The organism is Rhizobium sophoriradicis (assembly GCF_003939025.1).
Lineage (GTDB): Bacteria > Pseudomonadota > Alphaproteobacteria > Rhizobiales > Rhizobiaceae > Rhizobium > Rhizobium sophoriradicis.
Genome location: NZ_RQIH01000009.1, coordinates 57672 through 113387 on the forward strand (window position 1 = coordinate 57672; position 55716 = coordinate 113387).

Below are 55716 nucleotides of genomic sequence, written 5' to 3' on the forward strand. Positions count from 1 at the left end.
GGCTTATCGCATCAGGCGACGAACAGGCACTGATCGCCCATCTCGAGCAGGAAATGCAGGCGACGGGCTATTCGACCAATGCCAGTCGCTCGCCGCTGGAGATCGCCCGGCGGCTCAAGGAAAAGCTCATCCTTTCCGAAACGCGTCTCGACGATGCGGCCTTCCATGTGCTGGAAGAGTTCCTGTCGCTGCACGTGCCGCTCGTCAATGCGTCGGCGGCGCTGGCCGGTTTTGCCGATGCCGCCGGCTTGAAGCTCGGCAATGCGCTCTCCCGTTTCAATGGTCGCGTCGGCGCCCTTGGCGATGCCGGCGTCGATCTGTCCTGCCTCGACTATCGCGCCGCCTTTGGGCGGCCGCTCGATTACTACACCGGTCTCGTCTTTGAGGTGACGGTAGAGGGATCGACGTCGGTTCTGGCAGGCGGCGGCCGCTTCGATAAACTCCTGACCTTCCTCGGCGCGACGGACCGCATTCCGGCCGTCGGCTTCTCCTTCTGGCTCGACCGCATCGAAACCGAAAGGGCAGCCGCATGACCATCACCATCGCGCTTCCCTCCAAGGGCCGGATGAAGGACGATGCCTCGGCGATCTTCGAGCGGGCCGGCATGACGATTACGGCTGTCGGCAACGACCGCTCCTATCGCGGCCGTGTCGAAGGCTGGGACGATGTCGAAGTGGCCTTCCTTTCGGCCTCCGAAATCTCCCGCGAACTCGGCAACGGCACCGTCGATTTCGGTGTCACCGGCGAGGATCTGATGCGGGAAGGTTTTGCCGAGATCGACAAGCGCGTCGAATTCTGCGCCCGCCTCGGCTTCGGTCACGCCGATGTCGTCGTTGCGGTGCCGGAGATCTGGCTGGATGTCGAGACCATGGCCGATCTCGGCGATGTCGCGGCCGATTTCCGCGCCCGCCATGGCCGGCGCCTGGCGATTGCCACTAAATACTGGCGGCTGACCCAGCAGTTCTTCTCGAGCCAGCACGGCATCCAGCTTTACCGCATCGTCGAAAGCCTCGGCGCCACCGAAGGGGCGCCTGCCTCCGGCTCGGCCGATATCATCGTCGATATCACCTCCACCGGCTCGACGCTGCGCGCCAACCACCTGAAGGTGCTCCAGGACGGCGTCATACTGCATTCGCAGGCCTGCCTAGTGCGCGCCCGCAAGGATAGCCATGCAGATGACCCGGTCGTGCAGGCGATCGTCGACGCGGTGCGCGCCGCGCTCTGATCTCCGCCGTCAATGCATAAGAGAACCCGCCGTCAATTCAATGACGGCGGGTTTTGCATGCTTGGGAGGATATTCGTTCTATCAGGCAGCCGCATAGGCGCCGCGGCGGGCGTCAATCGAATAGGCACCGGCACCGACGGTGGCGAGCAAGATGTACGCGCCGGCAAGCGTGATGTTCTTCATGACCATGATCTGGTTGAGAATATTCACGAGTTCCGCGCCACTTGCGTAGGGCAGGTGGAAGGCAACGGCCGTGAAGACGCAGAAGCCCGCGAGCAGCCAACCGGCAATCCGGACCTGGAAGCCTGTGAGAACCGCAAGGCCGGCGAGCAGTTCGAAAAGGCCTGCGGCATAAGCCAACAGGGATGCTGCCGGCAGGCCGGCACCGGCGATCATGCCAGCAGTACCGGCAGGATCGCTTAGCTTCATGAAGCCGGAAAGGACGAACATGAAAGACAGGAGAATGCGGGCAATCAGGATAAAGGCGTTCGACATGGATGTTGCTCCGTTGAATGGCTTCTCAAGATCTTAGTGCCACCGGGCACGCTGTGGATCTCTGATATCCCTATCTCGCCTATTTCCTTCGTTATGCAAAGATAGACGGAAGGGGACACTTCGTTCAATAATATGAAACGACGCCTCGCTTGCTTTTCCAGCGCCTCGTCTCCTATGGTCGGCGCCGAACCCTGGAGACTCCGATGGCAGATCTTTCCGCATTTCCGATCACGAGGCGATGGCCGGCGAAAAATCCCGACATCATCCAGCTCTATTCGCTGCAGACGCCGAACGGCGTGAAAGTGTCCGTCGCCCTCGAAGAGCTCGGTCTCGCCTATGAGCCGCATTATGTTTCCTTCGACGCCAACGAACAGAAGTCACCGGAATTCGAATCTCTCAATCCGAACGGCCGCATTCCGGCGATCATCGATCCGAAGGGGCCTGGGGGAAAGCCGATCGGCCTTTTCGAATCCGGCGCCATCCTGCTTTATCTCGCGGAAAAGACCGGCAAGCTCATCCCTGAGGATGGCGCCGGTCGCTACGAATGCATTCAGTGGGTGTTTTTCCAGATGGCCGGCATCGGCCCGATGTTCGGTCAGTTCGGCCATTTCTACAAATCCGCCGCCGATAAGGTCGCCAACAATTCCTATCCGGTGGAGCGCTATCGCGATGAATCCAAACGGCTGCTCGGCGTGCTCGAAGGCCGGTTGAAGGGCCGTCAGTGGATCATGGGCGATCAGTATACGATCGCCGATATCACCACCTTCACCTGGGTCCGCGGCGCCGACATCTTCTATGGCGGCCGCGAGGTCCTCGACTATGCGAGTTTCCCCGCCGTTTCGGATTGGCTGGAACGCTGCATCGCCCGTCCAGCAAGCGCCCGGGGCCTCAATATCCCGGTCAAGCCGGAGTAGTTGACGGCAAGAGATCGCCGCCTGCCCCTCATCCGCCTGCCGGCACCTTCTCCCCGCACGCGGGGCGAAGGGGATATGCCGCTACCTCTCCGTACCTACTTACCTCGCGCAGGGCGCGTCCCCTCTCCCCGTTTTTACGGGGAGAGGGTTAGGGTGAGGGGCAGCCATTCCCGCCCGCCTCTATTGCCGGTTAGTGATCTGCCTTGCGCCTTCGAGCTTGAAACGCGGAAAGACGAAGACGCCAGCAAGGCTGCCGCTGTATTTTTCCTCGAGCCCATTTGACTCGCCCATGGAGAATAGCGGCTGGCGCAAGCCGTTCGGCATGATGATCGTCGTCGAAAAGCAGAAGGAGGAGCAGTGTGTTGCCGCCTGTTCGAACAGTTCCAGCACGTGACTGCGATCTCCGGAATCGTAGCATCGTATCAGGTTCAGCAATCCGCATTCCTCTGCGGAGAGGCCGTGCAGCATGGCGCTCCACTTGCCGAGACGAAGCACGCCGCTCGACAGATCGCAGGTCCAGCTTTCGGATACGAAATACTGCGCCAGCATCTCGTGCTGTTGATTGTTGTCGTTCATCGAGCCGGGTAGCAACGGCACGGCTGCATTGGCTTTGGCAATCTTGAACACGGGCGTTCCCTCGTTCGCATGCGGCTTCTCCGCCGCACGCTCGGCAAACACAAGAAACAGGTTTATGCAGCAGCGGGCATAATGCCCGCGCCCATAGCGGCGATCATTGCCACGGCCATCCGGACCTCCGAACCGGAGCCCTTCGAAACCGACTATTCTGGCATCGCCTTCCGCCCTCGTCTGACAGCGAAAATGATCGCCGGGCGCACTTCAATTGCAGCGCGGATTTATAGGAGCTTTTGCACAAACGGCAACGGCTTTTTAAGGGGTGTTCGGATCGAGATCCTGTCGGCCTATAGGCACTTTTGGACAGAACAGAGCCCAATTTTCAGCGCTTTTCCCACGTTTCACCCCACTTGGCGGGAGATATATCGCCGTAAGGCGGCGACCGCGCGCATCTTGCGTGGAGAGAAAAACAAGCAGCGGCGCAAGCCTCGGGAAAGCTTGACCGTCCGGCAAATGCGCTGCACCACACAAAATCGTGCGCAACGGATCGAATCGTTTCGAGCAAAAATCTGGGGCAAAGAAAAAGGGCGACCCGAGGGCCGCCCTTCCTGTTCCGGATGCCGGAATGAGTGCAGGCTTTCGCCTATCACATCATGTCCATACCGCCAGTTCAGCGCGCTTGCCGCGCTGAACCATCTTAATTGATGGGCGGATTCATGGACGATGCTGTGAAAGGCCGTTGGCCTATCACATCATGTCCATACCGCCCATGCCGCCCATGCCGCCCGGCATAGCCGGAGCGTCCTTCTTCGGCAGCTCGGCGATCATGGCTTCGGTAGTGATCAGCAGCGATGCAACGGAAGCGGCATCCTGCAGGGCGGTGCGAACGACCTTGACCGGGTCGATGATGCCCATGCCGATCATGTCGCCATATTCGCCGGTCTGGGCGTTGTAACCCCAGTTGTCCTGATCCTTGTCGAGGATCTTGCCGACAACGATCGAGGCTTCGTCGCCTGCGTTCTCAGCGATCTGGCGGGCCGGAGCCTGCAGAGCGCGGCGAACGATGTTGACGCCGGCTTCCTGGTCGTCGTTGATGCCCTTGGAGGTGATCTTGACGGAGGAGCGCAGCAGGGCAACGCCGCCGCCCGGTACGATGCCTTCCTGAACGGCAGCGCGCGTCGCGTTGAGGGCGTCGTCGATGCGGTCCTTCTTTTCCTTGACTTCGACTTCGGTCGAACCGCCGACGCGGATGACGGCAACGCCGCCGGCGAGCTTGGCAAGGCGTTCCTGCAGCTTCTCGCGGTCGTAGTCGGAGGTGGTCTCTTCGATCTGCGCCTTGATCTGGGCAACACGGCCTTCGATGTCGGACTTGGCACCCGAACCATCGACGATCGTGGTGTTTTCCTTGGAGATCGAAACCTTCTTGGCGCGGCCGAGCATGTCGAGCGTGACGGATTCGAGCTTGATGCCGAGGTCTTCGGAGATGACAGTGCCGCCCGTCAGGATGGCGATGTCTTCGAGCATGGCCTTGCGGCGGTCGCCGAAGCCAGGGGCCTTGACGGCAGCGATCTTCAGGCCGCCGCGCAGCTTGTTGACGACGAGCGTTGCAAGGGCTTCGCCTTCGACGTCTTCAGCAATGATGAGGAGCGGCTTGCCGGTCTGGACGACGGCTTCGAGAACCGGGAGCATCGACTGCAGGTTCGAGAGCTTCTTCTCGTGGAGGAGAATGAAGACGTCTTCGAGGTCGGCAACCATCTTTTCCGGGTTGGTGACGAAGTAGGGGCTGAGGTAGCCGCGGTCGAACTGCATGCCTTCGACGACTTCGAGTTCGGTTTCGGCGGTCTTGGCTTCTTCAACCGTGATGACGCCTTCGTTGCCGACCTTCTGCATGGCTTCGGCAATGTCGAGGCCAACCTGGCGCTCGCCGTTTGCCGAGATCGTGCCGACCTGGGCGACTTCTTCCGACGTGTTGATCTTCTTGGCCTTGGCCTGGAGATCCTTGACGACTTCGGCGACGGCGAGATCGATGCCGCGCTTCAGGTCCATCGGGTTCATGCCGGCGGCAACGGCCTTGGCGCCTTCGCGAACGATCGCCTGGGCAAGAACGGTTGCAGTCGTGGTGCCGTCGCCGGCGATGTCGTTGGTCTTCGAAGCAACTTCGCGGACCATCTGGGCGCCCATGTTTTCGAACTTGTCTTCGAGTTCGATTTCCTTGGCGACGGAAACGCCGTCCTTGGTGATGCGCGGAGCGCCGAAGGACTTGTCGATGATGACGTTACGACCCTTCGGGCCGAGCGTGACCTTGACTGCATCGGCGAGAATGTCGACGCCGCGCAGCATCTTTTCGCGCGCGGTGCGGCCAAACTTGATTTCTTTAGCTGCCATGTTTGTGACTCCTGAATTCGATTTGTTCGGGCAAAAGCCCGTCAGTCATTTCGGGAAAGCGGATCGGCCAATCAGCCGATGATGCCCATGATGTCGGCTTCCTTCATGATCAGAAGGTCTTCGCCGTTGATCTTGACTTCGGTGCCGGACCACTTGCCGAACAGCACGCGGTCGCCAGCCTTGACGTCGAGTGCGACGACCTTGCCGGACTCGTCACGAGCGCCGGAACCGACGGCGACGATTTCGCCTTCCTGCGGCTTTTCCTTGGCGGTGTCGGGAATGATGATCCCGCCCTTGGTCTTCTCTTCGGACTCGACGCGACGAACGACGACGCGGTCGTGAAGCGGACGGAAATTGGTGCTTGCCATTGTCTAATCCCTCGATCGAATGACATTCGCAGGCCGGAGTGGCCCACATGGATAGGTGTTAGCACTCCCTTGCGGTGAGTGCTAGCGACGTGCATTTAGGGATGGCTCCGAAAGGAGTCAATGAGAGCAATCACGAATTTTTGTGCCGGAATTGTGAAGAGACCGGAGAAATGCCGGAGATTTCGGCCGAACTCTCTGTCGCGGCCGAGCCTTGCCGATCACGCGCCGGATTGTCGCGACTGAGCTTTGTGGTAGCTGATGGCGAAGAAAATGCCTTGCCATCGTCCTGCGCCTTTGCAATGTCACCGGTGACTGCAGCAACTCGGGATATTGGAATGGCCAAGCGGATAGAAACCTTCTCTGAGATCACGGATCGCTATGATGTGGTGCTCTGTGATGTCTGGGGCGTCGTTCACAACGGCGTCGATCCGTTCCCCAAGGCAGCTGCCGCCCTTCAGGCCGCCCGCGAGAGCGGCCTCGCCGTCGTCCTCATCACCAATTCGCCGCGCCTTTCCTGGCAGGTCGTCGAGCAGTTGCGTCATATCGGCGTCCCTGACAGCGCCTTCGACAGGATCGTCACCTCGGGCGACGTCACCCGCGGGCTGATTTCCGAGGGACCGAAGACGGTCTTTCTGCTCGGCCCCGAGCGTGACAAAGCGCTTCTCGAAGGCATCGGCGTCGAGCGGGTGCCGGCAGGCGAAGCGCGATCGCTCGTCTGCACCGGCTTTTTCGACGATGAGACCGAGAAGCCGGAAGATTACACCGACATGCTTCTGGATTTTCAGGCGCGCGAAGTGCCGATGATCTGCGCCAATCCCGACCTCGTCGTCGAGCGCGGCCACCGCATCATTCCCTGCGCCGGCGCCATGGCCGCCTATTACGAGCAGCTCGGCGGCAAAACCCGCATCGCCGGTAAGCCGCACCGGCCGATCTACGAGGCGACGCTGGCCGCTGCCCGCGAACTTCGCGGCGATGTCCCCACTGAGCGCGTGCTGGCGATCGGCGACGGCATGCCGACCGATGTCCGCGGCGCCTTGAATTTTGGCCTCGACCTTCTCTACATCAGCGGCGGGATCCACGCCAAGGAATACACCTTGAACGGCGAAACCGACGAGGCAATCCTCAACGCCTACCTCGAACGGGAAAACGCCGCGCCGAAGTGGTGGATGCCGCGCCTTGCATGAAGAGAAGCCAGCCGATGACCGTCTTCCACCGCAATGAAACCCGCGATCCCTTGCCCGCCCATCTCAAGGGCGGGGTGATCGCCATCGGCAATTTCGACGGTGTGCATCGCGGTCATCAGTCGGTGCTGAACCGCGCGCTTGAGATCGCCAGAGCGCGCGGCATCCCCGCTCTAGTGCTGACTTTCGAGCCGCATCCGCGCACCGTCTTCCGGCCGCAGACGCCGGTGTTCCGCCTCACACCCGCGCCGCTCAAGGCCCGTATCCTGGAAACGCTGGGGTTCAACGCCGTCATTGAATATCCCTTCGACTACGAATTCTCGCAGCGCTCGGCCGATGACTTCATCCATTCGATCCTGAAGGATTGGCTCGGCGCCTCCGAAGTCGTCACCGGCTTCGATTTCCACTTCGGCCGCGGCCGCGAAGGCGGTCCGGCCTTCCTGATGAATGCCGGCCAGACCTACGGCTTCGGCGTCACTCTGATCGATGCCTTCCGCGACGAAAACGCCGATGTCGTCTCGTCGAGCCATATCCGCGCGTTGCTGAAGGATGGCAATGTCAGCGAAGTCGCCGGCATGCTCGGTTACCGCTATACCGTCGAGGCGGAGGTGATCGACGGCGAAAAACTCGGCCGGCAGCTTGGCTTTCCCACCGCCAACATGCGCCTGCCGCCGGAGGCCGAGCTTGCCGCCGGCATCTACGCCGTCCGCTTTCGCCGCCAGGACGGAACGCTCCACGACGCGGTCGCAAGCTACGGCCGCCGCCCGACGGTGACGGAAAATGGCGCGCCGCTGCTCGAAACCTTTCTTTTCGATTTCAGCGGCGATCTCTACGGCCAGCTCTGCGCCGTCTCCTTCTTCGGCTATATTAGACCGGAGCTGAAATTCGACGGCCTCGATCCGCTCGTCGCTCAGATCAGGCGCGACGAAGAGGAGGCGAGGGCGCTGCTGGCGGGTGTCAAGCCGCTCGGAGACCTCGACCGGAAGCTTTGCTTTTCCTGAGCCACGGTAAAATGTGCTTGTCTTCGATTATTTCCGGCTCAATGGAAATTGATCCGGATCGTTTGTCCACGGATCGAAAACTGCCGCGCCGGAGAAGCGCGTATCCTTTACGTTCCGCGTCACCAGATAGAGATTGTGCTCAATGGCGGTGGCGGCCAGCATCGTGTCGATGACCGGTTGCGTATGTCCGGTTCGCAGTTTTGTGCGCCCTGAAATAGCACCCCAGTGCCTGACGCCCGCGTCGCTCAGCGAGAGAGTACGCTGTGAGAACCGCTCCTCCAGAGCGTCGCGCGCCGCTATATAACGATAGCGGTTCCGGTCGTCTTCAGGCAGGTTTTCGATGCCTTCGTCATATTCTGCGAGGGTGAGCACGCTGATGAACATCTGGTTCTCGTCCTGCGCGGCAGCCCAGGACTTCACGGAGGGCGCGCCGTTCGGATTGATCAGCGCCGCAATGACGTTGGTGTCGAGCAGCCATCCGATCACAGTTCGACGTCCCGCCCGTAATCGGGCTCCCGCTCCAGATCGAGCTCTTTCAGAGCGAGGCTCTCCATGAAGTCGACCAGGGGCTTTTTGGGCTCGGCCTTCGTCAACCGTTCGAGTTCTTCGACGCTGATGATGACGACGCTGTCTTTGCCGCGCACTGTGACGCGCTGTGGCCCTTCGCTGCGGGCACGGCGCACGACTTCGCTGAAGCGCGCTTTGGCGTCCTCGAGCTTCCAGCTTTGCTTAATGACTTTTCTCATGTCCCAACGCCCGCAATCGAATCTGGTCAGATAGTCAGATTATATCGCAGGCTGCCGGCGGTTTCCAGCCGGTCTGTTCTTCTGGAGACTAATAGGTTGGCAGTTGCAGCTAGTGATGCCGATTGCTTGCTGCGAATTCTTCTCTTCCTTTTCCCGGCAAAAACGCCTATGAACCGGCCCGATGAGAAAATTTCGGCTGGCGATCACGATACGAATTATCGGCCCGGCCTTCCGCGCGCGCTAAGCGGCCGGGAGGTCCGGGTTTTCGGCGCTTGGATACAAGCGCTTCCGTCACCAGCTTTTTCACGCCGTTGCGCCCCCTTCCTGGGCCGCCAGAAACGATTGTCCCGATATGACCGACACAGCCGAAAAAATCGATTACTCGAAGACCCTCTATTTGCCCGAAACCGATTTCCCGATGCGCGCCGGCCTGCCGCAGAAGGAGCCGGAGCTCGTCAAGCGCTGGCAGGAGATGGATCTCTACAAGAAACTGCGGGCGGCTACCGCCGGCCGCGAAAAATTCGTCCTGCATGACGGCCCGCCCTATGCCAACGGCAACATCCATATCGGCCACGCGCTGAACAAGATCCTCAAGGACGTCATCAACCGTTCGTTCCAGATGCGAGGCTATGACGCCAACTACGTGCCCGGCTGGGATTGCCACGGCCTGCCGATCGAATGGAAGATCGAGGAGGAGAACTATCGCGCCAAGGGCAAGGCCAAGCCGGATCTCAAGGAGCCGGCGGCGATGATCGAGTTCCGCCGCGAGTGCCGCGCCTATGCCGAAAAATGGATCAAGGTTCAGGGCGACGAGTTCCAGCGTCTCGGCATCGTCGGCGATTTCGACAACCCGTATCTGACGATGAATTTTCACGCGGAAAGCCGCATCGCCGGCGAGCTGTTGAAGATCGCCGCCAGCGGCCAGCTCTATCGCGGCTCCAAGCCGATCATGTGGTCGGTGGTCGAACGAACCGCGCTTGCCGAAGCCGAAGTCGAATACCACGACTACGAGAGCGACACGATCTGGGTGAAGTTCCCGGTCGGGAAAGGTTCCGATGGCGTGAAGGGTGCCTCCGTCGTCATCTGGACGACCACGCCCTGGACGATCCCCGGCAACCGGGCGATCGCCTATTCCTCGCGAGTTGCCTACGGCCTCTATGAAGTCACGGCTGCCGAGAATGATTTTGGCCCGCGCCCGGGCGAGAAGCTGATCTTCGCTGACAAGCTGGCTGAGGAATCCTTCGCCAAGGCGAAGCTTCAGTACAAGCGTCTTGGTGACGTTACGGCTGGCGATCTCGCCGGCCTCACCTGCGCCCATCCGCTCAATGGTCTCGGCGGCGGCTATGAATTTGCCGTGCCGCTGCTCGAGGGCGACCATGTAACCGACGATGCCGGTACGGGCTTCGTTCATACCGCACCCAGCCACGGCCGCGAAGACTTCGACGTCTGGATGGCGCATGCCCGCGAGATCGAGGCGCGCGGCATCGAGACCAAGATCCCGTTCCCGGTCGACGACGGCGGCTTCTACACATCGGATGCCCCCGGCCTGGAAGGCGGACGTGTCATCGACGACAACGGCAAGAAGGGCGATGCCAACGACCGCGTCATCAAGGCGCTGATCGAGCGTAGCGCGCTCTTTGCCCGTGGCCGCCTGAAGCACCAGTATCCGCATTCCTGGCGCTCCAAGAAGCCGGTCATCTTCCGCAACACGCCGCAGTGGTTCGTCTATATGGACAAGGCGCTGCCGGATGGAACGACGCTGCGCAGCCGTGCGCTCACCGCGATCGACGATACCCGTTTCGTGCCGGCTGCCGGCCAGAACCGCCTGCGCGCCATGATCGAGCAGCGGCCGGACTGGGTGCTTTCCCGTCAGCGCGCCTGGGGCGTGCCGATCTGCGTCTTCGTCGATGAGCATGGCGCCGTGCTGCAGGATGAGGCCGTCAACGCCCGCATCCTTGAGGCTTTCGACGCCGAGGGCGCCGACGCTTGGTTTGCCGAAGGCGCCAAGGAACGCTTCCTCGGCAACGAGCATGACCCGGCCAAGTGGTCGCAGGTCATGGATATCCTCGATGTCTGGTTCGATTCGGGATCGACGCACACCTTCACGCTGGAAGACCGCCCCGACCTGAAATGGCCGGCCGATCTCTATCTCGAGGGCTCCGACCAACATCGCGGCTGGTTCCATTCCTCGCTCCTGGAATCGGCTGCCACCCGCGGCCGCGCGCCTTACGACGCCGTCCTTACCCATGGTTTCACCATGGACGAGAAGGGCGAGAAGATGTCGAAGTCGAAGGGCAACGTCACCGCTCCGCAGGAGGTGATGAAGGACGCCGGCGCCGACATCCTGCGCCTCTGGGTGATGACCTCGGACTATGCCGACGACCTGCGCGTCGGCAAGACGATCATCCAGACCAATGTCGACGCCTATCGCAAGCTGCGCAACACCATCCGCTGGATGCTCGGCACGCTGGCGCACGACAAGGGCGAGGAGATCGCGCTTGCCGATCTGCCGGAGCTGGAGCAGCTGATGCTGCATCGGCTGGCCGAGCTCGATCAGCTGGTGCGCGAAAACTACGACGCGTTCGATTTCAAGAAGATCGCCCGCGCGTTGATCGATTTCGCCAATGTCGAGCTTTCGGCCTTCTATTTCGATGTCCGCAAGGATGCGCTTTATTGCGACGCGCCGTCGAGCCTGCGCCGGCGCGCCAGCCTGCACGTCATCCGCCAGATCTTCGATTGCATGGTGACCTGGCTTGCCCCGATGCTGCCCTTCACCACTGAGGAGGCCTGGCTGTCGCGCAATCCGTCCGCCGTTTCCGTGCATCTGGAGCAGTTCGCTCCTGTTGCAAAGGAATGGCGCAACGATGCCCTGGCCGAGAAGTGGAAGAAGATCCGCGCCGTGCGTTCGGTGGTGACCGGCGCGCTGGAAATCGAGCGCAAGGACAAGCGCATCGGCTCCTCGCTGGAAGCGGCTCCCGTCGTCCACATCGCCGATGCCGAGCTTCGCAAGGCGCTCGAGGGTCAGGACTTTAGTGAAGTCTGCATCACCTCGGGCATCACAATCAAGGCGGACGCCGGTCCGGCGGAAGCCTTCCGCCTTGCCGAAGTGCCTGATGTCGCGGTCGTGCCGAAGCTCGCCGAGGGTGTCAAATGCGCGCGTTCCTGGCGCATCACCACCGATGTCGGCTCCGATCCTGATTATCCCGACGTCTCGGCGCGTGACGCTGCGGCATTGCGCGAACTCGGCATCCGCGCCTGAAGATATTTGCCGGGTGAATTGCCTTTGTGGCGTTCATCCGGTAAAAGCTGCCTGAAAATGGCCGGATTTTTGCGTCAGGGGGACGGTTGTCCGGTTGGGCAACGATTGCACCGGTGGCTGGAAGGGTTTTCATGTTCGCAACGCATTGGTTCCGTATGGGCGCCTGCCTGTCTGTTGTGGTGGCGGGATGCTCCCTGGTTTCCAGCTGCGCCAGCAGCCCGACCTACGGCACCGACAAGACCGCCATGGAGCAGTTGACTGACGATCTCGGCCAGTCCGTGTCGTTGACCGGGCCGGATCCGAAGAACAAGGGCGTCAAGTACACGCCGCGCCCGACGCTGGTGCTGCCGGCTGAGGGGCAGAGGGAGACCCTCGTTCAACCGCAGCAGACGGTTGCCAACAAGGACAATCCGCAATGGCTTGAATCGCCGGAGGAAACCCGCGCCCGCCTCGTTTCCGAGGCCGACGCGAACTCCGACAATCCGAACTACCGCTCACCGCTCGCCAGCTCCGCCATCGAAGGCGGCCGGCGCACGACGGAAGCCCAGACGCAAGCCTATCGCGAAGCCCGCGCCCTGCAGAAGGGCTCCTACGTCGATCAGCGCCGCTATATTTCCGATCCGCCGCCCGGTTACCGCACCGTCGACGACCCGGCAAAGCTCGACGATGTCGGCGAGCCCGAGCTCAAGAAGCAGAAGAAGCGCAAGAAGGACGCGGCGATCGCCAACAGCGGCAAGCAGTGGTGGAACTTCCTGCAATAGCGGCCTGTCCCAGGGTTTAGCGCCGTCCCAGGTCTTCGGCGAGGGCAGCCCCTCATCCGGCTGCCGCCACCTTCTCCCCGCGCGCGGGGCGAAGGGACCATGCCGCAACCTCTCCGTTCCCCACCCCCTCGCCGGGCACGTCGTCTCGCCCCGCAAGCGGGGGTCCGCAGGACGGGTCGAGACCAGTGGCTCGACCCCGGTAAGGGTTAGGGTGAGGGGCAGCCATTCGCACCAACCGGAGGGTCGCGGCACGCGGCCGAAGATGACCGCGTCGCGCCCTGGAGAGCTACGGCGCCTCTCTCTTTTGCGAAAAGAACTTCCGCAATATCTCGGCCGACTGGACCTCGTTGAGGCCGGAATAGACCTCCGGGGCGTGGTGGCAGGTCGGCTGCGCATAGAATCGCACGCCATTGTCGACGGCGCCGCCCTTCGGGTCCTCGGCGCCGTAATAGAGCCTGCGGACACGCGCAAACGAGATGGCTGCCGCGCACATGGTGCAAGGCTCCAGCGTCACATAGAGATCGGCGCCGGCAAGCCGTTCCTGCCCGAGCGCTTCGCAAGCGAGCCGGATTGCGGCGATTTCGGCATGGGCGGTGACGTCATTGAGTTCGCGCGTTCGATTTCCCGAGCGTGAAACCGCAATATCGTCGATGACGACGACGGCGCCGATCGGTACCTCGCCGCGTTCGCCGGCGGCGCGCGCCTCTTCGAGCGCCATCTCCATGAAACGATTTGTCTTCACGATCGCAAGAATTTCCACTTAACCGCAGATGCGTGACCTGATAGACAGGCCCAAAAGGCAGGCAAACAACAAATGACATCCAAAGACAAGCCAAAACGCCCGGGCGCAAAGCCCTTTTCACGCGACGCCGGGACCAAGGCCGGTCCGAAAGCGGGTGGCGCGAAGCCGGCAAAGGCTGCAGCCGCGCGCCCGACTGCGCCCGAAACCGAGAGCGACGCCAAGGCCGAACGCATTTCCAAAGTGATGGCGCGCGCCGGCGTCGCCTCTCGCCGCGACATCGAACGCATGATCATGGAAGGCCGGGTGACGCTGAACGGCAGGGTTCTCGAAACTCCCGTCGTCAACGTCACGCTTGCCGACCGCATCGAGGTCGACGGTGTGCCGATCCGCGGCATCGAGCGCACCAGGCTGTGGCTCTATCATAAGCCGGCCGGGCTGGTGACCACCAATGCCGATCCGGAAGGCCGCGCGACCGTCTTCGACAACCTGCCGGAAGAACTGCCGCGCGTCATGTCGATCGGCCGTCTCGATATCAACACCGAAGGCCTGCTGCTGCTGACCAATGATGGTGGTCTTGCCCGCGCGCTCGAGCTGCCGGCGACCGGCTGGTTGCGCCGCTACCGCGTCCGCGCCCATGGCGAGATCGATCAGGAGGCGCTCGACAAGCTGAAGGACGGCATCGCCGTCGACGGCGTGCTCTATGGCTCGATCGAGGCGACGCTCGACCGCACGCAAGGCTCGAATGTCTGGATCACCATGGGCCTGCGCGAAGGCAAGAACCGCGAAATCAAGAACGTGATGGGCGCGCTCGGCCTCGACGTCAACCGTCTGATCCGCATTTCCTACGGCCCGTTCCAGCTCGGCGACTTGCCGGAAGGCCATGTCATCGAAGTACGTGGCCGCACGCTGCGCGATCAGCTCGGCCCGCGCCTGATCGAGGAAGCCAAGGCGAATTTCGATGCACCGATCTACAATGCGCCGGCCGTTGCCGCCGAGGAAGAGGCGCAAGCCCCAGTACCGGAAAAACGCGAGCGGCCGCGCCGCGATGAGGACAAGCGCGAACGCGCGCTGAGCCGCCTCGACACCAAGCGTGACGATCGCCGCGGCGGCGGACGCAGAGAAGACGACCGCCGCGATGGCGGCCGCTTCGACGACGACAAGCCGAAGCGTCCCCAGCCGCTCGGCCAGCGCCGCAGCGCCAATGTCTGGATGGCGCCGGGCGCCCGGCCGCTCGGCGAAAAGGCGGCCGCGAAAGCCGCCAAGAACGCGCAGACCGCGCGCCGGCGCGGCGAAGAGCGGCCGGCAAAGGGCACCGGTTCCCACCATATCGAGGATCGCCCGCGCACCCAGATTAATCGCGTGCGCGAGGAGGACGGCGAATGGATCCGCTCGAGCGAGCAGCCCAGTCGCAAGGATGAGGGCGAAGGCTCCGGCCGCAAGCGCTCTTTCGGGGATCGCCCGGCGCGCGAGGATCGCGGCTTTGGCGTCCGCCCGGCGCGCGGTGAACGCCGCCCGCGCGACGCGGGTGACGAACGTCCGCGTGCCAGAAGCTCTGCCGGCGAAGGCCGGCCGGAACGTCCACGCGGTGACCGGCCTTTCGGCGATCGTCCCTCGCGTGGTGACCGGCCCTTCGGCGACAAGCCGCGCGGTGACCGCAAGCCGCGTGCGGATGGCGACGAGCGTCCTCGTGCCGCCAGAGCCTCCACCGGCGAAGCCCGTTCGGAGCGTCCGCGCGGCGACCGGCCTTTCGGCGATCGTCCTTCGCGTGGCGACCGCCCATTCGGCGACAAGCCGCGTGGCGACCGCAGACCGCGCGAGGACGGTGATGAGCGCCCGCGGGCAGCCAGAAGTTTTGCCGGTGAGGGTCGCTCCGAGCGTCCGCGCGGCGAAAGATCGTTCGGCGACAAGCCTTCGGGGGACAAGCCGCGCGGCAAGGGCTTCGGCGCCAAGCCCGGTGGGGCGAAGAATTTCTCCGGCAAGCCGAAGGGCAAGCCAGGCAGTGACAGGCCGGGCGGCGACAGGCCTGCGGGCGGCCCGTCCAGAGGTGGTGCAAAAGGAAAGGGCATGACGCGCGGTGCGGATCGTCGGCGGTGAGTTTCGCGGACGGCCTCTCGCCGTGCCAAAGTCCAACGATATCCGGCCGACTGCCGACCGGACACGCGAGAGCCTGTTCAATATATTGAGCCATGCCTATCCGGAATGCGTCGACGGCACCCGGATCCTCGACCTTTTCGCCGGCACCGGCGCCGTCGGCCTCGAAGCCGTGTCGCGCGGCTGTCGCCATGCGCTCTTCGTCGAAAACAGCGTCGAGGGCAGGGCGCTGCTTTGGGAAAACATCGATGCGCTCGGCCTGCACGGCCGCACGCGCATCCTGCGCCGCGATGCCACCGATCTCGGCAGCGTCGGCAATCTCGAAGCCTTCGACGTGCTGTTTGCCGATCCGCCCTATGGCAAGGGTCTCGGGGAGAAGGCGATGGCGGCGGCGGCGCAAGGCGGCTGGCTCAGGCCAGGCGCGATCGCGGTGCTCGAAGAACGCGCCGATATTGTCGTTTCCGTGCATCCTTCCTATGTCTTCCTCGAAAACCGCATCTTTGGCGATACGAGGGTGCATTTCTTCCGGTATCAGCCGCAATAAGCGGGGGCGGGGCGTGCAGCAGGCAGAGATCATCAGCCCGAAACTGCCTGCGATCAGCGACCTTCCGACGGTCGCTGTCGCTTTCGGCGGCGGCGGCGCGCGCGGACTTGCCCATATCCATATCATCGAGACGCTCGACGAACTCGGCATCCGCCCGGTGGCGATATCAGGCTCGTCGATGGGCGCAATCATGGGGGCCGGCATGGCCGCCGGCATGTCCGGGGCTGAAATCCGCGAACATGCGCTGACGACCGTCGGCAACAAGACGGCCGTCGTCGCCCGCATCTGGGGGCTGAGGCCGGCGACGGTGCGTGATGCGGTGGCCAAGGGCATCCGCATCGGCCAGTTCAATCTGGAGCGGATCTTGAAAGCCTTTCTGCCGGCCGAGCTGCCGGCCCGCTTCGAGGATCTGCTGGTGCCGATGAAAGTCATCACCACGGATTATTACGGACAGAGCGAAGTCATCATCGAAGAGGGCGAGCTGTTTCCGGCACTCGCCGCCTCGTCCGCCATACCCGCCGTCTTCATGCCGGTGCGCCTGCGCGGCCGGGTGATGATCGACGGCGGCATCAGCAATCCGGTGCCCTATGAACCGCTGATGGATCTTGCCGACATCGTCGTCGGCATCGATGTCGTCGGCGCGCCGGAAGGCGACGGCACCCATATTCCGAACCGCATGGAAAGCATCTTCGGCTCGGGCCAGCTGATGATGCAGACGGCGATAACGCTGAAGCTGAAGCTCCGCGCGCCGCACATCTTCCTGCGCCCAGCCGTCGGCCGCACCGGCGTTATGGATTTCTTGAAGGCGCGCGACGTGCTCGCCATGTCCGTCGGCGTCAAGGACGACCTGAAATTCGCCCTCGACCGGGAAATCGAAGCGCGGCTGAAGCGCTAGAACACAGTATTATTGGGCATGGCCCTCATGGCCGCCGCCGGCGCCGTTCGATGCCTCGTTCATCATCATGACCGTGCCTTCGAAGGTTGAGAACAGCGCCAGCGCGGAGGGATCGAGGCCGGCTTCGGCATCTTTCAGTTTCGCAGCCAGCTCAGTGGCATCATTTGCCGAGAGCCCGATCTTCTCCAGGGTCCCCGCATCCTTCAGGCTGTCGCCGCTGCTGAGATAGATGCTCCAGCCATGATGCGTCTTTTTCAAGAGGGCGCGTCCACCGCGCCCGTCCTGTCGCCAGCCGGCGATCGCCCAATCGGCCTCGACGACGACCGGGGCGATGTCCAATGGCTTATCTGGCGTTTCGAACAGCAGCTTCAGCCTTGCCGGGATCGCCTGCAGTGGATCGTCATCCGCTGATGCCATGGATGCGAAGAGCATGCAGGCAAGAAGTGCAATGATCGTCTTCATCGAATGGTCTCCCTCAAGCGAGAACGCGTTTCAACACGGGTACGAAGCGCACGACGATCTGGTCGAAGGCGATCATGGCAACAATGGCGAGCCCGCTCATCGGGAAGGCGACTGCGAAGATGGTGGTAATCACCCACAGGCCGTAATAGACCGAGCGCTTCGGCGGCATGGGCGGCACGCCGAGTCGGCCGGCCGGGCGCCGTTTCCACCACATGATGACACCAGTCACGCAGCTGAGCACGATTGCCAGGCAGGTTGCGAGCATCAGCGACTGGTTGAAACGCCCCCATTCCTGTCCCTGGTGGACATTGATGCCCCATTCGATCATCTTTCCGAGGAACGGATATTGGTTGAAGCCGATATCGATCAGCGGTTTGCCGGAATACTGGTCGATATGGATGGTGCGTTCGTCGGCGAGATCGTCGGGAAAGAGCGAGGCGGTATAGACACCGGTCTCGTCGGAGGGGATCGCCATGTCGAAGCCCGGCGCCATGCCCAGGCGCCTGGCGATCTCCACGGCTTTGTCGAGACCGATTGGCTTGGCCGATTGCGCTCTGGCAATATCGGAAAGCGGAACCGGCGCCTTCTCGATGATCCAGCCGCTTTTCGGCAGGATGTCCTCGGTGACCTTCAGCGATTTCGGCACGTCATCCCAGAGCTGGACGGGATAGCCGAGGCCGTGTTCGGTCAGCCAGGCATTGGCGTTCGCGCCCCAGTAGCCCGACCACGGCATGCCTGTGATCGCCAGGAAGAAGATCAGCACACCGGCGAAGGCGCCCGTCACCGCATGCAGGTCGCGCCAGAAAACCCGGCGGCCCGGCGTTCCCCGCACACTGACGACACCACCCGTCTGGCGGCGCGGCCACCAGAGATAGATGCCGGTGACGACGAGCACCATGGCAAAGCCGCCGGTGATCTCAATCAGCCGGTTCGTTGTACCGCCGAAAAAGGCCAGGCTGTGGATGCGCTTGACGACATAATTGAACTCGTCGGTCGATCCGACCACATCGAGCACCTTGCCGTCATAGGGGTTGACGAAGACCAGCGTGGCGCCGGCATCGCTGGCGACGGTGACGATGGCCGATCGCTCGGGTCCGGCCGGGTCCTTGTAGGAGGTCGCCGTCGAGCCCAGCACGGCGGCGGCGGCGATCTCAGCAACTCGCTTCGCCGGCAGCGCCTGGCCGGCCGGCTGGACGATGTAGCGGTAGCCGAAGACGCTGTCGTTGATCTCGTCCTTAAAGAGATAGAGCGATCCGGTCACAGCCAGATTGAGCATGAAGGGGATGACGAGAAGCCCGGCAAAGAAATGCCAGCGCCAGATGGCGCGGTAGAGCGAAACGCCGCTGGCGGCGTCCTCCGCCGGTCCGGCGGCAGTAATGGTCGACATGAGGATGGATCCTATCCGCGGCTGACTGCGGGACGCAACTCGGCCGGCGTTGAAAGGCGTCACGGCGCCTGCCGCAACACGAGGTTCAGGCGAGGATAGGATCGGAAGGGGGAGCGCGGGGACCGGTATTGGGTGGGAAAAGCTGGCGATGGAAGGCTTCAGCCCGGATCGACAATTCGACCGCAACCGCAAAGCCGATCGGCGCGCCGGCCACATCCGTCGGCGCCGGCAGCAGCGTGGCGGCGCCGATCCGGCAGGCTTCGCAGCCATGCGAATGCGCCTTGTCGTGTTTGTCGGTGCCTGACTCATCCGTGACGGTCACACAAAGCGTCGGCAGGGTCCCGTCCGGAAGCACGTATTGAGCGAGCTCGGCCGGATCGAACGTGCCGGCAGCTGAGGCGGGGGTTTGATGGGCGAACCCGACGAACACCAGCGCGACGGCGCACAGGATGCGCAGTGCCCATTGTTCGATGTGTTTCGTCAGCCTAATCAAATTTTCCTCTCGGATCGCGCCGATTGCCCGCTTGATAAACGCCGGCCCGCTCACAATCAATGCGTCACTTTTGCGGGACCGCTCGTCGGTCGCCCCAGTAGGGCTTGACAAGACGGGGGTCAGGCCTCCGCCGTCGCATCCGCGGTGCCCGCCAGCGGATCGTCCTCGAAGGGATCGGCGGCGCGTTTCGGCTTGACCAGCGGTTCGGGGCGAACCGGGTGGGAAAACAGCATGTCGCGCCCGGCTTGCAGCCCCTCCGAAACCTGCAGGGCGAGCCGCGCCTCGTCGCGTTTGCGGATATCCTCGCCGATCTCATAGGCGTCGACCTCGGGAACGCCGAGCGCTTCCAGCGTCCGCCGTCCGAAGAGCAGGCCGGATTCCAGCGTTTCGCGCAGCTCGTAATCGACGCCCTTGTTGCGCAGTTCGATCGAATGGATGCGGTCGTAGGAACGCACATAGAGCCTGGTGTGCGGATAATCCGCCTGCACCAGCTCAACCACCTTGTCGGTGACCTCCTTCTTCTGCGTGCAGACGAGCACGATCTTTGCCCGGTCGATGCCGGCGGAGCGCAGCACGTCCTTGCGGGTGCCGTCGCCGAAATAGATGCGGAAGCCGAAGGAGGAGGCCTGGCGGATGCGGTCCGCCGAAAACTCGATGACGGTGACGCTGCGTCCGCCGGCAAGCAGGATCTGCGCGGCGATCTGGCCGAAACGCGAGAAGCCGACCATCAGCACGTCGGCGCCGGCGCCCTCGAAATCCTCGTCCAGCTCCTCATGTTCGTCGCCGTTGAGCAGCCGTTTCGAAAGTGCGGCCCCGATCGGCGTCAGCGCCATGGAGAGCGTGACGATCGCCACCAGCAGTGATGCCGTGCTCGTCGACATCAGCCCGGCCGCACCCGCCGTTGTGAACAGCACGAAGCCGAATTCGCCGCCCTGCGGCAGCAGGAAGGCAATGCGGATTGCGTCATCGTGCGGCGAGCCGGAGATACGGCAGAGCCCATAGATGGTGGTCGCCTTGACGGCCATGACGATCGGCACGGCGACGATGACGAAGAGCGCGTTGTCGAAGAGAACGTCGAGCTCCAGCGACAGGCCGACGGCGATGAAGAAGATGGCGAGCAGTACGCCGCGGAACGGCTCGATATCGGCCTCCAGCTCGTGCCGGTAGGAGGATTCGGCCAGCATCACCCCGGAGAGAAAGGCGCCCATCGCCATCGATAGTCCGGCAAGCTGCATCAGGCTCGCCGATCCCATGACGACGAAGAGGGCGGCGGCGATCATCGCCTCGCGGGCGCCGGTGCGGGCGATGACCTGGAAGAGCGGCGTCAGCAGGTAGCGTCCGGCAACCACCATTGCCGCCACGGCGCCGACGGCGACGGCAAAATCGGTGAGCGGCGCATTGCTGCCCTTGCCGCCGCCGTCGAGCACGGAGATCAGCGCCAAGAGCGGCACGATCGCCAGGTCCTGGAATAAGAGCATCGAGAAGGAGCGCTGCCCGTATCTCGTATTGACGTCGCCATCGCCCTCGAGGATCTGCATGGCGAAGGCGGTCGAAGACAGCGCCAGGCCGAAGCCCGCGACGATGCTGCCGCGCCAGTCGAGAACGCCGGAGGCCCAGGCGAGCACGGTCAGCGCCAGCCCCGTCACCACCACCTGGCCCGTGCCGAGGCCGAAAATGTCGCGCCGCATCTGCCAGAGGCGGCTGGGCTTCAACTCCAGCCCGATAATGAACAGCAGGAAGACGACACCGAGCTCGGCGACGCCGAGGATCTGTTCGCCGTCGGTAATGCCGTGGAAAACAGGACCGATGACGACACCGGCGGCGAGATAGCCGAGGACGGTGCCTAGCCCGAGCTTCTTGAAGATCGGCGCGGCGACCACCGCGCCGCCGAGCAGCAGGATCGTTTCGGAAAAGAGGGCGTTGGGCGCTGACATGCTGACAATTCTTTCGGGTGGCGGGGGCACGCAGGCAGTCCCGATAAAGAATCGGCGGCGGCGGCCTTGATGCTTGGGAGAGTGCACAATAAATGGAAGCCGAAGGAAAGGCCAAATCATGTCCTCTGAAATCGATTCCTCGACACTTCTTTCCCGCGCAAGTCAATTGATCGATCTGGCAAGGAAGGCAGGGGCCGACGCCGCCGACGCCGTCGTCGTTCGCTCGCGTTCGCAATCGGTCAGCGTCCGTCTTGGCAAGGTCGAGGGAACGGAATCCTCCGAAAGCGACGATTTTTCGCTGCGGGTCTTCATCGGCAAGCGTGTCGCCAGCGTTTCGGCCAATCCCGGCTTCGATCTGCAGGCGCTTGCCGAACGTGCCGTCGCCATGGCCAAAGTCTCGCCGGAAGACCCCTTCGCCTGCCTCGCCGATGAGGCGAGCCTTGCGAAATCCTATCCCGACCTGCAATTGTTCGACGCCACCGAGGTCTCCTCCGAGATGCTGCGCGAGGCCGCTCTTGCCGCCGAGACGGCGGCCCTTGCGGTCAAGGGTGTGACCAATTCCTCCGGCGCCGGCGCATCCGGCGGCATGGGCGGCCTTGTTCTGGCCACCTCGCACGGTTTTGCGGGCAGCTACATGGGCTCCCGTTTCGGCCATTCCGTCAGCGTCATCGCTGGCGAAGGCACCGGCATGGAACGCGACTATGATTTCGACAGCCGCCTCTATTACGCCGAGCTCGACGATCCCGCCGAAATCGGCCGTCGTGCCGGCGAACGGGTGGTGAAGCGTATCAATCCGCGCCAGGTTCCGACCGGCAAGAACGTCACCGTCATCTTCGACCCGCGTGTCGCCCGCGGTTTCGTCGGCCATATTGCCGGCGCGATCAATGGCGCCGCCGTCGCCCGCAAGACCAGCTTCCTGCGCGACAGGATGGGTCAGCAGGTGCTGAAGTCGGGCTTGTCGATCACCGACGATCCGCTGATCGTGCGCGGCCCCGCCTCGCGGCCTTTCGACGGCGAGGGCGTGTCCGGCGAGCGGCTGGTGATGATCGAGGACGGGGTTCTGAAGCACTGGTTTCTTTCGACCTCGACAGGCCGCGAGCTCGGACTTCAGACCAACGGCCGCGGCGTGCGCGGCGGCACCGCCGTTTCGCCGTCCTCCACCAACCTTGCGCTGGAACCCGGCGACATCTCGCCGGAGGAACTGATCCGCAGCGTCGGCAACGGCTTTTACGTCACCGAACTGATCGGCCACGGCGTCAACATGCTCACCGGCGAATATAGCCGCGGCGCCACCGGCTTCTGGATCGAAAACGGCGAGCTCGCCTTCCCGGTATCGGAGGTGACGATCGCCTCGAACCTCAAGGACATGTTCATGCGCTTGACGCCGGCCAACGACATCGACCGCAAGTTCGGCGTCGCCGCGCCCACCTTCGCCATCGAAGGCATGACGCTCGCAGGTCAGTGAGAAACGAGCAGAAGGAAGTGATTGACGCGATGAGCGATAGCGAAGAGCTCCGCTGGCAGGGCGATCTCGCCCTGATCGCCGATGCTGCCAAGGAGGCCGGTGCGGTCGCCTTCGGTTTCTTCAACCAGTCTCCCGAGGTCTGGTGGAAGAACGATGACCGCTCTCCCGTCAGCGCCGCCGATTTCGCCGCCAACAAGACGCTGGAATCGATCCTGCGCAAGGCCCGGCCGGATTATGGCTGGCTGTCTGAGGAAACCGAGGACGATGCCGACCGCCTCGCCCGCGAGACGGTGTTCATCATCGATCCGATCGACGGCACACGCGCCTTCCTCGGCGGCCAGAAGGTCTGGTGCGTCAGCGTCGCGGTCGTCCATCGCGGCCGGCCGGTCGCCGGCGTGCTCTACGCCCCGGCGCTCGAAGAGCTTTATGAAGCCGTCGAGGGCGGTGTGGCGCTGAAGAACGGCGTGCCCTTCACCGTTTCGGCCGCCGGGCCGGAGGAGATGAGCCGGCTGGCGATCGGCGAAGATCTGTTGAAGACCTTTCCGCCGGCCTTCCGCGAGCGGGTCAGGCGCGAGAAATACATTCCCTCGCTTGCCTATCGCATTGCCATGGTGGCGGACGGACGGCTCGACGGCACGTTCGTCAAGGGCAATTCACACGATTGGGACCTTGCCGCCGCCGATCTGATCCTGGCCTGCGCCGGCGGCCGCCTCGTCGACCTCGACGGCGAACCGATCGTCTACAATCGCGCTGAAGTCACCCACAAGGTGCTGTGTGCGGCACCGGCGCCTCGCATCGATGAGTTCCTCGCGGCCTTTGCCGGGCGACGAGACAGTTGACGTTTCCGTCAAAATCCCGCAGATGGGGTGGCGGAGGAGAATAGGCAGAAAGAGAACAAGAATGACTGACTCCGGTGACAAGAAGCAGCTTTTGCATCTCGTTTTTGGCGGCGAACTGGAAAGCCTCGACGAGGTCCAGTTCCGTGATCTGAAGGATCTCGATATCGTCGGCATCTTTCCCGATTATGCCACGGCGCTGACGGCCTGGAAGGCGAAGGCGCAGCAGACGGTCGACAATGCGCATATGCGCTATTTCATCGTCCACATGCATCGTTTGCTCGATCCGCAGGAAAAGGCCGGAGGCCACTGACCTCGGCCGCCGATTCCGCGCCAAGTGCCGGCGGACCGCCATGGGTCCCGGGCTTGCAGCATCGGGCGCCGTCGATCCGGATCGTTTGACGCATTCTGAACAAATTGATCGGTCATTTCGGCCGCAACGATAATTGGGGAATGGGTTTGATGTCGATCGTCTTGGATCGGAGGCTGGCGCAATGAGCTCCCGGATGGCGCGGCTCGGTCTGAGCACATACCGTCTGGCGGGAACTGTGGCCTCTCCAGTCGTCGGTCTTTATCTCACCTACCGTACCGCCAAGGGCAAGGAAGACCGCGCGCGCCGCCTGGAGCGTTTCGGCTATCCGAGCGCCAACCGGCCGCAAGGGCCGCTCGTCTGGTTCCACGCCGCAAGTGTGGGCGAAACCAACGCCGTCATCCCGCTGATCCGCGAAATCCGCCGCCGCGACATCCACGTCATTCTGACGACCGGCACCATCACCTCCGCGAAACTTGCTGCCGAGCGCCTCGGCCATGAAGCGATCCATCAATATGTGCCGCTCGATCTGAAGCCATCGGTAAGCCGCTTCCTCGATTACTGGCAGCCGGATTGCGCCATCATCGCCGAATCCGAAATCTGGCCGGCAACGGTGCTTGAGCTTGGCCGCCGCCGCATCCCGCAGATCCTGGTCAACGCCCGCATGTCGGACCGCTCCTTTGCCCGCTGGCGCCGCCGCCCATCGATTGCCGAAGCCCTGTTCGAAAATCTCGCCCTCGTCATCGCCCAGTCGGATGTCGATGCCGAACGTTTCCGCGATCTCGGCGTCGTCCCGGTCATCACCTCGGGCAATCTGAAGGTCGATACCGACGCCCCACCCTATGACAGCGCTGTCCTTTCGCGCTACAAGAAGCAGATCGGCGATCGCAAGACCTGGGCGGCGATTTCGACCTTCGACGGCGAGGAGAATGCGGCCGGCATCGTCCATCGCGCCCTGAAGGAGCGCGACCGGCAGTTGACGATCATCGTGCCGCGCCATCCCGAGCGCAGCGACGAGATCGAGGCGGCTCTGGTCAAGCAGGGCCTCAAGGTCGCCCGCCGCACCCGCGACGACGTCCTGTCCGCCGATATCGATGTTTTCCTCGGCGACACGATCGGCGAAATGGGTCTCTATCTTCGTTTGACGGAGATTGCCTTCGTCGGCCGTTCGCTGTTTGCCGAAGGTGGCCAAAACCCCCTGGAGCCGGCCATGCTCGGTTGCGCCATCCTCTCCGGCGGCAATGTGCAGAATTTTCGCGAGGCCTATCAGAGACTTGCCCGCAGTGGCAGCGCCCGCATGGTGCGCGATACCGAAATGCTGGCCAAGGGCGTGCATTACCTTTTGATCAACGACGAAGCCCGCCGCTCGATGATCGAAGCCGGCATTGCCACCGTGCACGAGATGCGCGGCGCGCTGACGGCGACGGTGAAGGGGCTGGAACCCTATATCAATCCGCTGACGGTCAAGGCGCGCCTGTTGCCCAAAGCCGTCGCCCAGCTCTGAGGAGGCGCGATGTCGGGCCCGGCGCGTATTAAAGGCATCCTCTTCGACAAGGACGGCACGCTGCTCGATTATGACGAGAGCTGGTTGCCGGTCAATCGCGAGCTTGCCCGCATCGCCGCCGAGGGCGATCCGTTTCTCGCAGACCGGTTGCTCTTGGCCTGCGGCATGGATCCTCAGACCGGCCATATCGTCCCCGACAGCCTGCTCGCCGCCGGCAATACCCGTCAGATCGCCGAGGGGCTCGTCGCCGCCGGCTCGATGGTCGAAGTCGGCGAACTGACGGTCCGTCTCGACGATCTCTTTTCCGGCGCCGCCGAATTTTCAGTGCCGGTGACCGATCTTGCCGGCTTCTTCGCCAGACTGCACCAGCGCGGCTTCAAGCTCGGCGTCGCCTCCAGCGACAATGAACGCTCCATCCGCCAGACGGCCGAACGTTTCGGTTTTGCCCCTTATGTCGATTACATCGCCGGTTACGACAGCGGCTTCGGCGTGAAGCCGGAACCCGGCATGGTGCTCGGCTTCTGCGCCGCGACCGGTCTTTTGCCGGAAGAGGTCGCGATCGTCGGCGACAACAACCATGATCTGCACATGGGCCTGAATGCCGGCACGGGGCTCAGGATCGCGGTGCTGACCGGCACCGGCTCGCGCGATTCGCTTGCCGCCGCTGCCGATCATGTGCTCGACGACATCACCGCCATCGAGACATTGCTGCCGGACCTGCAGCCCGCCTAAACCGCATCGCGATCTTTGCAAGGACTTGCATTTTCACCGGTTTTGGCTTCTCAATCCGGCCGGTCGAAAAGCAAGGGGCCGGTTCTGAGACCGGGCAGGGGAGCGGGACGGCAAGATGATATCCGAAGCGCCGCCGTTCTGGTGGAGGAAAGCCGATTGGCGGGCCTGGATGCTGGCGCCGCTTTCCTTTATCTACGGCCGTGTCGCCGGCCACCGAATGGCCCATGCGCGCCGCGCCTCCGTTTCCGTTCCCGTTATCTGCGTCGGCAATTTCACCGTCGGCGGCGCCGGCAAGACGCCGACGGCGCTGACGATCGCCCGCGCCGCCAAGGCGAAGGGGCTGAAACCCGGCTTCCTCAGCCGAGGTTACGGCGGCTCGCTCGACGTGACGACGGTGGTCGATCCCCATCATCACCGGGCCGTCGCCGTCGGCGACGAGCCGCTGCTGCTTGCCCAGGAGGCGCTGACGGTGATTTCCCGCCGCCGTGTCGACGGCGCGAGACGTCTGGTAGCGGAAGGCGCCGACCTCATCATCATGGATGACGGGTTCCAGAGCGCCCGGCTGGCGATCGATTATGCTCTGCTCGTCATCGACGCGACGCGCGGCCTCGGCAACGGCCATATCGTGCCGGCCGGCCCGGTGCGCGCGCCGATCGGCCAGCAACTGCGGTCGGCGACGGCTCTGCTGAAGGTCGGCGGCGGCCATGCGGCCGACAGGATCGTTCGCATGGCGGCTCGCGCGGCAAAGCCCTATTTTACCGCATCGCTCAAGGTGCGCGGCGACGATAGGCTCGCCGGCATCAGGGTGCTGGCATTCGCCGGCATCGCCGATCCCGCCAAATTCTTCCGCACGGTCGAATCGCGCGGCGCTGAAATCGCCGTCGCCAAGACCTTCGGCGACCACGAGCACCTGACCGAGGACGAGATCGGCGATATCCTGACTACCGCCGAGCACCAGGATCTTCTGATCGTCACCACCTCGAAGGATTTCGTCCGCCTCTCCGGCCACCACGGCAAGGCGGAAGAGCTGGCGCAAAAGTGCCGGGTGATCGAGGTCGACATGATCTTCGATGATCATCTCGCTCCAAGCCTCATCATCGACCGGGCGATCGTCGCCTGCCGCGAACGCCGCCTGCGGGAGATGAAGGCCGCAAACGCGTAAAGCGCGTCGCGTCAAATATGATTCATGCGACGCGCTTAAGCCCTTTATTTTGATGCATGTCGTTATCCCGGAACCGCTGCACACTTCCGGGCGACATGCATTAAACCGGGATTGGGCGGATAGCGGCCTGTCCGTCCCCTGCGTGCGGAAGCGGCAGGCCGCCGTCGAAGGGCGCTAGTTCAGCGGCAAAAACAGTTCCGCGACCGCCTCATGCTCCGCCACTTCAGGGAAGAAGCGCAGCCGCTGGCAATAGATCGGAAAGTCGCGCGCTTCTTCGCCGCTGGCCGGCAGCCATTCGCGATAGAGGTAGAGCGCGGCGGGTTCCAGATTGTCGGTGTTGCCGACGACGCGCAGCACCGCGCATCGTCCCCCGGGAATCTCGCCGGCTTTGATCTCACCGCTGTCCGCCTCGATTGGTTTGTCGATCCCGACACAAAGGTCCACGCTATAGTCGGCGGGCGACGCGGGACGCCGCTCGGAGTGCCAGATATTGAAGGTCGGATTTGTCTTGGGGTGCAGACCTGCCCCCTGGCGCCAGGCGATGAAGCGCTGGATGGTGGCGCCGAGCGTTGCGGGATCGCCCCGATGCTCCATGATCGCCACCGGCGTGGGAGGCACATCGCGAATCGTCACGTCGTCAATGGTAAAAGTCTTCTGCATGAGCTTGCTCCTGGCGTTGTCGAGAGGCCCAAAGGCCACAAGCCACGGCTCCCAGTCGGGAGACTTCCGGAAAGACGAAGGCGATTGCCCGAACCGTTGCCGAAAAGCGCGGGCAAAGGCATCAGGACCGTCGTAACCGGCTTCCATCGCTATATCGGTGACGCTTTGGGCATCCCTGTAGGCTAGCTGGTATGAAGCGCGCTTCATCCTGGCGAGCTGGATATAGCGATGCACGGATAGACCGAAGGTCGCCGTGAACTGCCGATGGAAATGATATTTCGAGTAGGCTGCGACATTGCTCAGCGCATCGAGGTCCAGATCATCGTCCAGATGCCGGTCTATGTGATCCAGCACCCGCTGCATGCGGGCATGGTAGTTTTGAAGCGCCGCCTTCATCGTCCCGTCCTCCGTGGCGGCACCAGCTAAACGTTGGTGGACATGACGCGCTCGACCGATCTTGCGGTTTTGTCACGGGTCGCAGAACAGCCAAAGCCGTTTAGGGTCACTACAGGAGGAACGGCGAGAATTGCTCTAACGTCGCTGGTTCGGCAGCACGCCGGCGCGTTTGTCGGCTTCGATCGCCGAGATCACGTCGGAATAGGGCTCCTGGCGGGCGACGCTCCAATAGCGCAGCTCGTCGAGCGGAATATGTTTTCCCGTCATCGCGCAGACGACGTAGGAGCCGGGCGAGACAATCTGGAAATCGCCGTCGAGATAGCGGATCTTCGCCTCGCGGTTTCCGTGCCCTTCGAACAAATTCATGCGCTCCGTTCCCTGCAGTCTGTCATGTGTCTGCCATACTCCCGCGACGGCGGCTTTGCCAGCTTTTTTAGCTTCTGCCGAAAAGCCGCTCGATATCGCTGAGTTTCAATTCGATATAGGTCGGCCGACCGTGATTGCACTGGCCGGAACCGGGCGTCACTTCCATTTCTCTGAGCAGCGCGTTCATTTCCTCCGGCCGCAGGCGCCGTCCGGAGCGCACCGATCCATGGCAGGCCATGGTCGCCGCCACATATTCGAGCTTGGCCGATAGGCCCGACGCCGTGTCCCACTCGGCGATCTCGTCGGCAAGCTGGCGGACGAGGCCATGGGCGTCGACCTCGCCGAGCATCGCCGGCGTCTCGCGCACGGCAATCGCCCCGGGGCCGAAACGCTCGATCCCCAGGCCGAGTTCGGAAAGCTCGCCCGCATGCTGCATCAGCCGGTCGCAATCCTCCTCCGGAATGTCGATGATCTCAGGGATGAGCAGCACCTGCGAGGCCAGCCGCTTCGAATGCAGCGCCTTGCGCATCGCCTCGAAGACCAGCCGCTCATGCGCTGCATGCTGATCGACGATGACCAGCCCGTCCTCGGTCTGGGCGACGATATAGTTGGCGTGGATTTGCGCCCGTGCCGCGCCGAGCGGATAGCGCCCGGTTGTTTCGGGAGAGGCCGGTTCGGGTGCACCCGGCTGGGGCGAAGGCGGCGGCTCGGCTCGCGCTGTCGGCGCCGACAATCCGTCGAAAGAGGCCTGCGTCCGCTCGGCGAAACCGCCTGCCAGCTGGTAGGGCCGGAAGGGCGAGGTCTCGGCCGACCATGGCGCCTGCGGCCGCTGCGCATTGGGCTGGAAGCCGGGGCGAAAGGCCCGCAGCATGTCGCTCGCCCCTGTTGTCGCCGCCCGGCTGCCATCGCGCGCCAGGGCCTCGCGGATGGCGCCGACGATCAGGCCGCGCACCAGGCCCGGGTCGCGGAAGCGCACGTCGGATTTTGCCGGATGCACGTTGACGTCGACGAGAGCCGGATCGAGGGTGATCGACAGCACCGCCACCGGATAGCGTCCTGATGGAATCGTCTCGGCATAGGCGCCGCGGATCGCCGAGAGGATCAGCTTGTCCTGCACCGGCCGGCCGTTGACGAAGGCATATTGATGAGCGGAGTTGCCGCGGTTGAAGGTCGGCACGCCGGCAAAGCCGGTGAGCGCGATGTCCTCGCGCATGGCGTCGAGGGGAATGGCGTTGTCTCGGAAGTCCTTGCCGAGCACCTGCGCCATGCGCGCCAGATGGTCGTCGCCGGTCGCCGGAAATTCCAGCGTCGTGCGGTCCGAACCAGACAGGACGAAGCGCACGGCAGGAAAAGCAATCGCCATGCGCTTGACGATCTCGGTAATGGCGCCGGCCTCCGCCTTTTCGCTCTTAAGGAATTTGAGCCTGGCGGGCGTGGCGAAAAACAGGTCGCGCACTTCGACGATGGTGCCGGGATTGGCGGCGGCCGGCCTGATATGAACGATCTTGCCGCCGGCAACGGCGATCTCGTGGCCGCCGGCGCTGTCACGCCTGCGGCTGGCGATGCTGAGCCTGGCGACGGAACCGATCGACGGCAGCGCCTCGCCGCGGAAACCGAGCGTGCGGATATCCTCGAGCGTCTCGGAGATCTTCGAGGTGCAGTGGCGCCGGACCGCCAGCTCGAGATCGGCCGCCTCCATGCCGGAGCCGTTATCGCTGACCCGCAGCAGCGCCTTGCCGCCGCCTGCCGTGGCGATCTCGATGCGCGTCGCCCCGGCGTCGAGCGCATTTTCGATCAGTTCCTTGGCAGCACTCGCCGGCCGTTCGATGACCTCGCCTGCGGCGATCTGGTTGATGAGCGTTTCGGAAAGCTGTCTGATGGCCATGGGCTATTTTCGAGGATTCGTGGGCAGGAGGGAAGGGGATTCCATAGGCTTTACAGAAGCGTGATCTGCGGCTCCCCCATTTGGACGGCCGGCAGTGTTAAGCCGGTTTTAACAGAAAAATGGCATATTTATTCATATACCTCCAGAAGCTGCGAAAATCGATCAGATGTGGGACGCAACAGAATGAGTGCCGGCTTCGAAAAGGCGGACACGGCATCGGGAATCGACGGGACTCCCGCCGAGGCCGATCTGCAGACGGCGCTTTTCGATGTCGTGTGCGACAGCCTTTCGGCAGCGTTCATCATCTACGACAAGAACGATCATCTGATCTTCGCAAGCCGCCAGATCCTCGAATTCTTCCCGTTGCCGGCCGAGATGCTGAAGCCGGGCACGCGGCTGCGCGATTTCCTGGGTGCGGTCTACGATACCGGCGTTCGTCAGCAATATGACGTGAGGCAGGGCGGCTCCCTCAGCCGCGAGGACTGGCTGTCACAGAGGATCGCCTCGCATTGGCGCGAGCGCTTCGAATCCGTCGAGCGCCACGGCGCCGACAGCTGGGTCCGTTTCGTCAAGCGCAGGCTGCCGGGCGGCTACGGCGTTACCATCGTTTCCGACATCTCCGAGGACAAGAAGCGCGAGGAGCAGTGGCGCTCGGACCTGGAGCGGGTGCAGCTCACCGAAGACATTCTCGACAATCTGCCGTTTCCGCTGTTCGTCAAGGATCGCAACCTTACCTATGTCGCGGTGAACCTCGCCTTCTGCGAGAAATACCAGACCACCGCCGACGAGGTGCTCGGCCGCAAGAGCGGCGATCTCTTTTCGCCGGAGATCGCAAAACGCTTCGAAGAAAGCGACCGTCACGTGCTGGAGACCGGCGAAATGTCGATCTCCCGCCAGCGGCAGATCTCCCGCGACGGCATCGAGCGCGACATCGTCAGCCGCAAGCATCGTATCGGCAAGCCCGGCCGCTATTTCCTGGTGTCGACGACGCAGGACCTGCCGCGCGACGGCGCCGATCTCGAGGAGTTCGACCGGGCCTCGGCGATCACCACCTCCGCCAACCAGAGCTATCGCCGCGCCTACGTGCCGGTGCAGAGCGCGGTGGAGCGCCGCGAGCCGGCGGCGATGGAAGCGATCGTTCCGGAGAATTTCTCCGGCCGCAAGATCCTCGTCGTCACCGCCGACCTCGCCGCCGAGACCGCCGCGTTGCGCACGCTGTCGAAATACGGTTTCGAATCCTGCGCCGTGCGAGGCGAAGATGAAGAGGAGCGGTTCCTGGAAATTGCCACCTCTTCCGGCATCTCGCTCGACCTGCTGATCATCGACAACCAGATGGGTATGCGCTGCCTCGAGCTTGCCGAGCAATATGGTATTCCGTCGCTCGTCATGGACGGCTTCCAGATCGCCAACGAACTCACCTTCCAGATCGCCCGCCATTTCAACCGCAACAGCCGCAACAACGGCGCCGGCGCAGATGTGGACTGGGAAATCAGCATTTCCGACGATACGGTCGGCCTGCAGGTTCTCGTTGCCGAAGACAATGATATCAACCAGATCGTATTTTCGCAGATCCTTGAAGGCCTCGGCTATCGCCATATGATTGCTGCGACCGGCGACGAGGTCGTGCGCCTTTGGGCCGAACACAGGCCGCAGGTGGTGCTGATGGACATATCCCTGCCGGGCTTCAACGGCTTCGAGGCCGCGCGGCTCATCCGGCAGATGGAAGAAGCCGGCGCTGCCGCCCGCACCCCGATCATCGGCGTGCTCACCCAGGCCTTCGAACGCGATCGGGCCGAATGCGCTAAATCGGGCATGGATGACGTCATCATGAAACCGGTCAGTCCTGACATGCTTGAGACGATATTTCAGAAATACCTGGTGGAAGAGGGCGCGCGGATTCGAACGCGCGCCTGATGTTTTAAAGATTATGGCCACCGTTTCGCGGCGGGGTCCGCTTTCGCCGATACGCCAACCCATGAGAATCCGGGGCGGGTGGGCTGCGAAGGCGGCCGATTTACTAGCGAATTGTTAAGAAATGCCGGTCATTCTTTGCTCGGCGCGGAGGAAAGCTCGGGTTTGCATGATGAAATCGGCGGAAATGGCTTCCTTGACCGTAAGTCACGGTGAGCTCCAGGCGATGGCCTATACCGATCCGCTGACCGGGTTGGGGAACCGCAATCGCATGCGCGAGAAGGTTCTGCAGATTTCCGCCGAGCGCGCAAGCGATCCGGCGCCCTTCACGATCGGCATTGCCAATCTCGACAGCTTCAAACCGATCAACGATCTTTTCGGCTCCTCGGCCGGTGATGAAATCCTCTGCCAGGTCGCCCATCGCCTGAAGGCCTGCATTCCGGACGGCGCGCTGGTCACCCGTCACGACGGCGACGAGTTTGCCTTCGTGCTGCCGTTGATTTTCGAGCGGGCGAGTGCGGAGAAATTCGGCCAGATGATCCGAGAGGTGCTGTCGGCGCCCTATGATCTCGGCGACCGCAACGTCCGTCTCTCCGCCTCCTTCGGCTTTGCCATCTACCCCTTTGCCGGAGAGGACTGCGAGGAGTTGCTGAAGAGCGCCGAAACGGCTCTCTATCGGTCCAAGCGCCGCGGCCGCGGCCAGATCACCGTCTATTCGCGTGAGATCGCCCAGGAGATGAAGCGCGCCACACAGCTCGAGCAGGCGCTCAGAAACGCCATCATCTCCGATGCGATCGACGTGCATTTCCAGCCGATCGTTTCGCTCGCCAACAATCAGGTGGTCGGCTTCGAGGCGCTTGCCCGCTGGAACGATCCCGATCTCGGCTTCGTTTCGCCCGGCGTCTTCGTGCCGCTCGCCGAAGAGCGCGGTTTCATTGACGCCCTGTCGGAAACGCTGCTGCGCAAGGCCGCGGAAGCAGCACTTTCCTGGCCGCGCGAACTCTTCCTGTCGTTCAATCTCTCTTCGGCGCAGCTGATGGATCCCGGCACGAGCGGCAGCATCCTGTCGATCCTCGGCCGCGTCGGCTTCGATCCGCATCGCCTGGAATTGGAAATCACCGAGACGGCGGTGATGGGTTCGGCCGATACCGCTCACCGCATCATCGCCGATCTGCGCGCAGCCGGCGTGCGCATCTCGCTCGACGATTTCGGCACCGGCCAGTCGAGCCTCGGGCGCCTGCGCGACTTCATCTTCGACAAGATCAAGATCGACCGGGCTTTCGTCTCACGCATCAATTCCGACCGCGCCTCCGAACACATCATCAAGGCGATCCTTGCCATGTGCGATGGCCTGGAACTGGAAGTCGTGGCCGAAGGAATCGAGGATTACGCCGAGGCGGTGAAACTGCGCACGCTCGGCTGCGGCATGGGCCAGGGCTATCATTTCGGCCGTCCGGCCGATGGCATCGCCACGCTGCGCTTCCTGCACGAGAACTACTATGACGCGGCGATCGCCGAGCGCGTCAGCGCATAAGCAATTCCAGCAAAAGTGCACTGCGGTTTTGCGTCCGGAATTGCGAGCAAACAATCAATTCCAGCAAAAGTGCGTCGCGGTTAAGGGAACTCAGATCAGCAGACAAAGCGATGGCGCCCCTAGGAGCGCCATCACCTACGCTATACTACCACGCGCGGTTTACTTAGGCGTGGTCGAGCCGGTTGCCGTCGTATCGGTACCGGGTGCGACCGGAGCCTTCTCTGCAGACTGCATTGCCAGCGTCTTGAACTCAGGCGCAGCCTTCAGCGATTCAGCGGTTTCGCTGGTCGTCAGCTTGACGCTGCCGTCCTGGGTGTTCTGAGCTATGGTGATCGTTTCTATCGGAACGGCGACATCCTTTTCGCCGATGCCGAGGAAGCCACCGACGCCGACGATTGCGGCGACAATGCCGCCGTCCTTTTTCATGATCAGGTCGTTGACGCTGCCGATGCTTTCATTGTTGGCATTATAGACCGACTGGCCGATATAGGTATTGGCGCTGATCTGGTCCGGAGCCTGCTCCGTCAGATAGGTGCCCTGAGCCATATCCGTGCTCGGGGTTGCGGTGGGAGCCTGTGCAGCATCGCCTGCGGGTTTGGTGACGTCAGGGGTTACCGGCTTGGGGGCAGCCGGATCAGCCGGCGCTGTCTGGGCCGGAGCGGCGGGATCCGCAGGCTGCGGCGCGGTCTGCGAGAATGCCGCCGGTGCGAAAGCCGTGGCAAACAGCGCGCCAGCGGCAACGGTCGTCAAAAGTTTGCGTGTCATTTCGAACCTACTTTCATTTCCCTAGAGTGATCGCTGACCCGGCAATGCATCATCCTTGCCGCGCCGGTTCGTAGGGAAAATGAGCGGTGCGCGGATTGGTTCCGGTTGAAAACACGGAAAATTTCACCATTCTCACGGAACTTTTATCGGCGGCTGGGGTCGAAACGAAAAGACGCCCCGCTGGGGGCGCCTCAGGATCGCGGCCGTCGAAAGCGGCTTCAGAGCACGTATAGCGGATCAAACACGCCCTTGACCGTGATGCCGAGTTCCAGCAGCGCGCCGGCGGAAGGCTGAGCCGAGCGGGCATCCTCGTCGAGCCCCTCCCAGGCGGTCGTCACCGCCAACCGGTTGGCATCGACGCCGATGAAGGCGGGGCAGGATGGCTGGACGGCGGGAACCTTGTAGCGCGAGATGCGCAGGCCGTCGGGATTGTAACGATCGACGACGCCGGCGCCCCAGCGGGCGTTCCAGATATAACCGTCGGCATCGACCACCGAGCCGTCGATGTCGCCGGGCTCGTTCATGCTGTCGACGAGCACGATCGGCTCGCCCGCCGGCAGGCCGGTGTGCGGATCGACCATGACGCGCATCAGCCGGTTGATGCGGGAGTCCGTATAATAGCCGATCGTGCCGTCGGGCGAGAAGCAGATCGAATTCGGAATGCTGATGCCGTTGAAGATCTTCGTCACCTTGCCGCTTGCGACGTGATAGATGGCGCCGGCCTGGTTTTCCGCCCGCTTGCTCATTGTGCCGATCCAGAGCGCGCCGGAGGGATGGGTGCGGCCGTCATTGGAGCGGTTTTCCGGCCGGTCATTTTCGAGCGCTGCGTAGAAGGTGAGGTTGCCGCTTGCCACATCGCGTACGAAAAGCCCTTCCTCCGTCGCGATCAACTGCCGTCCGGCATCGATGCGGGCCAGCACGCTTGCCATCGCAGGCAGCGGATGCACCTTTTTCTCCCCCGTCGCCAGTCTGAGTTCGTGCAGCTCCTTGCCGAGGATGTTGAACCACCAGACCGTATTGCTGTCCGGATCATAGGTCGGCCCTTCGCCGAGGACGGAATTGGTGTTGCAAAGGGTCTTGCCTTCGAACTCGTAAATGTCGGTCATCCGCTCACGCTCCCATGGCTGCATCATAGGCGTAAATGGTTGCTTTCGCACGCTCGGCAACCTCTGCCGCGCTCATTCCCGGCTTGTAGAGGCCGGTGCCGAGGCCGAAGGCGAAGATGCCGGCCTTGGTGTAATCGCCGAAATTCTTGTCCGATACGCCGCCGACGGCGGCAATCGTCAGTTCCGGCGGCAGGATCGCCCGGATCGCCGTGATTCCGGATGGACCGAGCACGCTCGCCGGAAAGAATTTGAGCCCGGTGGCGCCGGCCCGCGCCGCAGCCAGCGCCTCGGTCGGCGTGAACACGCCCGGCATCGTCACCATGCCATGGTCGCGCGCCCGGCTGATGACCTCGGGTTCGACATTCGGCGTCACCAGCAGCTTGCCGCCGGCCGCGTTCAAGCTGTCGACCGCCTCGATCGTCAGCACCGTGCCGGCGCCGATCAGCACCTCCGCCGGCGCCATCTTGGCGGCGATCTCGATCGATTTGAACGGCTCCGGCGAATTGAGCGGGATTTCGATCGCCGTCAGGCCGTTGTCGATCAAGGCGCCGATGACGCTTTCGGTCTCGTCGGGCCGGATGCCGCGCAGGATGGCGATCAGCGGGCGCTTCATGTCGGGGAAGGGGATACGGTTCATCGTGTCAGCTTTCTCAATTCGGCCAGATGGCTTCGGCGGCGGCCGATAGCCCGCGGCGCACAGCCTCGTCCGCATCGATAGCGGTGAAGGCAAGGGAGAGGGTTTTGAAGGCCTGTTCGTAAAGCGCCTGCAGGCGTCCGGAGGCGACGAGGGTGATGCCTGAGTTGGCGGCATCCTGCAGCGCGCCGGCGATTTCGAGGCCGATCAGCGTGCCGGAGAGCCGGGCTTGCGCGGCAGCAGCGGAGATCCCGTGCAGGAGCTGGCCGGAGCGCGCGGTAAAGAGCAGGTTGGAGGCAAGGGCCGGCCGGGCGAAAGCGGCCGAGACCGCCGCATCGAAGGCCGCCGCATCGGCCGGCTGCTCCTGCGCCCCCGCAACGGCATGCGACAGGATCGTGTGTTTGCTGATCGCGTCGAAGAGTTCGCCGGTCATGAAGGTGGAAAAGCCGGTGACGGTGGCATCCGTCACATGCACCCACTTCGAATGCGTGCCGGGCATGCAGACCGCCTGGGCGCCGACGCTCGTGCCGCCGAGCGCGCCGAGAAGCTGGGTTTCTTCGCCGCGCATGACATCCGGCGTCGCCGCCTGCCGCTGGGCGAGGCCCGGCAGGATACGGATGTCGCGGCTTTCGCCGGCCACGCGGACGGCGGCAGTCAGGATCGAGGCGAGCGGCGCGGGCACGTCGATATAGCCGGCCTCGACCCAGCCCTGCCTTGCGCCGGCCATGCCGCAGACGACCACCGGCAGGTTTTCCGGCGCTTCGATGACGGCAAGATGGCTTGATAGCACGGTGGAAAAGCCGGTCTTTGCCGCGCTGGTCATGCCTTCGCCGCTGCGGCGCTCGGCAAGCACGCTGCCGTCCCGGGCCATCAGCCACAGCCGGAAGCTGCTGGTGCCCCAGTCCACCGCGACATAAGCGGGATTAGCCATTACAAAACGCCTCCATCGACAATCAGGGACTGGGCGGTCATTCCGGCCGCGCAGTCGGATGCAAGAAACAGGCAGGGACCGACGATCGCATCGGCTTTGAGCGCGACTTTCAGGCATTGCTGCTCAACCGAGCGGGCGATGCTCTCTTCGGTCAGCCACAAATGCATCTGCCGTTCGGTGACGACCATGCCCGGCAGGATGCAGTTGACCCGGATATTCTCGGGGCCGAGCCGGCCTGCCATGCTCTTCGTCAGGCCTACGACCGCAGCCTTCGCCGCCGCATAGGCGGGAAACCCGCCCATGTTGAGCTTGAAGGCGATCGACGACATATTGACGATCGCCCCGCCGCCGGCCGCCCGCATCGATGGCGCCGCCGCCTGCGAGGTAAAGAACACATGCCGCAGATTGACCGCCTGGTTGTTGTCCCAATAGGCCTCGGTGACCGCATCGAATTCATGGCGATCGTCCCAGGCGGCATTGTTGACGAGCACGCGGATCGGCCCGGACGCGGCAACGACGCTGTCGACCGTGCGCCGGATCGCGTCGATGTCGCGCAGATCGGCATGGTAGAAGGTGACAGGATGCGCGGTGTGGCCCGACAGCTGCTCGGCAAGCGCGTGGCCGGCGGCCTCGGCGATGTCGATGAAGGAAACCTTGGCGCCCTGGCGCGCGAAACCCTCGACGATTGCAGCGCCGATGCCCGATCCGCCGCCGGTCACGAGCACGGTTCGGTCTCTGAACTCCGGAAACTCGGCTGATGTCGCGGCCATCGTCTTCTCCCGACGAAGTGAATTGTTCCATTATTTGGAACTGAATTTGACTATTTGGAATTATCGGATTATGCTGCCCTTCCTGTCAAGGGCGGATGAGACGATGAATGCAAACGGCCGCGGCATAGCGCAGGCACGCGAGACCGGCACACTCGGCAAGCTGATGGTGCTGCTCGATCTCGTCACCCATGCGGATGCGCCGTTGCGGTTCACCGACATCCTGTCGCTCGCCGGCCAGCCGCGCGGCACCCTGCATCGCCAGCTCACCCACCTGGTGGAGGAGGGGCTGCTCGAACTCGACGGTGACGGCCGCTATGCGCCGGGCCTGCGCCTGCTCGATTTCGCCGCCCGCAGCTGGGCGCGCAACGAATTCCGCCTGATTGCCGAACCGCACCTTGCCGATCTGCAGCAGGCGACCGGGGAGACCGTGCATCTCGGCGTTCTCAGAGGGCAGTCGATCATCTACCTCGACAAGGTCGAAGGCCGTCAGCCGGTGCGCATGTATTCGCAGATCGGCAATGCTTCGCCCTGTTACTGCACCGGCGTCGGCAAGGTGGCGCTATCGCTGCTTCCGGCCGAAAGCCTGGTCGATCTCCTTGCCGGCGTGAATTTCACCCGCTTTACCGCCGCCACCCATGCTTCGCCGGCAAGTCTGCTCGCCGAAATCCATGAGATCGCCGATCAGGGCTATGCTTTCGACCGTGAGGAGCATGAGGCCGGCATCCGTTGCGTCGCCGCACCCATCTGGTCGGAAGATCGGACCTTTCTCGGCGGCGTTTCGATCACCGGCCCGGCCTATCGCCTGTCGATGGAACTTCTCGCCCAATGGGCCGTTCCGGTTCGGCAGGCAGCCGGGAGGATCATGGAAGGCATGCGCATCCGCCTCGGCCCGCGTCGCTAGATGAAGCGATGATCAGCGGTCGGTGATTGCGGGTATAAGACAAAAGACTGAAACGGAAAAAATTGAGATTTGCCGGCGAATCACGACAACTGGAAATAGTCCGCGAAGTCGACAACAATTGTCGGCCGAACATTTAATGTCGCGGTCGACAGCACTTGATCCAGAAGCAATCGTCATTCCCTGATGCAAGTCAACCGGGCCGCGGCGCCGAAGATGAAGAAATGTGATGGAACCTTTGTCGCAAACATCCACCGAAGAAGAAGACGATTACATCAAGGAAATTGCCGGCCTGAAGACCCAGTTCGACATTTTCCGGTTTTTGAAACGCGTGACCGAAGCCTATCGCTGCCGCGCCTTCATGGTGCTCAATCTGCCACCGATCACCTCCCTCGATCTTCAGGGCAGCACCGTCCTCACCAGCTGGCCGGCCGAGCTTCTGGCGCTTTATGACCAGGAGGGCTTGATGGTGGACAGCCCGGTTCTGCGGCGGCTGAGAACATCGGCGCGGCCCTTCTTCTACGACATGTCGCGACAGAGCTGGCCACGCGACGACGGCAAGTCCGCTCTTGTCGTCGGGCTATTCGAACGTTTCAGGATGATGCGTTGCGCCTATTTCCCGACGCATGAGGCCTCCGGCCTGCGCGGAGCCGTCTCCTTTGCCGGCGATCGCGAACCCTTCAGCCCGGCCGAGATGCGCGAGCTTTGTTATATCGCCATCCATGTCTTCGACAGGCTTGCCGAGATTCGCAATCTCGATACCCGCGTGACCGATGCGCTGACCGAACGCGAGATCGATTGCCTGAACTGGACGGCGGCCGGCAAGACCAGCGCCGAGATCGCCGAAATCCTGTCGCTGTCCGAGCATACGGTCAATCATTACCTCAACCGCGCCACCAAGAAGCTCGACACCGTCAACCGCACCCAGGCCGTCGCCAAGGCGCTGCGGATCGGCCTGATCAAATAAGTTGCAAAGCTGGCGATCGGCTCCTGCCTGCCGCTTAGCGCGTAGGCAGATCGGAGCGCCGTTCCGCCGCTTTTCCTAGCTTTTCCATCTGGCACGCTTTCTGCATCTCTTCTGCTAGAGGTCCAGAGGGGACTTTGCTGACCAGCGCCAGGAAATGGCGCGGCCGACACACCACCGCCTGACGCCGATGCCGCTTCTCTCCCGGCCTTCGGCGTCGGCGGCGGTTGTTGCCTTTCGGCACCGCTTCTTGCGCAGCTGCTCACGATTTCGTCTTGCCGGTCACTTTTTTCTGGCCTTTTTTTCGGCTTGCGCTAGTTCGCCCCGCATTGCGCCGGTTCTCGGGGAGAGAGACCGTTGCGGCCATCAGGGCGAAAGCCCGGCGGACTTGATGGCCGCAACGGATTTCGAATCCCGGCCGGCGTTTTTCAAAGCCGGCAAATCGATTTTCCGCCCGATGATTTTGTTTGGCGAAGACGTGCGCCTCCACTATCTCTACCGCATGATTTAGCCTTGGCCGGAATCGACCAAGGCTAAATCATGCGGCAAGGTGCCATGGCGTCCTTTCTCGTCCTGAAAGACACGCCGTGGTCTGCAAGAAGAAGCAGTGAGGGTGGAATGACCGACGTCACCAAGGAACAGGTTCTCGAAACGCTGAAGACCGTGCGCGGACCGGATCTCGAGCACGATATCGTTGCGCTCGGCATGGTCTCCGATGTGTTCATTTCCGACGGCAAGGTCTATTTCTCCATCACCGTCCCGGCCGAGCGCGCCAAGGAGCTGGAGCCGATGCGGCTCGCCGCCGAGCGCGTCATCAAGGAAATGCCCGGCGTCAAGGGTGCGCTCGTCACGCTGACGGCGGACAGGAAGGCGGCGGCCGCAGCACCTGCTGCCCGCCCGGCGCCGAACCCGCCGCACGGCCATGTCGGTCATGATCATGGGACCCACGATCATCAGCATCAAGCCCATGCGCCCCAGCAACAGCCGCCGCGGGCCGGCAAGATCGGCGTGCCCGGCATCGGCGCCATCATCGCCGTCGCCTCCGGCAAGGGCGGGGTCGGCAAATCAACCACCGCCGTCAACCTGGCGCTCGGCCTGCTCGCCAACGGCCTTCGCGTCGGCATTCTCGATGCCGATATCTACGGCCCTTCGATGCCGCGGCTCCTGAAGATATCCGGCCGCCCGACGCAGATCGACGGCCGCATCATCAATCCGATGGAGAATTACGGCCTCAAGGTCATGTCGATGGGCTTCCTCGTCGACGAGGAGACGGCGATGATCTGGCGCGGGCCGATGGTTCAGTCGGCGCTGTTGCAGATGCTGCGCGAAGTCGCCTGGGGCGAGCTCGACGTCCTCGTCGTCGACATGCCGCCCGGCACCGGCGATGCGCAGTTGACCATGGCCCAGCAGGTGCCGCTTGCCGGCGCCGTCATCGTTTCCACGCCGCAGGATCTCGCTTTGATCGATGCTCGCAAGGGCCTCAACATGTTCCGCAAGGTCGAGGTGCCGGTGCTGGGCATCGTCGAGAACATGAGCTATTTCATCGCGCCCGATACCGGCACCCGTTACGACATCTTCGGTCACGGCGGCGCCCGCAAGGAGGCCGAGCGCATCGGCGTGCCCTTCCTCGGCGAAGTGCCTCTGACGATGAATATCCGTGAAACCTCCGACGCCGGCACCCCGCTCGTCGCCTCCGACCCGAACGGCGTCGTCGCCGGCATCTATCGCGGCATCGCCGCCAAGGTCTGGGAGCAGCTCGCCGGCCAGTCCCGGCGACCGGCTCCGGCGATCGTCTTCGAATAGCGCTGGCCTGCCGGAACCGCACGGCGGCACCGGCGTAAGGACATACCGGAAGGCCAAGCGCCGAGCACCGATCGATCACCCCGATTGTGGGGGAAACGTGGTGAAAAGCCGCGCTTCACGGAAGATGTCTTGATTATTTCACGGCTTTGCTGCATATGCCGCGGCGCCATGATGGCGTTGCTGCAGATGCTCAATGTCGGCCGCCCTTCGTTTCGAAGGTTCTGGCCCGCCTGCAAGATCGAAGGATTGGTAACTGCGATGCGGTGGAGCACAATGCGCATGGTGGCCTTGAAGGCCGGATGCAGCCGGAGTTTTATGAACTTTCTTGATCCGCTTCCGTTTGGACCTGGGACGAGCGACCGTCGCGCCGCCGCGATGGCGGCGGCATGGAAAGGCTTCCGATGAAAATGGCGATGGCCACCAAGCGTCGTGAGCATCGGAGACACTGCCGGTGATCACCGCTTACTGCTCCAATTGCAAATCGGTCGAGATCCGCGATCTCTCGCAGCCGGCATCCTTTCCCGAGGATGTCGTCTGGATCGACATGGTCGAGCCGAGCCGCGAGGAGGAGCTTTATGTCGAAAAGGTTCTCGGCATCGAAGTTCCGACCCGCGAGGATCTCAAGGATATCGAACCTTCGGCTCGCCTTTACATCGAAAACGACGCCGTCTTCATGACCGCTTCGCTCGTCTGGAAGGCGGAAACCGACGCGCCGACGCTGACCGATGTCGCCTTCATTCTGGCCGGAAACCGTCTGGTCACCATCCGTTACGCCCATCCAAAATCCTTCGCGCTGTTCATCGCCGCCCTTCACCGGCTGCCGGAAAACTGGCGCAGTGGTGCTGCCCTTCTCGCCAAGCTCTTGGAGACGATCGTCGACCGCACCGCCGAAATCCTCGAAACCTCCGTCTCGCGCATCGACATTTTGTCGACGCATGTCTTCGGCCGGGCGAAAAAGGTGCGCAAGCCTTCGAACTATCTCGAGCAAAAACTGCGCGATATCGCCGGTCATCACCGCATGATCAGCAAGCTGCGCGATAGTCTCGGCTCGCTTTCCCGGCTTCTGACATTCTTTCACACGATCCCGGCGATCCAGCAGGACCCCGAGGCGAAGGAGCTCTGCCGCACCATCTCGCGCGACATCCAGTCGCTGTCGGAGCATGCCGCCTTTGTCGCCGCCAACATCACCTTCCTGCTCGACGCCTCGCTCGGCCTGATCAACATCGAACAGAACTCGATCATCAAGATCTTCTCGATCGCCTCGGTCGTGTTCCTGCCGCCGACATTGGTCGCATCCGTCTATGGCATGAACTTTCAGGTCATGCCGGAGCTGGCCTGGACGGCGGGTTACCCCTTCTCACTGGCTTTGATGGTGATATCAGCCGTGATCCCCTTTTTCTTCTTTCGCTGGAAAGGCTGGCTCTGAGAAGCCTGTTGAAATTTCATGTCCGAAGAGAGCCATCCGCACGAACGCCAAATGACGCCGCGCAAGCTTTTTTATCTCGCGCTCGGTTCCGTCGGCGTCGTCTACGGCGATATCGGCACCAGCCCGCTCTATGCTTTTCGCGAGGCGCTGAAGCCTGTCGCCCATGACGGTGTCACCCGCTTCGAGGTGATCAGCCTGATTTCGCTGATGATCTGGGCGCTGACGATCATCGTCACCATCAAATATGTGCTCTTCCTGCTACGCGCCGATAACGAAGGGGAGGGCGGCACGCTGTCGCTGCTTGCCCTTCTGATGAAGACCGCCAACGGCCATACCGCCATACTGATGCTGCTCGGCCTGATGGGGGCTGCCCTCTTTCTCGGCGATGCGATGATCACGCCGGCGCTGTCGGTGCTGTCGGCGGTCGAGGGCCTGAAGCTCGTCACACCAAGGCTGTCGGAATATATCGTGCCGATTTCGGTGGTGATCCTGGCGCTGCTCTTCGTCGTGCAATCGCGCGGCACCGGCGCGGTGGCGAAATTCTTCGGCCCGATCACCGCCGTCTGGTTCCTGGTCATGGCGGCCGCCGGCATTTCCCATATCTCCGATGACTACGGCATCCTTGCCGCCTTCAATCCCTATTATGCCGTCGCCTTCCTGCTGCATGAGGGCTTTTACGGAATCGTCGTGCTCGGCGCCGTCTTCCTGACGGTAACGGGTGCGGAGGCGCTGTATGCCGATCTCGGCCATTTCGGCCGCCGCCCGATCCAGTGGGCCTGGTTCCTGCTGGTCTTCCCGGCACTGACGCTGAACTATCTCGGCCAGGGCGCTCTCGTTCTCGGCAATCCGATGACGATGTCCGATCCCTTCTATCTGATGTATCCGAAGTGGGCGCTGCTGCCGGTCGTCATCCTGGCGACCGCCGCGACGATCATCGCCAGTCAGGCGGTTATCACCGGCGCGTTCTCGATGGTGCGCCAGGGAATCAATCTCGGCTTCCTGCCGCGCATGGAAATCCTCTTCACCTCGGAAACCAATACCGGGCAGATCTTCGTGCCGTCGGTCAATGCCGTGCTGTTCTTCGGTGTCATCTTCCTGGTATTAGGCTTCAAGACCTCGGACGCGCTGGCGACCGCCTACGGCATTTCCGTCACCGGCGCCATGGTCGTCACCTCGATCATGGCCTTCGAATTCGTCCGCGCCCGCTGGAACTGGTCGTTTCCCCTCGCGGTGGCCGCGCTTGCGCCGCTGGTCGTGCTCGAATTGATCTTCCTTGGCGCCAACCTTCTGAAGATCCACGATGGCGGTTATATCCCGATCCTGATCGCCACCGCCTTTACCGTCGTCATGTGGACATGGCGCCGCGGCACCGCGATCCTCTTGGAAAAGACTCGGCATACAGATATTCCGCTCGCCTCCTTCGTCAGTTCCATCGAGCGCAAGAGCGAGCATTCGCCGGCCCAGGTTCCGGGCACGGCGATCTTCCTGACCAGCGATCCGGAATCGGCCCCGGCCGCCCTCTTGCACAATCTCAAGCACAATCACGTGCTGCACGACCGCAACGTCATCCTGACGATCCGCACCGTCAACAAGCCGCGCGTGCCGAGCCACGACCGCTACAAGGTCGAGCCGATCTCCGAGCGGTTCTCCCGCGTCGAACTGCTGTTCGGCTTCATGGAATCGCAGAATGTCTCGCAGGCCCTGGCGACGCTGCGCAAGACCGGGTTGAAGTTCGACATCATGTCGACCTCCTTCTATCTCGGCCGCCGCAAGCTGGTGCCGGACGCCAAGTCCGGCATGCCCTATTGGCAGGACCGGCTCTACATCGCGCTTGCCAACGCCGCCACCAACCCTTCGGACTACTTCCGCCTGCCGGCAAACCGCGTGGTCGAACTGGGATCGCACGTCATTATTTGACGGGTGGGTGGATAAAGACCCCCCCAAACCCCTCCCCACAAGGGGGAGGGGCTTAACCTGCCGCACCCTTTCGTAAACATCTCGGCGTTTCGGCGGGAATGCGGCGGCGCCACCCGGAGCTCCTCCCCCTTGTGGGGAGGGGTTGGGGAGGGGACTTTGCAAGGGGCGCAGACACCCAGCATCTTTCAGCTACTTTAGAATATCCAAAACCGCCAATGGTCACATTCCGGCACGGCCCGTTAACCGGACGTCAAGGTTAATGCGAGATTTTCGATGGAATGTTCCCGCGTTCCATGCCCGGAGTTCGTGTTGCGTCGAAAGAGCCCCTCCCGTAGCAAGCTGCTTCCCGAGAACTGGGTGTCACCTGTCATCTTCGGGCTCGCCGGCTGGCTGATCTTCCCGAGCGTCGCCTCCCACGCCGATCTCGCCACCATGCTCGCCGGTCTCGATCGTGAGAGCGAGAGCTGGCGTATGGTGCTGACCAATTCTCCGGCCGGCTCCATTCATCAGGCCGAACTCGCCTTTGCCGATCCTGATGTGACGGGTTCGATCGCGTCGGGCGCCGGCATGGTGCTGCCGGATGGCCGCAAGGTTGCTTTCTCTGCCCAGGACAAGGGCACTGCCAAGGACAAGGGCGCGGCCAAGGGCCACGAGGACACGCCCGACGAGGATCGCGTCAATCGCGGCATGAAGAAGGGCCGCATCGTCGCCGTCGAAAAGATGCAGCCGCCGAAGGATTTTTCCGCCGGCTCCATTCTCGAGCGCACCAGGATGCTGTTCACCCCGAGCTTCGACCTCAAGGACCGATCGGCCTTCGTCAAGCCGAAGATCCAGGGCAAGGAAATCGAGATCGCCACTTCTTTCTATAAGAAGCAGGCGGTGGTGACCGATAACGGCGTGCCGGCGATGCTGGCAAACCTCGTCACCAGCAACAAGGCCGACGTGCTGGCCACCGCCTATGCGCCGGCAGCACCCGACTATTTCAGCCAGTCGCCCTTCGATTCGATCCTGACCGATCAGGACAGCGGCCGCTTCGTCCCCGAGATCGGCCCGCGTGATCACGCCTGGGCCGCTAGCGTGCTGCCGCCGAGCGTCTTTTCTGCCCGCGAGCAGCAATGTCTTGCCTCCGGCATCTATTTCGAGGCGCGCGGAGAATCGGTGAAGGGGCAGGCGGCCGTTGCCCAGGTCATTCTCAACCGCGTCCGCAATCCTGCCTATCCGAAGACCATCTGCGGCGTCGTCTATCAGAACGAGGATTGGCGCAACCGCTGCCAGTTTTCCTTCGCCTGCGACGCCATCAAGGACAGGGTGAACTCGGAATATCACTGGCGGATGGCCCGCGATGTGGCGATGGCGGTGACAGCAGGCAAAATCTGGCTGCCGCAGGTGGGCTCGGCGACTCATTACCACGCCGTCTACGTCCGGCCAAAATGGGCAAAGACCATGGAAAAGGTCGGCCGCATCGGTCTCCACGTCTTCTACCGCACCTATGGCGGCGGCTGGAGCTGAGATAAATCGTCCGGGTCCGGCCGATTTCCGGCGCCGAAAAGCGGATTCTTTCCGTCGAATTTGCGGGATCGACCCGTGATCGCTTTATCTATTTGATTCCATGTGATTATTTTCTCGCTGGACAGAAGCTGTCTACGCCTTGACTATACTAATCCCTAAAACTATGTTGCGCGCGACTTCAGAACGGGCCGGAAGGGTCTCAACCTTCGCGTCCGGGGTCCGAATGACCGGGGTAGCGGGAGTGCGGGCGACGGGCAGGCGAGGATAGATCCATGGCGGACGACCGCGAAGAAAGTCTTGAGAAGCGCCGTGCGCAACTGGAAGCGAAACTCGCGACCAAGCGCGTCGAGGCGAAAATGGACGAGGCAAGCGAAGCCCGCGCCGAGGTAAGCCGCAAAGGTTATGCCCAGGCGATGAAGCTTTCCAGCGAGTTCATTGCCGCCATCATCGTCGGTGCCGTTCTTGGCTATGTCTTCGACCGTTTTGTTGGCACGGCGCCTTGGGGAATGATTGTTCTTCTGCTTCTCGGATTCTGTGCCGGCGTTCTGAACGTGCTGCGTTCTGCGGGGGTGGTGGCCCATCCCCTGGACGACAAGGACGACAAGAAATAAGGACCGGTCCCGGTCCAGTACAATGACCCCGCGTCCTGCGGGCCAAAGAGAGAGAACAAGCGGTGTCTAACGATCCGACTCATCAGTTCCTGATCCAGAAGATTGTCCCGATCGAAATCGGCGGAATTGATTTTTCGTTCACCAACGCATCGCTGTTCATGGCCGCTTCGGCTGCCGTTGCCGCAGGCTTCCTCTATTTCGCGACCTCAAACCGCGCCATCGTGCCGGGCCGTTCGCAGTCGGTCGCGGAAATGTCCTATGAATTCATCGCCAATATGCTGAAAGAAGGCGCGGGCAAGCAGGGAATGAAGTTCTTCCCGCTGGTCTTCTCGCTCTTCATGTTCGTCCTGACGGCGAACCTGCTCGGCATGTTCCCCTATTTCTTCACGGTGACGAGCCAGATCATCGTCACCTTCGCGCTGGCTCTCCTCGTCATCGGCACGGTCCTGGTCTACGGTTTCTATAAGCACGGCTTTCACTTCCTGAACGTCTTCGTGCCCTCGGGCGTGCCGGGGCTTCTGCTGCCGCTGGTCGTCCTGATCGAAATCATTTCCTTCCTGTCCCGTCCGATTTCGCTCTCCGTTCGTCTATTTGCAAACATGCTCGCCGGTCACATCACGCTGAAGGTGTTCGCAGGCTTCGTTGCCTCGCTTGGAGCCCTCGGTGCAGTCGGTATCGGCGGAGCCGTTCTTCCCCTCATCATGACCGTCGCCCTGACCGGTCTCGAGTTCCTCGTTGCCTTCCTCCAGGCTTACGTCTTTGCGGTGCTGACTTGCATGTACCTCAACGACGCGATCCATCCGGGCGGGCACTAAGGATAACGACATCGACGTCAAAGGGCGTCAGTCATTCGCCGCAACAACCATTTCAAAGGAGTTCAACATGGAAGCGGAAGCAGCAAAGTTCATCGGTGCAGGTCTGGCTTGCTTTGGTATGGCCGGTACGGCTCTCGGCCTCGGCAACATCTTCGGCAACTACCTCTCCGGCGCTCTGCGCAATCCGTCTGCCGCTGACAGCCAGTTCGGCCGTCTGGTATTCGGCTTCGCCGTTACGGAAGCTCTGGGCATCTTCTCGCTGCTCGTCGCTCTCCTCCTCCTCTTCGCCGTCTGATTTCGGCGGATAGATGGATCACGGCCTGCGACCGCAAGCCGTGATCCTTTGCATTTGCAGTCCACCTGGAGGTGAGCATGTTTTTTGTGACCCCGGCTTACGCTGAAGAAGCACCGGCGGCAGCGACCGGCACGGATGCGCATGGCGCTCCGGCCGCAGGCGAGGTCCATACCGAGACCGGCGTAGCCGAAGGCGAACACGCCCGTGGCCCGTTCCCGCCCTTCGATTCGACGACCTTCTCGTCCCAGCTGCTCTGGCTGGTGATTACGTTCGGCGTCTTCTACCTCCTTATGCAAAAGGTCATCGCGCCGCGCATCGGGGCCATCCTCGATCAGCGCCACACGCGCATCTCCCAGGACCTGGAAGAAGCAGGCCGCCTGAAGGCGGAAGCCGACGCCGCCGTCCAGACCTATGAAGGCGAATTGGCGGCAGCACGCGCCAAGTCGAATGCGATCGGCTCCGCCGCGCGCGACGCCGCCAAGGCCAAGGCCGAAGAGGAACGCCGCACTGTCGAGGCGAGCCTGTCGGAAAAGATCAAGGCTGCCGAAGTCCGCATCGCCGACATCAAGGCGAAGGCTTTCGCTGACGTTGGCACCATTGCCGAGGAAACGGCGGCTGCCGTCGTCGAACAGCTGATTGGCGGCAATGCTGCCCAGGCTGATGTCGCCGCCGCCGTCGCGGCCGCCAAGAAGGAGGCTTGATCGATGGAATTTCACCTTGACGCGACTTTCTTCGCCTTTGTCGGCCTCGTCCTTTTCCTGGCGCTGGTTGTCTACCTGAAGGTTCCCGGAATGATGGCGCGCTCGCTCGACGACCGCGCCGACCAGATCCGCAACGAGCTGGCCGAAGCCAAGCGCCTGCGCGAGGAGGCACAGCACCTGCTCGCCGAATACCAGCGCAAGCGCAAGGAAGCAGAAGCCGAGGCGGCGCACATCGTTGCTGCCGCCGAGCGCGAAGCCGAGATGCTGACTGCCGAAGCGAAGAAGAAGACGGAAGAATTCGTCGCCAATCGCACGGCGCTCTCCGAGCAGAAGATACTGCAGGCCGAGGCCGAAGCGATGAAGGCGGTCCGTTCCGCCGCCGTCGATCTGGCGATCGCGGCCGCTGAAACGGTGCTCGCCAAGAAGGCGGATGGCAAGGTCCAGTCCGAACTCTTCGGCAATGCCGTTGGCCAGGTCAAGACGCGGCTCAACTGAGCGGTATCGAATGGAATGAGGGAAAAGGCCGGGCATGTCCCGGCCTTTTTGTTGTTGAATACTCAATCTCGGGTCGAGGGTATGCCGCTCCCTCTCGATCCCTCTTCTCCCCTCGGGGGTCCGAAGGACGGGTCGAGACACGTGGCTCGACCCAGGTCGGTGCCCGTAGGGCGGGTGAGGGGCCGAGGAAGCCGGTCTTTCCAAATAAAACCGATGCGAGCTTCCACCGTGTTCAGGGCGGTGGGGCGCGGCGTTACCGCTGGCGTGGCTTTTCCGTGAGGGTGTGCCGTGCGGCCCCCTCATCCGCCTGCCGGCACCTTCTCCCCGAGGGGAGAAGAGGATATGTCGTGGCCTCTCCGTTCCTCGCGTGCCCTTCAGCGGCCCGGCTTCTCATTCTGCCCGGGTTTTTCTTTGAGCAATTCTATTCCGAAATCAGCTCGTCCATCTCAGGCCCGTCCTCGCCCTTGCGCAACGGCCGGAAGCTCATTCGGTGCAGGGAGCAGGGGCCGTGTTTCTCGATGCCGGCGCGGTGCTGCGCCGTGCCGTAGCCGACATGCGCGGCGAAGCCGTAATCCGGAAAGACATTGTGGGCGCGCGCCATCATCCGGTCGCGCGTCACCTTGGCGACGATCGAGGCGGCGGCGATCGAGACCGAGCGGGCATCGCCCTTGACCACGGCCTGCCCGGGGCAATCGAGACCGGGCGGCACGTCGAGCCCGTCGGTCAGCACGTAGCTGGCAGGAACGGCGAGGCTGCAGATGGCGCGGCGCATGGCGTCGAGGCTTGCCTTGCGGATATCCGTCTCGTCGATGCGCGTCGAGCTGGAAGAGGCGATCGAGACGGTCGCGGTCGCGAGAATCTGCACAAACAATTCCTCGCGCCGCTGCGCCGAAAGCTGCTTGGAATCGTTGAGGCCCTCGGGGATGCGCTTCGGATCGAGGATGACGGCGGCGGCGACGACCGGCCCGGCAAGCGGCCCGCGACCGGCCTCGTCGGCGCCCGCAACCGGCCAGTGGCCGGCCTTGCGGGCTTTGAGCTCCAGGCGGAAATCCGGCACGAGCGGAGCCGTGTCGAAAAGCAGGGGAGAATCGGGTGGCGTGCGAGGTCTCATGCGGCTGAACCTCGCACGCCAACCCGATTTCCCGCAAGTCCCCGGATCAGGGCGGCGGGCCGGGGACGGTCCGGCGGATGGTGGCGGTCAGGGCCATCCGCTGGAATTGCGCTCGGGGCTCGAAAACAGGGCGGTTTTTCGACGGCCGATGCGCAAATTCTTTAAATCAGAGCAGCGACAGCTGTACGCCGCTGCCATCAGGCGGCACGAAAAGGTCGTCGCGCAGCGGCATACCGCGTCGCGTCAGGCCAAAACGCCTCGCCGCCATTTCGAAGCGCCGGGCGATCTGCCACGCATAGGGACCGGCGCCCTTCATGCGCTTGCCGAATTCTGCATCGTAATCCTTGCCGCCGCGCATTGAGCGCACCAGCGACATCACATGCCGGTAGCGATCGGGATAATGCTGCAGCAGCCAGTCGCGGAAGAGCGGGCTGACCTCGAGCGGCAGCCTCAGGATGACATAGCTCGCCTCGACGGCGCCGGCCGCCTTGGCCGATTCGAGGATGCGCTCCAGCTCGTGATCGTTCAGCGCCGGGATCAGCGGGGCGGCCATCACGGCCGTTTGGATACCCGCTTCCGACAGCGTGTGAATGGTCTCCAGCCGACGCGGCGGCGTGGCGGCGCGCGGCTCCATCGTCCGGGCAAGCTTGCGGTCGAGCGTCGTCACGGAGATGCCGACGCGCACCAGGTTCTTCGCCGCCATCTCCTGCAGAATGTCGAGATCCCTGAGGATCATCGCTGACTTGGTGACGATCGAAACCGGATGGTTCGCCTTGTTCAAAACCTCGAGAATGCCGCGCATGATGCGCCATTCCTTCTCGACCGGCTGATAGGGGTCGGTATTGGTGCCGATCGCGATCGCCCGAACCTTGTAGCCCGGCTTGGCGAGCTCCCGCTCCAGCAGCTTTGCCGCATCCGGCTTGGCGAACAGCTTCGTTTCGAAATCGAGCCCCGCCGAAAGCCCCATATAGGCGTGTGTCGGCCGGGCGAAACAATAGATGCAGCCATGCTCGCAGCCGCGATAGGGATTGATCGAGCGATCGAAAGCGACGTCGGGCGATTCGTTGCGGGTGATGGCCGTGCGCGGCTTTTCGATCTGCACCTCGGTCTTGAACGGCGGAAGCTCTTCCAGCGTCTGCCAGCCGTCGTCAAAGGTCTCCCGCTGCAGCGCCTCGAAGCGGCCGTTCGGGTTCAGCCCTGCGCCGCGCCCGCGGCGCCGGTCGACCTCGACCCTCAGCCCGGAGGATACGATCATCGCATCGGCAATATCTGCCGTATTGGCAGGCGCGAATGCGGCCTGCCCTGCCAGGGACTGCTCTCTCATCGGATTCTCCCGCGGCGGGAAGCGATCGCCTTCGCCCGTTTTGCTGATTAAATTCCTATCGGCAAAACGGGAACAATGCAAGAACAAAATACGGAAAACGCCGCTGGCAAAAATTTGTGCGGCGCATTATGACTAGACAATGTTGACGGTTGTTCTCGAATGTCAGGATCAGGAAACCGAGCTGGCCCAGACCTTATCGGTCTTGGTGGCGGGTGCGGTGGAGGGTCTTATCAGCGATGTGGTGGTGCTTGATCACGGCTCGCGCGACGGCACTTCGCGGGTCGCCGACGCCGCCGGCTGCCGGTTTCAGTCGCAGTGGGATATCAAGGACATCGTCGGTTCCGCCCGCGGCGACTGGCTGCTTTTCGTCGAGCCGGGTGCACGCCCGCAAGCCGGCTGGATCGACGAGATTGCCGAATATATCGCGCTCAACAAGCTGCCGGCCCGCTTCACCGCCTCGCGCGGTTACCGGCGCCCGTTTTTCGAGCGCGTCGGCCGCGCCGCGCCGCCGCTGGAGCTTGGTCTGCTGATGCCGAAAAGCCAGGCGCTTTCCGCCGCCAGGAGCGGCATGCGCCTTGCCGACTTCGTCAAGGGTCAAAAGCCGCGCAAGCTCGCGTGTGAATTGATTCCTTCCTGGGTGGCACGCGCTGCGCGGTAGAATACCAGAAGCTGCCCCTCACCCTAACCCTCTCCCCGTAAAAACGGGGCGAGGGGACGTGCCCTGCGAGACGTCAGCGGGGAACGGAGAGGTTGCGACATGTCCCCTTCGCCCCGTTTACGGGGAGAAGGTGCCGGCAGGCGGATGAGGGGCCAGTCTAGGAACGACGGCGGCGATCGCACTCTCCCACCGATCGCGCAGAAGATAGCGCCCAATAAGTTTTCGCGCTATAATCCTCTCATGGCGCCGCCGAAGCGCCTCGCTTCGCAACGGATGGCCATGGAATGCCGGTGGACGGCGGAACAGGTCAGCGAAAATCTCCTCTTCTGCCGGGTTCCCGGCGAGAGGAGGTGCGTCGTGGTACGCGGTATGGTTTACGGCCTGGCGGCCGTCATATTGCCGACATTGATAATCGCGCATCCGCATTCGGCAGCGTCGCAGACGATGCTCAGTTGCGCAGGCCGATCCGACGTCGTCAAATTCCTTGATAGGAATTTCACTGAAAAGCTCACCGCAGTCGGATTGATAAACCAGAACTCCGTTCTTGAGGTTTATGCTGCCAAAAGCGGAACCTGGACGCTCGTCGTCACCGATGTCCACGGCATAAGCTGCATCCTGCTGTCAGGGGACAGCTGGGATTCGATGCCCGCCTTGCCTGGCCTTGCCACATAAAAGCCGTCCGCTTTTGCCGGCAGTCTACTTCGTTGCGCCGCGTTTCAGGTGCTCGTCGAGACGCGGCATGATCTCGACGAAGTTGCACGGCGTGCTGCGGTAGTCGAGCTGCCCCTTCAGAATGCCGTCCCAGGCATCCCGGCAAGCGCCGGGCGAGCCCGGCAGTGCGAAGATGAAGGTGGCATTGGCGACACCCGCCGTGGCGCGCGACTGGATCGTCGCCGTGCCGATCTTCTCGTAGGAAATGCGGTGAAAGACGGCGGAAAAACCGTCCATACGCTTTTCGAACAAGGGCTCCAGCGCCTCGGGCGTCACATCGCGACCGGTAAACCCGGTGCCGCCTGAGGTGATGACGACATCGATGTCGTCCCGTTCGGTCCAGGCCTTGACCTGCGCGGCGATTTTGTCCCGGTCGTCAGGCACGATCGCCCGGTCGACCAGCCGGTGCCCCGCTTCGGTGATCCGCGCCGCCAGCGTGTCGCCGGACTTGTCGGTTTCCGGCGTGCGGCTATCCGAGACCGTGAGGACAGCGATGCCGACGGCGATAAACGGCCGCTTTTCGTCCAGACCCGCCATTACATGCCTCCCGAAACCGTTTCCGTCGCCTGGACATACCAGTCGGGCCGCTCGCCGTGAAGAGCTGCCGCCGCCCCTTGCGCAGCCGCCATTGTCGAAAAGATCCCGAAACAGGTGGCGCCGGAGCCGGACATGCGGGTGATGAGCGCGCCCTGGGCCTGCAGCATCTGCGAGATCACGGTAATCTCGGGCACCAGTTCGCGCGCCGGCGGCTCCAGATCATTGCGGGCCGCACCGATCGCCGTGAGCCAGCCGCCAGTCCCGGACAGACCGCGGGCGAGATGCAGAGCCGGATTGTTCTTGCCCGCCAGCCGGCGGAAGACCTCGGGCGTCGATACGCCCTTCAGGGGATTGGCGAGCACCATGGCAAAGGCCGGCAGCTGAGGCACGGCTTCGATTCTTTCGCCGATCCCACGGGCAATCAGCGGTCGGCTCTCAAGGCACATCGGCACATCGGCGCCGAGCTTCAGCGCAAGGCTGGCAAGGGTCTCCACCGGCAAGTCCATGCCCCAGAGCCGCATCAGCCCGCGCAACGTCGCGGCCGCATCGGCCGAGCCGCCGCCGATGCCGGAAGCGATCGGCAGGTTCTTTTGAAGGTGAATATGCACAGGAAAGGCGAGGGCACCGAGCTGCTCGCGCAGGAGATCGCGTGTCCGCAGCACCAGGTTGGTGCCGTCGCCGGCAAGCGTCTCGCCGAAAGGGCCCGACAGCGTGAAAGCGTCGGCCTGCGCAGGCAGAAAGCCCAGCCGGTCGCCGCAATCGGCGAAAGTCACCAGCATGTCGAGCAGATGATAGCCATCTGCCCGCTGGCCGGTCACATGCAAGGCGAGGTTGATCTTCGCGCGCGCCTTTTCGGTGACGCCGAAAGCCTCGGCCAGGCCTTCTTCAGGCATCCTTGCCGCCCGTCAGGATTTCTTGTCGACCGGCGGCGGGGTGACGGGCGCCGGATCTGGCTGCTTCTTGTCGGCCGCCTTGGCATCGTCGCTCGCAGGAGGCAGGCCGTTGGCGACCTTGTCCTTGATCTTCGGAATTTCGGCGGCTTCCGGCTCGGAGGCTAGCGCCCGGTTCCACTGATAGACGGCCTCGAGCTTGCGGCCGACGCGCCAGTAGGCGTCGCCGAGATGGTCGTTGATCGTCGCGTCGCCGGCCTTGATCTGTGCGGCCCGCTCCAGCTCGTCGACGGCATCGTCGAAGCGGTTGAGGCGGAAATAGGCCCAGCCGAGCGAATCGATGATGTAGCCATCGTCGGGGCGAAGCTCGACGGCCTTCTTGATCATGCCGAGGCCTTCGTCGAGGTTCCGGTTCATATCGATCCAGGAATAGCCGAGATAGTTCAGCACCTGCGGCTGATCGGGATTGAGCTCGAGCGCCTTGCGGAAATTCGGCTCCGCCTGGTCCCACTTCTTCAGCCGCTCATAGGCGATGCCGCGCTGGAAGAAAACGCTCCAGTTGGCGCGGCCGGGAATCGGGCCGATCACTTGGACGGCCTTGTCGTAATTGGCGGCCATCGCCTCGTAG

Annotated in this window: 57 protein-coding genes (2 of these 57 running past the window's edge); 32 read left to right on the forward strand and 25 right to left on the reverse strand. The window is 62.9% G+C overall.

Annotated elements, in window-relative coordinates; translation table 11 throughout:
- Together EFR00_RS16395 and hisG are read left to right on the forward strand one after the other, a co-directional pair.
- Positions 1-533 carry the 3' end of an ATP phosphoribosyltransferase regulatory subunit gene (locus EFR00_RS16395; protein ID WP_039618084.1) on the forward strand. 589 nt of this gene lie to the left of the window's left edge, so 533 of the gene's 1122 nt are visible here — the last part of the coding sequence; its start codon lies off the left edge, out of view; it ends in the stop codon at positions 531-533.
- Entirely contained in the window at positions 530-1225 is a 696-nt protein-coding gene (gene hisG / locus EFR00_RS16400) for an ATP phosphoribosyltransferase (protein WP_009992757.1), read from the forward strand. Before EFR00_RS16395 ends, hisG begins: the two co-directional genes overlap by 4 nt.
- 81 nt (positions 1226-1306) lie before the next feature.
- On the opposite strand, the gene EFR00_RS16405 is transcribed toward hisG, so the two are convergent.
- Complete coding sequence (locus EFR00_RS16405) at positions 1307-1720, reverse strand: DoxX family protein (protein WP_039618089.1); 414 nt, start codon at positions 1718-1720, stop codon at positions 1307-1309.
- A 203-nt stretch (positions 1721-1923) separates the two neighbouring features.
- Between EFR00_RS16405 and EFR00_RS16410 the strand changes: the two genes are divergently transcribed.
- On the forward strand, positions 1924-2634 hold the full coding sequence (locus EFR00_RS16410; RefSeq protein ID WP_077991091.1) for a glutathione binding-like protein: 711 nt from the start codon (positions 1924-1926) through the stop codon (positions 2632-2634).
- Between the two features lie 180 nt (positions 2635-2814).
- Here EFR00_RS16410 and EFR00_RS16415 read toward each other — a convergent pair whose 3' ends face one another.
- Entirely contained in the window at positions 2815-3261 is a 447-nt protein-coding gene (locus EFR00_RS16415) for a hypothetical protein (protein WP_077991132.1), read from the reverse strand.
- A gap of 18 nt (positions 3262-3279) precedes the next feature.
- Here EFR00_RS16415 and EFR00_RS16420 point away from each other — a divergent pair, with 18 nt between their 5' ends.
- The gene (locus EFR00_RS16420) at positions 3280-3912 is read left to right on the forward strand and encodes a hypothetical protein (protein WP_125461960.1); all 633 of its coding nucleotides are present in this window, start codon (positions 3280-3282) and stop codon (positions 3910-3912) included.
- A 42-nt stretch (positions 3913-3954) separates the two neighbouring features.
- On the opposite strand, the gene groL is transcribed toward EFR00_RS16420, so the two are convergent.
- Entirely contained in the window at positions 3955-5592 is a 1638-nt protein-coding gene (groL, locus tag EFR00_RS16425) for a chaperonin GroEL (RefSeq protein WP_038687103.1), read from the reverse strand.
- 71 nt (positions 5593-5663) lie between these two features.
- Positions 5664-5960, reverse strand: a complete 297-nt coding sequence (groES, locus tag EFR00_RS16430) for a co-chaperone GroES (protein WP_004675403.1) — start codon at positions 5958-5960, stop codon at positions 5664-5666.
- Between the two features lie 335 nt (positions 5961-6295).
- Here groES and EFR00_RS16435 point away from each other — a divergent pair, with 335 nt between their 5' ends.
- The gene (locus EFR00_RS16435; protein ID WP_038687105.1) at positions 6296-7144 is read left to right on the forward strand and encodes a TIGR01459 family HAD-type hydrolase; all 849 of its coding nucleotides are present in this window, start codon (positions 6296-6298) and stop codon (positions 7142-7144) included.
- A gap of 14 nt (positions 7145-7158) precedes the next feature.
- On the forward strand, positions 7159-8142 hold the full coding sequence (locus EFR00_RS16440; protein WP_039623031.1) for a bifunctional riboflavin kinase/FAD synthetase: 984 nt from the start codon (positions 7159-7161) through the stop codon (positions 8140-8142).
- A 27-nt stretch (positions 8143-8169) separates the two neighbouring features.
- Here EFR00_RS16440 and EFR00_RS16445 read toward each other — a convergent pair whose 3' ends face one another.
- Both EFR00_RS16445 and EFR00_RS16450 read right to left on the reverse strand, forming a co-directional pair.
- Positions 8170-8628 carry a type II toxin-antitoxin system VapC family toxin gene (locus EFR00_RS16445; protein WP_009996200.1) on the reverse strand — a complete coding sequence of 153 codons (459 nt, stop codon included), beginning with the start codon at positions 8626-8628 and terminating at the stop codon, positions 8170-8172.
- Positions 8625-8888 carry a type II toxin-antitoxin system Phd/YefM family antitoxin gene (locus EFR00_RS16450; protein WP_009996202.1) on the reverse strand — a complete coding sequence of 88 codons (264 nt, stop codon included), beginning with the start codon at positions 8886-8888 and terminating at the stop codon, positions 8625-8627. The genes EFR00_RS16445 and EFR00_RS16450 overlap by 4 nt, the downstream gene beginning before the upstream one ends.
- A 352-nt stretch (positions 8889-9240) precedes the next feature.
- Here EFR00_RS16450 and ileS point away from each other — a divergent pair, with 352 nt between their 5' ends.
- Both ileS and EFR00_RS16460 read left to right on the forward strand, forming a co-directional pair.
- A complete protein-coding gene (ileS, locus tag EFR00_RS16455) occupies positions 9241-12147 on the forward strand; it encodes an isoleucine--tRNA ligase (RefSeq protein ID WP_077991090.1) in 2907 nt (968 codons plus the stop codon).
- A 131-nt stretch (positions 12148-12278) separates the two neighbouring features.
- Positions 12279-12908 carry a hypothetical protein gene (locus EFR00_RS16460; protein WP_038687111.1) on the forward strand — a complete coding sequence of 210 codons (630 nt, stop codon included), beginning with the start codon at positions 12279-12281 and terminating at the stop codon, positions 12906-12908.
- A gap of 286 nt (positions 12909-13194) precedes the next feature.
- Here EFR00_RS16460 and EFR00_RS16465 read toward each other — a convergent pair whose 3' ends face one another.
- Positions 13195-13632: a nucleoside deaminase gene (locus tag EFR00_RS16465; protein WP_077991088.1), complete on the reverse strand. Its 438-nt coding sequence runs from the start codon at positions 13630-13632 to the stop codon at positions 13195-13197.
- Between the two features lie 90 nt (positions 13633-13722).
- On the opposite strand from EFR00_RS16465, the gene EFR00_RS16470 reads away from it, so the two are divergent.
- Genes EFR00_RS16470 through EFR00_RS16480 form a run of 3 tightly spaced genes read left to right on the forward strand, consistent with a single transcriptional unit; the run spans position 13723 to position 17180 of the window.
- Complete coding sequence (locus tag EFR00_RS16470; protein ID WP_077991087.1) at positions 13723-15744, forward strand: pseudouridine synthase; 2022 nt, start codon at positions 13723-13725, stop codon at positions 15742-15744.
- Positions 15725-16285 carry a 16S rRNA (guanine(966)-N(2))-methyltransferase RsmD gene (gene rsmD / locus EFR00_RS16475; RefSeq protein ID WP_039618105.1) on the forward strand — a complete coding sequence of 187 codons (561 nt, stop codon included), beginning with the start codon at positions 15725-15727 and terminating at the stop codon, positions 16283-16285. The genes EFR00_RS16470 and rsmD overlap by 20 nt, the downstream gene beginning before the upstream one ends.
- 13 nt (positions 16286-16298) lie before the next feature.
- Positions 16299-17180 carry a patatin-like phospholipase family protein gene (locus tag EFR00_RS16480; protein ID WP_077991085.1) on the forward strand — a complete coding sequence of 294 codons (882 nt, stop codon included), beginning with the start codon at positions 16299-16301 and terminating at the stop codon, positions 17178-17180.
- A 9-nt stretch (positions 17181-17189) separates the two neighbouring features.
- On the opposite strand, the gene EFR00_RS16485 is transcribed toward EFR00_RS16480, so the two are convergent.
- The 4 genes from EFR00_RS16485 to EFR00_RS16500 all read right to left on the reverse strand — a co-directional run bounded on the left by EFR00_RS16485 (position 17190) and on the right by EFR00_RS16500 (position 21456).
- Positions 17190-17642, reverse strand: coding sequence for a copper uptake system-associated protein (locus EFR00_RS16485; protein ID WP_077991084.1), 453 nt, complete (start codon positions 17640-17642; stop codon positions 17190-17192).
- Positions 17643-17655: 13 nt separating this feature from the next.
- Complete coding sequence (locus EFR00_RS16490) at positions 17656-19029, reverse strand: PepSY-associated TM helix domain-containing protein (protein WP_077991083.1); 1374 nt, start codon at positions 19027-19029, stop codon at positions 17656-17658.
- An 85-nt stretch (positions 19030-19114) separates the two neighbouring features.
- Entirely contained in the window at positions 19115-19522 is a 408-nt protein-coding gene (locus tag EFR00_RS16495; RefSeq protein ID WP_039623032.1) for a hypothetical protein, read from the reverse strand.
- A gap of 119 nt (positions 19523-19641) precedes the next feature.
- Positions 19642-21456, reverse strand: coding sequence for a monovalent cation:proton antiporter-2 (CPA2) family protein (locus tag EFR00_RS16500; RefSeq protein ID WP_077991082.1), 1815 nt, complete (start codon positions 21454-21456; stop codon positions 19642-19644).
- A gap of 118 nt (positions 21457-21574) precedes the next feature.
- Here EFR00_RS16500 and EFR00_RS16505 point away from each other — a divergent pair, with 118 nt between their 5' ends.
- The 6 genes from EFR00_RS16505 (at position 21575) to lpxK (ending at position 27465) form a co-directional block, all read left to right on the forward strand.
- The gene (locus tag EFR00_RS16505; protein ID WP_077991081.1) at positions 21575-22921 is read left to right on the forward strand and encodes a TldD/PmbA family protein; all 1347 of its coding nucleotides are present in this window, start codon (positions 21575-21577) and stop codon (positions 22919-22921) included.
- Between the two features lie 29 nt (positions 22922-22950).
- Positions 22951-23760: a 3'(2'),5'-bisphosphate nucleotidase CysQ gene (locus tag EFR00_RS16510; RefSeq protein ID WP_038687127.1), complete on the forward strand. Its 810-nt coding sequence runs from the start codon at positions 22951-22953 to the stop codon at positions 23758-23760.
- Between the two features lie 61 nt (positions 23761-23821).
- Positions 23822-24070 (forward strand): DUF4170 domain-containing protein, encoded by a 249-nt coding sequence (locus EFR00_RS16515; protein ID WP_038687129.1) that lies wholly within the window; start codon positions 23822-23824, stop codon positions 24068-24070.
- 181 nt (positions 24071-24251) lie between these two features.
- Positions 24252-25571 carry a lipid IV(A) 3-deoxy-D-manno-octulosonic acid transferase gene (waaA, locus tag EFR00_RS16520; protein WP_039618116.1) on the forward strand — a complete coding sequence of 440 codons (1320 nt, stop codon included), beginning with the start codon at positions 24252-24254 and terminating at the stop codon, positions 25569-25571.
- A 9-nt stretch (positions 25572-25580) separates the two neighbouring features.
- Positions 25581-26303, forward strand: coding sequence for an HAD family hydrolase (locus EFR00_RS16525; RefSeq protein WP_077991080.1), 723 nt, complete (start codon positions 25581-25583; stop codon positions 26301-26303).
- Positions 26304-26418: 115 nt separating this feature from the next.
- Positions 26419-27465, forward strand: coding sequence for a tetraacyldisaccharide 4'-kinase (gene lpxK / locus EFR00_RS16530; protein ID WP_077991078.1), 1047 nt, complete (start codon positions 26419-26421; stop codon positions 27463-27465).
- A 174-nt stretch (positions 27466-27639) separates the two neighbouring features.
- Here lpxK and EFR00_RS16535 read toward each other — a convergent pair whose 3' ends face one another.
- The 3 genes from EFR00_RS16535 to mutL form a co-directional block, all read right to left on the reverse strand.
- Complete coding sequence (locus EFR00_RS16535; protein ID WP_077991075.1) at positions 27640-28521, reverse strand: AraC family transcriptional regulator; 882 nt, start codon at positions 28519-28521, stop codon at positions 27640-27642.
- Between the two features lie 135 nt (positions 28522-28656).
- Positions 28657-28887 (reverse strand): DUF2093 domain-containing protein, encoded by a 231-nt coding sequence (locus tag EFR00_RS16540; RefSeq protein WP_010059623.1) that lies wholly within the window; start codon positions 28885-28887, stop codon positions 28657-28659.
- Positions 28888-28954: 67 nt separating this feature from the next.
- Positions 28955-30772 (reverse strand): DNA mismatch repair endonuclease MutL, encoded by a 1818-nt coding sequence (mutL, locus tag EFR00_RS16545; RefSeq protein WP_077991073.1) that lies wholly within the window; start codon positions 30770-30772, stop codon positions 28955-28957.
- 183 nt (positions 30773-30955) lie between these two features.
- Here mutL and EFR00_RS16550 point away from each other — a divergent pair, with 183 nt between their 5' ends.
- The gene (locus tag EFR00_RS16550; protein WP_077991071.1) at positions 30956-32686 is read left to right on the forward strand and encodes a response regulator; all 1731 of its coding nucleotides are present in this window, start codon (positions 30956-30958) and stop codon (positions 32684-32686) included.
- A gap of 166 nt (positions 32687-32852) precedes the next feature.
- Positions 32853-34217 carry a putative bifunctional diguanylate cyclase/phosphodiesterase gene (locus EFR00_RS16555; RefSeq protein WP_077991069.1) on the forward strand — a complete coding sequence of 455 codons (1365 nt, stop codon included), beginning with the start codon at positions 32853-32855 and terminating at the stop codon, positions 34215-34217.
- Between the two features lie 159 nt (positions 34218-34376).
- On the opposite strand, the gene EFR00_RS16560 is transcribed toward EFR00_RS16555, so the two are convergent.
- From EFR00_RS16560 to EFR00_RS16580, 5 genes are all read right to left on the reverse strand, one after another.
- On the reverse strand, positions 34377-34982 hold the full coding sequence (locus EFR00_RS16560) for a PRC-barrel domain-containing protein (protein ID WP_077991067.1): 606 nt from the start codon (positions 34980-34982) through the stop codon (positions 34377-34379).
- Positions 34983-35200: 218 nt separating this feature from the next.
- Positions 35201-36088, reverse strand: a complete 888-nt coding sequence (locus EFR00_RS16565; protein WP_010055465.1) for an SMP-30/gluconolactonase/LRE family protein — start codon at positions 36086-36088, stop codon at positions 35201-35203.
- 4 nt (positions 36089-36092) lie between these two features.
- Positions 36093-36725 (reverse strand): 2-dehydro-3-deoxy-6-phosphogalactonate aldolase, encoded by a 633-nt coding sequence (locus EFR00_RS16570; RefSeq protein WP_009993173.1) that lies wholly within the window; start codon positions 36723-36725, stop codon positions 36093-36095.
- A gap of 13 nt (positions 36726-36738) precedes the next feature.
- On the reverse strand, positions 36739-37653 hold the full coding sequence (locus EFR00_RS16575) for a 2-dehydro-3-deoxygalactonokinase (protein WP_077991066.1): 915 nt from the start codon (positions 37651-37653) through the stop codon (positions 36739-36741).
- Positions 37653-38423 (reverse strand): SDR family NAD(P)-dependent oxidoreductase, encoded by a 771-nt coding sequence (locus EFR00_RS16580; protein ID WP_077991063.1) that lies wholly within the window; start codon positions 38421-38423, stop codon positions 37653-37655. The genes EFR00_RS16575 and EFR00_RS16580 overlap by 1 nt, the downstream gene beginning before the upstream one ends.
- A gap of 103 nt (positions 38424-38526) precedes the next feature.
- On the opposite strand from EFR00_RS16580, the gene EFR00_RS16585 reads away from it, so the two are divergent.
- Positions 38527-39324, forward strand: a complete 798-nt coding sequence (locus EFR00_RS16585) for an IclR family transcriptional regulator (protein WP_077991130.1) — start codon at positions 38527-38529, stop codon at positions 39322-39324.
- A gap of 226 nt (positions 39325-39550) precedes the next feature.
- Entirely contained in the window at positions 39551-40288 is a 738-nt protein-coding gene (locus EFR00_RS16590) for a LuxR family transcriptional regulator (RefSeq protein WP_009996428.1), read from the forward strand.
- Between the two features lie 259 nt (positions 40289-40547).
- Here the strand turns inward: EFR00_RS16590 and EFR00_RS16595 are convergent, their stop codons facing one another.
- The gene (locus EFR00_RS16595) at positions 40548-40775 is read right to left on the reverse strand and encodes a hypothetical protein (protein WP_125461961.1); all 228 of its coding nucleotides are present in this window, start codon (positions 40773-40775) and stop codon (positions 40548-40550) included.
- A gap of 128 nt (positions 40776-40903) precedes the next feature.
- On the opposite strand from EFR00_RS16595, the gene EFR00_RS16600 reads away from it, so the two are divergent.
- The 9 genes from EFR00_RS16600 (at position 40904) to EFR00_RS16645 (ending at position 49857) form a co-directional block, all read left to right on the forward strand.
- The gene (locus EFR00_RS16600; RefSeq protein WP_009996426.1) at positions 40904-42088 is read left to right on the forward strand and encodes an Mrp/NBP35 family ATP-binding protein; all 1185 of its coding nucleotides are present in this window, start codon (positions 40904-40906) and stop codon (positions 42086-42088) included.
- Between the two features lie 451 nt (positions 42089-42539).
- Entirely contained in the window at positions 42540-43514 is a 975-nt protein-coding gene (locus EFR00_RS16610; RefSeq protein ID WP_077991061.1) for a magnesium transporter CorA family protein, read from the forward strand.
- Positions 43515-43532: 18 nt separating this feature from the next.
- A complete protein-coding gene (locus tag EFR00_RS16615) occupies positions 43533-45431 on the forward strand; it encodes a potassium transporter Kup (RefSeq protein ID WP_038687157.1) in 1899 nt (632 codons plus the stop codon).
- A 273-nt stretch (positions 45432-45704) separates the two neighbouring features.
- Complete coding sequence (locus tag EFR00_RS16620; protein WP_077991059.1) at positions 45705-46940, forward strand: cell wall hydrolase; 1236 nt, start codon at positions 45705-45707, stop codon at positions 46938-46940.
- 272 nt (positions 46941-47212) lie between these two features.
- On the forward strand, positions 47213-47551 hold the full coding sequence (locus EFR00_RS16625) for an AtpZ/AtpI family protein (protein ID WP_009993692.1): 339 nt from the start codon (positions 47213-47215) through the stop codon (positions 47549-47551).
- 62 nt (positions 47552-47613) lie between these two features.
- Complete coding sequence (locus EFR00_RS16630) at positions 47614-48366, forward strand: F0F1 ATP synthase subunit A (protein WP_038687163.1); 753 nt, start codon at positions 47614-47616, stop codon at positions 48364-48366.
- Between the two features lie 67 nt (positions 48367-48433).
- Positions 48434-48661 (forward strand): F0F1 ATP synthase subunit C, encoded by a 228-nt coding sequence (locus EFR00_RS16635; protein ID WP_010026583.1) that lies wholly within the window; start codon positions 48434-48436, stop codon positions 48659-48661.
- A 77-nt stretch (positions 48662-48738) separates the two neighbouring features.
- Positions 48739-49362 carry a F0F1 ATP synthase subunit B gene (locus EFR00_RS16640; RefSeq protein WP_038687167.1) on the forward strand — a complete coding sequence of 208 codons (624 nt, stop codon included), beginning with the start codon at positions 48739-48741 and terminating at the stop codon, positions 49360-49362.
- 3 nt (positions 49363-49365) lie between these two features.
- Positions 49366-49857 carry a F0F1 ATP synthase subunit B gene (locus EFR00_RS16645; RefSeq protein WP_038687169.1) on the forward strand — a complete coding sequence of 164 codons (492 nt, stop codon included), beginning with the start codon at positions 49366-49368 and terminating at the stop codon, positions 49855-49857.
- 421 nt (positions 49858-50278) lie between these two features.
- Here EFR00_RS16645 and EFR00_RS16650 read toward each other — a convergent pair whose 3' ends face one another.
- Positions 50279-50968 (reverse strand): ribonuclease HII, encoded by a 690-nt coding sequence (locus EFR00_RS16650; RefSeq protein WP_038687171.1) that lies wholly within the window; start codon positions 50966-50968, stop codon positions 50279-50281.
- Positions 50969-51134: 166 nt separating this feature from the next.
- Positions 51135-52292: a PA0069 family radical SAM protein gene (locus tag EFR00_RS16655; protein ID WP_039618151.1), complete on the reverse strand. Its 1158-nt coding sequence runs from the start codon at positions 52290-52292 to the stop codon at positions 51135-51137.
- Positions 52293-52431: 139 nt separating this feature from the next.
- On the opposite strand from EFR00_RS16655, the gene EFR00_RS16660 reads away from it, so the two are divergent.
- The gene (locus EFR00_RS16660) at positions 52432-52950 is read left to right on the forward strand and encodes a glycosyltransferase family protein (RefSeq protein ID WP_038687174.1); all 519 of its coding nucleotides are present in this window, start codon (positions 52432-52434) and stop codon (positions 52948-52950) included.
- A 357-nt stretch (positions 52951-53307) separates the two neighbouring features.
- Complete coding sequence (locus tag EFR00_RS16665) at positions 53308-53622, forward strand: hypothetical protein (RefSeq protein ID WP_038692270.1); 315 nt, start codon at positions 53308-53310, stop codon at positions 53620-53622.
- 24 nt (positions 53623-53646) lie between these two features.
- On the opposite strand, the gene moaB is transcribed toward EFR00_RS16665, so the two are convergent.
- The 3 genes in view from moaB to EFR00_RS16680 are tightly spaced (at most 12 nt apart) and all read right to left on the reverse strand, a layout consistent with a single transcriptional unit that may run on beyond the window.
- Entirely contained in the window at positions 53647-54198 is a 552-nt protein-coding gene (gene moaB, locus EFR00_RS16670; RefSeq protein ID WP_038687175.1) for a molybdenum cofactor biosynthesis protein B, read from the reverse strand.
- Positions 54198-55091, reverse strand: coding sequence for a 4-(cytidine 5'-diphospho)-2-C-methyl-D-erythritol kinase (locus EFR00_RS16675; RefSeq protein ID WP_077991056.1), 894 nt, complete (start codon positions 55089-55091; stop codon positions 54198-54200). Before EFR00_RS16675 ends, moaB begins: the two co-directional genes overlap by 1 nt.
- Positions 55092-55103: 12 nt before the next feature.
- Positions 55104-55716 carry the end of a tetratricopeptide repeat protein gene (locus EFR00_RS16680; protein ID WP_077991054.1) on the reverse strand. The gene runs 1223 nt beyond the window's last position, so 613 of the gene's 1836 nt are visible here — the last part of the coding sequence; its start codon lies beyond the right edge, outside the window — the gene reads right to left on this strand; the stop codon is at positions 55104-55106.

What these genes read in the sequence shown, in the direction of transcription:
- lpxK (WP_077991078.1), top strand. Translation starts at nt 26,419, where the DNA reads ATGATATCCGAAGCGCCGCCGTTCTGGTGGAGGAAAGCCGATTGGCGG.
- EFR00_RS16460 (WP_038687111.1), top strand. Translation starts at nt 12,279, where the DNA reads ATGTTCGCAACGCATTGGTTCCGTATGGGCGCCTGCCTGTCTGTTGTG.
- groES (WP_004675403.1), bottom strand. Translation starts at nt 5,960, where the DNA reads ATGGCAAGCACCAATTTCCGTCCGCTTCACGACCGCGTCGTCGTTCGT.
- EFR00_RS16465 (WP_077991088.1), bottom strand. Translation starts at nt 13,632, where the DNA reads ATGGAGATGGCGCTCGAAGAGGCGCGCGCCGCCGGCGAACGCGGCGAG.
- EFR00_RS16510 (WP_038687127.1), top strand. Translation starts at nt 22,951, where the DNA reads ATGAGCGATAGCGAAGAGCTCCGCTGGCAGGGCGATCTCGCCCTGATC.
- waaA (WP_039618116.1), top strand. Translation starts at nt 24,252, where the DNA reads ATGAGCTCCCGGATGGCGCGGCTCGGTCTGAGCACATACCGTCTGGCG.
- EFR00_RS16440 (WP_039623031.1), top strand. Translation starts at nt 7,159, where the DNA reads ATGACCGTCTTCCACCGCAATGAAACCCGCGATCCCTTGCCCGCCCAT.
- ileS (WP_077991090.1), top strand. Translation starts at nt 9,241, where the DNA reads ATGACCGACACAGCCGAAAAAATCGATTACTCGAAGACCCTCTATTTG.
- EFR00_RS16580 (WP_077991063.1), bottom strand. Translation starts at nt 38,423, where the DNA reads ATGGCCGCGACATCAGCCGAGTTTCCGGAGTTCAGAGACCGAACCGTG.
- EFR00_RS16410 (WP_077991091.1), top strand. Translation starts at nt 1,924, where the DNA reads ATGGCAGATCTTTCCGCATTTCCGATCACGAGGCGATGGCCGGCGAAA.
- EFR00_RS16660 (WP_038687174.1), top strand. Translation starts at nt 52,432, where the DNA reads ATGTTGACGGTTGTTCTCGAATGTCAGGATCAGGAAACCGAGCTGGCC.
- EFR00_RS16645 (WP_038687169.1), top strand. Translation starts at nt 49,366, where the DNA reads ATGGAATTTCACCTTGACGCGACTTTCTTCGCCTTTGTCGGCCTCGTC.
- EFR00_RS16650 (WP_038687171.1), bottom strand. Translation starts at nt 50,968, where the DNA reads ATGAGACCTCGCACGCCACCCGATTCTCCCCTGCTTTTCGACACGGCT.
- EFR00_RS16570 (WP_009993173.1), bottom strand. Translation starts at nt 36,725, where the DNA reads ATGAACCGTATCCCCTTCCCCGACATGAAGCGCCCGCTGATCGCCATC.
- EFR00_RS16615 (WP_038687157.1), top strand. Translation starts at nt 43,533, where the DNA reads ATGTCCGAAGAGAGCCATCCGCACGAACGCCAAATGACGCCGCGCAAG.
- EFR00_RS16675 (WP_077991056.1), bottom strand. Translation starts at nt 55,091, where the DNA reads ATGCCTGAAGAAGGCCTGGCCGAGGCTTTCGGCGTCACCGAAAAGGCG.
- EFR00_RS16535 (WP_077991075.1), bottom strand. Translation starts at nt 28,521, where the DNA reads ATGAAGGCGGCGCTTCAAAACTACCATGCCCGCATGCAGCGGGTGCTG.
- groL (WP_038687103.1), bottom strand. Translation starts at nt 5,592, where the DNA reads ATGGCAGCTAAAGAAATCAAGTTTGGCCGCACCGCGCGCGAAAAGATG.
- EFR00_RS16485 (WP_077991084.1), bottom strand. Translation starts at nt 17,642, where the DNA reads ATGAAGACGATCATTGCACTTCTTGCCTGCATGCTCTTCGCATCCATG.
- EFR00_RS16620 (WP_077991059.1), top strand. Translation starts at nt 45,705, where the DNA reads ATGGAATGTTCCCGCGTTCCATGCCCGGAGTTCGTGTTGCGTCGAAAG.
- EFR00_RS16515 (WP_038687129.1), top strand. Translation starts at nt 23,822, where the DNA reads ATGACTGACTCCGGTGACAAGAAGCAGCTTTTGCATCTCGTTTTTGGC.
- EFR00_RS16555 (WP_077991069.1), top strand. Translation starts at nt 32,853, where the DNA reads ATGATGAAATCGGCGGAAATGGCTTCCTTGACCGTAAGTCACGGTGAG.
- EFR00_RS16635 (WP_010026583.1), top strand. Translation starts at nt 48,434, where the DNA reads ATGGAAGCGGAAGCAGCAAAGTTCATCGGTGCAGGTCTGGCTTGCTTT.
- EFR00_RS16640 (WP_038687167.1), top strand. Translation starts at nt 48,739, where the DNA reads ATGTTTTTTGTGACCCCGGCTTACGCTGAAGAAGCACCGGCGGCAGCG.
- EFR00_RS16500 (WP_077991082.1), bottom strand. Translation starts at nt 21,456, where the DNA reads ATGTCAGCGCCCAACGCCCTCTTTTCCGAAACGATCCTGCTGCTCGGC.
- EFR00_RS16560 (WP_077991067.1), bottom strand. Translation starts at nt 34,982, where the DNA reads ATGACACGCAAACTTTTGACGACCGTTGCCGCTGGCGCGCTGTTTGCC.
- EFR00_RS16625 (WP_009993692.1), top strand. Translation starts at nt 47,213, where the DNA reads ATGGCGGACGACCGCGAAGAAAGTCTTGAGAAGCGCCGTGCGCAACTG.
- EFR00_RS16525 (WP_077991080.1), top strand. Translation starts at nt 25,581, where the DNA reads ATGTCGGGCCCGGCGCGTATTAAAGGCATCCTCTTCGACAAGGACGGC.
- EFR00_RS16435 (WP_038687105.1), top strand. Translation starts at nt 6,296, where the DNA reads ATGGCCAAGCGGATAGAAACCTTCTCTGAGATCACGGATCGCTATGAT.
- hisG (WP_009992757.1), top strand. Translation starts at nt 530, where the DNA reads ATGACCATCACCATCGCGCTTCCCTCCAAGGGCCGGATGAAGGACGAT.
- EFR00_RS16600 (WP_009996426.1), top strand. Translation starts at nt 40,904, where the DNA reads ATGACCGACGTCACCAAGGAACAGGTTCTCGAAACGCTGAAGACCGTG.
- mutL (WP_077991073.1), bottom strand. Translation starts at nt 30,772, where the DNA reads ATGGCCATCAGACAGCTTTCCGAAACGCTCATCAACCAGATCGCCGCA.
- EFR00_RS16420 (WP_125461960.1), top strand. Translation starts at nt 3,280, where the DNA reads ATGCGGCTTCTCCGCCGCACGCTCGGCAAACACAAGAAACAGGTTTAT.
- EFR00_RS16505 (WP_077991081.1), top strand. Translation starts at nt 21,575, where the DNA reads ATGTCCTCTGAAATCGATTCCTCGACACTTCTTTCCCGCGCAAGTCAA.
- EFR00_RS16575 (WP_077991066.1), bottom strand. Translation starts at nt 37,653, where the DNA reads ATGGCTAATCCCGCTTATGTCGCGGTGGACTGGGGCACCAGCAGCTTC.
- EFR00_RS16405 (WP_039618089.1), bottom strand. Translation starts at nt 1,720, where the DNA reads ATGTCGAACGCCTTTATCCTGATTGCCCGCATTCTCCTGTCTTTCATG.
- EFR00_RS16590 (WP_009996428.1), top strand. Translation starts at nt 39,551, where the DNA reads ATGGAACCTTTGTCGCAAACATCCACCGAAGAAGAAGACGATTACATC.
- EFR00_RS16470 (WP_077991087.1), top strand. Translation starts at nt 13,723, where the DNA reads ATGACATCCAAAGACAAGCCAAAACGCCCGGGCGCAAAGCCCTTTTCA.
- EFR00_RS16450 (WP_009996202.1), bottom strand. Translation starts at nt 8,888, where the DNA reads ATGAGAAAAGTCATTAAGCAAAGCTGGAAGCTCGAGGACGCCAAAGCG.
- EFR00_RS16550 (WP_077991071.1), top strand. Translation starts at nt 30,956, where the DNA reads ATGAGTGCCGGCTTCGAAAAGGCGGACACGGCATCGGGAATCGACGGG.
- moaB (WP_038687175.1), bottom strand. Translation starts at nt 54,198, where the DNA reads ATGGCGGGTCTGGACGAAAAGCGGCCGTTTATCGCCGTCGGCATCGCT.
- EFR00_RS16655 (WP_039618151.1), bottom strand. Translation starts at nt 52,292, where the DNA reads ATGAGAGAGCAGTCCCTGGCAGGGCAGGCCGCATTCGCGCCTGCCAAT.
- EFR00_RS16585 (WP_077991130.1), top strand. Translation starts at nt 38,527, where the DNA reads ATGAATGCAAACGGCCGCGGCATAGCGCAGGCACGCGAGACCGGCACA.
- EFR00_RS16490 (WP_077991083.1), bottom strand. Translation starts at nt 19,029, where the DNA reads ATGTCGACCATTACTGCCGCCGGACCGGCGGAGGACGCCGCCAGCGGC.
- EFR00_RS16565 (WP_010055465.1), bottom strand. Translation starts at nt 36,088, where the DNA reads ATGACCGACATTTACGAGTTCGAAGGCAAGACCCTTTGCAACACCAAT.
- EFR00_RS16540 (WP_010059623.1), bottom strand. Translation starts at nt 28,887, where the DNA reads ATGAATTTGTTCGAAGGGCACGGAAACCGCGAGGCGAAGATCCGCTAT.